48 protein-coding genes and 5 pseudogenes (1 of these 53 cut by a window edge) are annotated in these 56,416 nt (G+C 69.7%); 23 read left to right on the top strand and 30 right to left on the bottom strand.

From position 1 onward, the window contains the following. A protein-coding gene (locus tag ACIO6U_RS24905) for an RHS repeat domain-containing protein (RefSeq protein ID WP_401722366.1) crosses the window boundary here: on the top strand, positions 1-2,217 show its final stretch. The gene continues 4,224 nt to the left of window position 1, outside the view; 2,217 of the gene's 6,441 nt are visible here — the last part of the coding sequence; its start codon lies beyond the left edge, outside the window; it ends in the stop codon at positions 2,215-2,217. A 3-nt stretch (positions 2,218-2,220) separates the two neighbouring features. After that, a complete protein-coding gene (locus ACIO6U_RS24900; RefSeq protein WP_401722363.1) occupies positions 2,221-2,613 on the top strand; it encodes a hypothetical protein in 393 nt (130 codons plus the stop codon). Between the two features lie 24 nt (positions 2,614-2,637). Here ACIO6U_RS24900 and ACIO6U_RS24895 read toward each other — a convergent pair whose 3' ends face one another. After that, positions 2,638-3,006: a hypothetical protein gene (locus ACIO6U_RS24895; RefSeq protein WP_355345586.1), complete on the bottom strand. Its 369-nt coding sequence runs from the start codon at positions 3,004-3,006 to the stop codon at positions 2,638-2,640. A gap of 18 nt (positions 3,007-3,024) precedes the next feature. Between ACIO6U_RS24895 and ACIO6U_RS24890 the strand changes: the two genes are divergently transcribed. Continuing rightward, a complete protein-coding gene (locus tag ACIO6U_RS24890) occupies positions 3,025-3,882 on the top strand; it encodes a LysR family transcriptional regulator (protein ID WP_401722360.1) in 858 nt (285 codons plus the stop codon). 140 nt (positions 3,883-4,022) lie between these two features. Here ACIO6U_RS24890 and ACIO6U_RS24885 read toward each other — a convergent pair whose 3' ends face one another. Then, positions 4,023-4,445: a hypothetical protein gene (locus ACIO6U_RS24885; protein ID WP_355345580.1), complete on the bottom strand. Its 423-nt coding sequence runs from the start codon at positions 4,443-4,445 to the stop codon at positions 4,023-4,025. A gap of 495 nt (positions 4,446-4,940) precedes the next feature. On the opposite strand from ACIO6U_RS24885, the gene ACIO6U_RS24880 reads away from it, so the two are divergent. Beyond that, the gene (locus ACIO6U_RS24880) at positions 4,941-5,327 is read left to right on the top strand and encodes a DoxX family protein (RefSeq protein WP_355345577.1); all 387 of its coding nucleotides are present in this window, start codon (positions 4,941-4,943) and stop codon (positions 5,325-5,327) included. Between the two features lie 36 nt (positions 5,328-5,363). On the opposite strand, the gene ACIO6U_RS24875 is transcribed toward ACIO6U_RS24880, so the two are convergent. Both ACIO6U_RS24875 and ACIO6U_RS24870 read right to left on the bottom strand, forming a co-directional pair. Then, complete coding sequence (locus ACIO6U_RS24875) at positions 5,364-6,263, bottom strand: GNAT family N-acetyltransferase (protein WP_401722356.1); 900 nt, start codon at positions 6,261-6,263, stop codon at positions 5,364-5,366. A 179-nt stretch (positions 6,264-6,442) separates the two neighbouring features. Further along, complete coding sequence (locus ACIO6U_RS24870; RefSeq protein ID WP_401722353.1) at positions 6,443-7,183, bottom strand: alpha/beta hydrolase; 741 nt, start codon at positions 7,181-7,183, stop codon at positions 6,443-6,445. A gap of 295 nt (positions 7,184-7,478) precedes the next feature. Between ACIO6U_RS24870 and ACIO6U_RS24865 the strand changes: the two genes are divergently transcribed. Further along, positions 7,479-7,934, top strand: coding sequence for a hypothetical protein (locus tag ACIO6U_RS24865; RefSeq protein WP_355345568.1), 456 nt, complete (start codon positions 7,479-7,481; stop codon positions 7,932-7,934). A gap of 122 nt (positions 7,935-8,056) precedes the next feature. Here the strand turns inward: ACIO6U_RS24865 and ACIO6U_RS24860 are convergent, their stop codons facing one another. From ACIO6U_RS24860 to ACIO6U_RS24850, 3 genes are read right to left on the bottom strand one after another with little or no spacing between them, the layout of a single operon-like run. Next, positions 8,057-9,148: an iron-containing redox enzyme family protein gene (locus ACIO6U_RS24860; RefSeq protein WP_401722351.1), complete on the bottom strand. Its 1,092-nt coding sequence runs from the start codon at positions 9,146-9,148 to the stop codon at positions 8,057-8,059. Continuing rightward, entirely contained in the window at positions 9,148-9,417 is a 270-nt protein-coding gene (locus tag ACIO6U_RS24855; protein WP_401722349.1) for a CDGSH iron-sulfur domain-containing protein, read from the bottom strand. The genes ACIO6U_RS24860 and ACIO6U_RS24855 overlap by 1 nt, the downstream gene beginning before the upstream one ends. Beyond that, positions 9,401-10,042, bottom strand: a complete 642-nt coding sequence (locus ACIO6U_RS24850) for a HemK2/MTQ2 family protein methyltransferase (RefSeq protein WP_355345559.1) — start codon at positions 10,040-10,042, stop codon at positions 9,401-9,403. The genes ACIO6U_RS24855 and ACIO6U_RS24850 overlap by 17 nt, the downstream gene beginning before the upstream one ends. A gap of 212 nt (positions 10,043-10,254) precedes the next feature. Here ACIO6U_RS24850 and ACIO6U_RS24845 point away from each other — a divergent pair, with 212 nt between their 5' ends. The 6 genes from ACIO6U_RS24845 to ACIO6U_RS24820 all read left to right on the top strand — a co-directional run bounded on the left by ACIO6U_RS24845 (position 10,255) and on the right by ACIO6U_RS24820 (position 16,324). Next, the gene (locus tag ACIO6U_RS24845) at positions 10,255-11,634 is read left to right on the top strand and encodes a peptide ligase PGM1-related protein (protein WP_401722346.1); all 1,380 of its coding nucleotides are present in this window, start codon (positions 10,255-10,257) and stop codon (positions 11,632-11,634) included. A 229-nt stretch (positions 11,635-11,863) separates the two neighbouring features. After that, positions 11,864-13,129 (top strand): ice-binding family protein, encoded by a 1,266-nt coding sequence (locus ACIO6U_RS24840; protein ID WP_401722343.1) that lies wholly within the window; start codon positions 11,864-11,866, stop codon positions 13,127-13,129. Positions 13,130-13,375: 246 nt separating this feature from the next. After that, on the top strand, positions 13,376-13,966 hold the full coding sequence (locus ACIO6U_RS24835) for a DUF5819 family protein (RefSeq protein ID WP_401722340.1): 591 nt from the start codon (positions 13,376-13,378) through the stop codon (positions 13,964-13,966). Further along, positions 13,956-15,029, top strand: coding sequence for an HTTM domain-containing protein (locus ACIO6U_RS24830; protein WP_401722337.1), 1,074 nt, complete (start codon positions 13,956-13,958; stop codon positions 15,027-15,029). The genes ACIO6U_RS24835 and ACIO6U_RS24830 overlap by 11 nt, the downstream gene beginning before the upstream one ends. A gap of 153 nt (positions 15,030-15,182) precedes the next feature. After that, positions 15,183-15,482 (top strand): hypothetical protein, encoded by a 300-nt coding sequence (locus ACIO6U_RS24825; RefSeq protein ID WP_401722335.1) that lies wholly within the window; start codon positions 15,183-15,185, stop codon positions 15,480-15,482. 80 nt (positions 15,483-15,562) lie between these two features. After that, complete coding sequence (locus ACIO6U_RS24820; protein WP_401722332.1) at positions 15,563-16,324, top strand: nucleotidyltransferase domain-containing protein; 762 nt, start codon at positions 15,563-15,565, stop codon at positions 16,322-16,324. Positions 16,325-16,593: 269 nt separating this feature from the next. On the opposite strand, the gene ACIO6U_RS24815 is transcribed toward ACIO6U_RS24820, so the two are convergent. Continuing rightward, on the bottom strand, positions 16,594-16,986 hold the full coding sequence (locus ACIO6U_RS24815; RefSeq protein WP_401311003.1) for a VOC family protein: 393 nt from the start codon (positions 16,984-16,986) through the stop codon (positions 16,594-16,596). Further along, on the bottom strand, positions 16,983-17,285 hold the full coding sequence (locus ACIO6U_RS24810; RefSeq protein ID WP_401722329.1) for an ArsR/SmtB family transcription factor: 303 nt from the start codon (positions 17,283-17,285) through the stop codon (positions 16,983-16,985). Before ACIO6U_RS24810 ends, ACIO6U_RS24815 begins: the two co-directional genes overlap by 4 nt. A gap of 317 nt (positions 17,286-17,602) precedes the next feature. On the opposite strand from ACIO6U_RS24810, the gene ACIO6U_RS24805 reads away from it, so the two are divergent. From ACIO6U_RS24805 to ACIO6U_RS24790, 4 genes are all read left to right on the top strand, one after another. Beyond that, positions 17,603-18,802, top strand: coding sequence for a S8 family peptidase (locus tag ACIO6U_RS24805; protein WP_401722326.1), 1,200 nt, complete (start codon positions 17,603-17,605; stop codon positions 18,800-18,802). A 357-nt stretch (positions 18,803-19,159) separates the two neighbouring features. Next, a complete protein-coding gene (locus tag ACIO6U_RS24800) occupies positions 19,160-19,885 on the top strand; it encodes a dienelactone hydrolase family protein (RefSeq protein WP_401722324.1) in 726 nt (241 codons plus the stop codon). Positions 19,886-20,155: 270 nt separating this feature from the next. Then, positions 20,156-20,545 carry a PPOX class F420-dependent oxidoreductase gene (locus ACIO6U_RS24795; RefSeq protein ID WP_401722321.1) on the top strand — a complete coding sequence of 130 codons (390 nt, stop codon included), beginning with the start codon at positions 20,156-20,158 and terminating at the stop codon, positions 20,543-20,545. Positions 20,546-20,917: 372 nt separating this feature from the next. Further along, the gene (locus ACIO6U_RS24790) at positions 20,918-21,313 is read left to right on the top strand and encodes a phosphotransferase family protein (RefSeq protein ID WP_401722741.1); all 396 of its coding nucleotides are present in this window, start codon (positions 20,918-20,920) and stop codon (positions 21,311-21,313) included. Between the two features lie 53 nt (positions 21,314-21,366). Here ACIO6U_RS24790 and ACIO6U_RS24785 read toward each other — a convergent pair. Next, positions 21,367-21,605 (bottom strand): annotated as a pseudogene (locus ACIO6U_RS24785) (IS5/IS1182 family transposase); the annotation flags it as partial. A 227-nt stretch (positions 21,606-21,832) separates the two neighbouring features. Between ACIO6U_RS24785 and ACIO6U_RS24780 the strand changes: the two are divergent. After that, a complete protein-coding gene (locus tag ACIO6U_RS24780) occupies positions 21,833-24,325 on the top strand; it encodes a SufS family cysteine desulfurase (RefSeq protein ID WP_401722320.1) in 2,493 nt (830 codons plus the stop codon). A gap of 355 nt (positions 24,326-24,680) precedes the next feature. On the opposite strand, the gene ACIO6U_RS24775 is transcribed toward ACIO6U_RS24780, so the two are convergent. The 8 genes and pseudogenes from ACIO6U_RS24775 to ACIO6U_RS24740 all read right to left on the bottom strand — a co-directional run. Continuing rightward, entirely contained in the window at positions 24,681-25,511 is an 831-nt protein-coding gene (locus ACIO6U_RS24775) for a hypothetical protein (RefSeq protein ID WP_401722739.1), read from the bottom strand. A gap of 792 nt (positions 25,512-26,303) precedes the next feature. After that, positions 26,304-27,665, bottom strand: a complete 1,362-nt coding sequence (locus tag ACIO6U_RS24770; protein ID WP_401722318.1) for a hypothetical protein — start codon at positions 27,663-27,665, stop codon at positions 26,304-26,306. A gap of 170 nt (positions 27,666-27,835) precedes the next feature. Continuing rightward, the gene (locus ACIO6U_RS24765) at positions 27,836-28,585 is read right to left on the bottom strand and encodes a class I SAM-dependent methyltransferase (protein WP_401722315.1); all 750 of its coding nucleotides are present in this window, start codon (positions 28,583-28,585) and stop codon (positions 27,836-27,838) included. A gap of 113 nt (positions 28,586-28,698) precedes the next feature. Next, entirely contained in the window at positions 28,699-28,896 is a 198-nt protein-coding gene (locus ACIO6U_RS24760) for an MbtH family protein (protein WP_355345479.1), read from the bottom strand. Positions 28,897-28,909: 13 nt separating this feature from the next. Further along, positions 28,910-31,960 (bottom strand): amino acid adenylation domain-containing protein, encoded by a 3,051-nt coding sequence (locus ACIO6U_RS24755; RefSeq protein WP_401722313.1) that lies wholly within the window; start codon positions 31,958-31,960, stop codon positions 28,910-28,912. Continuing rightward, on the bottom strand, positions 31,957-33,369 hold the full coding sequence (locus ACIO6U_RS24750) for a condensation domain-containing protein (RefSeq protein ID WP_401722736.1): 1,413 nt from the start codon (positions 33,367-33,369) through the stop codon (positions 31,957-31,959). The genes ACIO6U_RS24755 and ACIO6U_RS24750 overlap by 4 nt, the downstream gene beginning before the upstream one ends. Before the next feature lie 78 nt (positions 33,370-33,447). Further along, positions 33,448-35,201 (bottom strand): annotated as a pseudogene (locus tag ACIO6U_RS24745) (non-ribosomal peptide synthetase); the annotation flags it as partial. Positions 35,202-35,719: 518 nt separating this feature from the next. Then, positions 35,720-35,914: pseudogene (locus ACIO6U_RS24740) on the bottom strand (transposase); the annotation flags it as partial. Between the two features lie 413 nt (positions 35,915-36,327). Here ACIO6U_RS24740 and ACIO6U_RS24735 point away from each other — a divergent pair. Beyond that, positions 36,328-36,729: a hypothetical protein gene (locus ACIO6U_RS24735; RefSeq protein ID WP_355345470.1), complete on the top strand. Its 402-nt coding sequence runs from the start codon at positions 36,328-36,330 to the stop codon at positions 36,727-36,729. A 287-nt stretch (positions 36,730-37,016) separates the two neighbouring features. On the opposite strand, the gene ACIO6U_RS24730 is transcribed toward ACIO6U_RS24735, so the two are convergent. After that, positions 37,017-37,406 carry a hypothetical protein gene (locus ACIO6U_RS24730; protein ID WP_391045273.1) on the bottom strand — a complete coding sequence of 130 codons (390 nt, stop codon included), beginning with the start codon at positions 37,404-37,406 and terminating at the stop codon, positions 37,017-37,019. Between the two features lie 255 nt (positions 37,407-37,661). Here ACIO6U_RS24730 and ACIO6U_RS24725 point away from each other — a divergent pair, with 255 nt between their 5' ends. Next, on the top strand, positions 37,662-38,069 hold the full coding sequence (locus tag ACIO6U_RS24725; protein WP_355345464.1) for a DUF3224 domain-containing protein: 408 nt from the start codon (positions 37,662-37,664) through the stop codon (positions 38,067-38,069). 139 nt (positions 38,070-38,208) lie between these two features. Continuing rightward, a pseudogene (locus ACIO6U_RS24720) lies at positions 38,209-38,777 on the top strand (transposase family protein); the annotation flags it as partial. A 132-nt stretch (positions 38,778-38,909) separates the two neighbouring features. Here the strand turns inward: ACIO6U_RS24720 and ACIO6U_RS24715 are convergent. The 3 genes and pseudogenes from ACIO6U_RS24715 to ACIO6U_RS24705 all read right to left on the bottom strand — a co-directional run. Next, positions 38,910-39,245: a hypothetical protein gene (locus tag ACIO6U_RS24715; protein ID WP_401722310.1), complete on the bottom strand. Its 336-nt coding sequence runs from the start codon at positions 39,243-39,245 to the stop codon at positions 38,910-38,912. Between the two features lie 58 nt (positions 39,246-39,303). Beyond that, a complete protein-coding gene (locus ACIO6U_RS24710) occupies positions 39,304-39,786 on the bottom strand; it encodes a hypothetical protein (RefSeq protein ID WP_401722308.1) in 483 nt (160 codons plus the stop codon). Positions 39,787-40,139: 353 nt separating this feature from the next. Further along, positions 40,140-40,322, bottom strand: a pseudogene (locus tag ACIO6U_RS24705) (transposase); the annotation flags it as partial. Between the two features lie 904 nt (positions 40,323-41,226). Here ACIO6U_RS24705 and ACIO6U_RS24700 point away from each other — a divergent pair. After that, on the top strand, positions 41,227-42,249 hold the full coding sequence (locus tag ACIO6U_RS24700) for a hypothetical protein (protein WP_401722306.1): 1,023 nt from the start codon (positions 41,227-41,229) through the stop codon (positions 42,247-42,249). Between the two features lie 209 nt (positions 42,250-42,458). Further along, on the top strand, positions 42,459-43,748 hold the full coding sequence (locus tag ACIO6U_RS24695; protein WP_401722304.1) for a tol-pal system YbgF family protein: 1,290 nt from the start codon (positions 42,459-42,461) through the stop codon (positions 43,746-43,748). Between the two features lie 362 nt (positions 43,749-44,110). Here the strand turns inward: ACIO6U_RS24695 and ACIO6U_RS24690 are convergent, their stop codons facing one another. The 6 genes from ACIO6U_RS24690 to ACIO6U_RS24665 all read right to left on the bottom strand — a co-directional run bounded on the left by ACIO6U_RS24690 (position 44,111) and on the right by ACIO6U_RS24665 (position 51,005). After that, positions 44,111-45,877, bottom strand: a complete 1,767-nt coding sequence (locus tag ACIO6U_RS24690; RefSeq protein ID WP_401722302.1) for a thiamine pyrophosphate-binding protein — start codon at positions 45,875-45,877, stop codon at positions 44,111-44,113. Continuing rightward, complete coding sequence (locus ACIO6U_RS24685; RefSeq protein WP_355350266.1) at positions 45,870-46,709, bottom strand: hypothetical protein; 840 nt, start codon at positions 46,707-46,709, stop codon at positions 45,870-45,872. The genes ACIO6U_RS24690 and ACIO6U_RS24685 overlap by 8 nt, the downstream gene beginning before the upstream one ends. Beyond that, positions 46,702-47,463 carry a hypothetical protein gene (locus ACIO6U_RS24680; protein WP_401722299.1) on the bottom strand — a complete coding sequence of 254 codons (762 nt, stop codon included), beginning with the start codon at positions 47,461-47,463 and terminating at the stop codon, positions 46,702-46,704. Before ACIO6U_RS24680 ends, ACIO6U_RS24685 begins: the two co-directional genes overlap by 8 nt. A 255-nt stretch (positions 47,464-47,718) precedes the next feature. Beyond that, positions 47,719-49,272 (bottom strand): benzoylformate decarboxylase, encoded by a 1,554-nt coding sequence (mdlC, locus tag ACIO6U_RS24675; protein ID WP_401722296.1) that lies wholly within the window; start codon positions 49,270-49,272, stop codon positions 47,719-47,721. After that, positions 49,263-49,952, bottom strand: a complete 690-nt coding sequence (locus ACIO6U_RS24670) for a hypothetical protein (protein WP_401722293.1) — start codon at positions 49,950-49,952, stop codon at positions 49,263-49,265. The genes mdlC and ACIO6U_RS24670 overlap by 10 nt, the downstream gene beginning before the upstream one ends. Positions 49,953-49,961: 9 nt before the next feature. Beyond that, the gene (locus tag ACIO6U_RS24665; protein ID WP_401722290.1) at positions 49,962-51,005 is read right to left on the bottom strand and encodes a UbiA family prenyltransferase; all 1,044 of its coding nucleotides are present in this window, start codon (positions 51,003-51,005) and stop codon (positions 49,962-49,964) included. A 712-nt stretch (positions 51,006-51,717) separates the two neighbouring features. Between ACIO6U_RS24665 and ACIO6U_RS24660 the strand changes: the two genes are divergently transcribed. Next, entirely contained in the window at positions 51,718-52,329 is a 612-nt protein-coding gene (locus ACIO6U_RS24660) for a flavin reductase family protein (RefSeq protein ID WP_355350251.1), read from the top strand. Here ACIO6U_RS24660 and ACIO6U_RS24655 read toward each other — a convergent pair. Continuing rightward, positions 52,286-53,089 carry a VTT domain-containing protein gene (locus ACIO6U_RS24655; RefSeq protein ID WP_355350249.1) on the bottom strand — a complete coding sequence of 268 codons (804 nt, stop codon included), beginning with the start codon at positions 53,087-53,089 and terminating at the stop codon, positions 52,286-52,288. The two genes, ACIO6U_RS24660 and ACIO6U_RS24655, sit on opposite strands and share 44 nt — an antisense overlap. Before the next feature lie 168 nt (positions 53,090-53,257). Further along, positions 53,258-54,493, bottom strand: coding sequence for an MFS transporter (locus tag ACIO6U_RS24650; RefSeq protein ID WP_401722286.1), 1,236 nt, complete (start codon positions 54,491-54,493; stop codon positions 53,258-53,260). Between the two features lie 507 nt (positions 54,494-55,000). Here ACIO6U_RS24650 and tuf point away from each other — a divergent pair. After that, positions 55,001-56,188, top strand: a complete 1,188-nt coding sequence (tuf, locus tag ACIO6U_RS24645; protein ID WP_355350244.1) for an elongation factor Tu — start codon at positions 55,001-55,003, stop codon at positions 56,186-56,188. Positions 56,189-56,416 lie beyond the last annotated feature (228 nt).

The raw sequence follows: 56,416 nt of genomic DNA, 5'->3' as shown, positions 1-56,416 counted from the left end.
GGCGCCACGGGCTCCGCGTACACCGTGGCCTACTCGCTGTACGACAACCTGTACCGCGCCCACCGCACGACGACCACGATCCCGGCGGCCGAAGGCGCGCTCGCCGGTTCCTACCAGGGCAACGTGCAGTACAACGCGGACGGCACCACGCAGTCCGTCGGCTACCCCGCGGCGGGCAGCCTGCCCGCGGAAGCGGTCACCCCGACCTACGACGAGGTGCTGCGGCCCAGCACGGTGTCCGGCTCCGGCGGCGCCACGTACACGACCAACACCACGTACAGCTACACCGGCCAGGCGCTCCAGTACACCTTCCAGGCGGCCGGGCAGAAGATGACCCAGGTCACCAACACCTACCAGTGGGGCACCCAGCGGCTGTCCAACTCCCGCGTCGACCGGCAGGACGCGCCGGGCACCGACAAGTCCGCCACGTACGGCTACGACCCGGCCGGTGACATCACCTCGCTCACCGACGTCTCCCGCGACGGCACCGACGCCCAGTGCTTCCAGTACGACTACCTGGGCCGGCTGACCGAGGCGTGGGCGCAGGGCTCGGCGGGCTGCGCGGCCACCCCGAGCGCCGCGGCACTCGGCGGCCCGGCCGCGTACTGGCAGTCCTTCGGCTACGACAAGGCGGGCGACCGCACCAAGGAGACGGACCACTCCGCCACCGGCGCCACCGCACAGGACACCGTCCGCGACTACTCCTACCCCGCCCCGACCAGCCCCCAGCCGCACACGCTCAGCCAGATGCGGACCACGGGCCCCGGCGGCAGCACGCTGAAGTCCTACACGTACGACGCGATCGGCGGCACCCAGACCAGCACGGTCGGCGCGGCCAAGCAGACCCAGGTGTGGGACACCGAGGGCCACCTGACCCAGGTGACCGCGGTCGACGGCAACGGCGGTACGAAGACCACCTCGTACGTCTACGACGCCGACGGCAACCGGCTGGTGGTCCGTACCGACAGCGGCAGCACGCTCTACCTCGGCGGCACCGAGGTCGCCCTCGCCAAGGGGTCGACCACACCGCGCGCCACCCGCTACTACGACCTCGGCGACGGCAACCAGGCGATGCGCACCGACGACAACAAGGTGTCGTTCCTGATCGCCGACAGCCAGGGCACCAGCCAACTCCAGATCAACGGCGCCGACCTGACCATGCAGCAGCGCCGTACCACCCCCTTCGGGGAACCACGCGGCACGGCGCCGACCGCCTGGTCGGGGGACAAGGGCTTCGTCGGCGGCGTCAACGACCCGGGCACCGGCCTGACCCACCTCGGCGCCCGCGACTACGACCCGTCGACCGGCCGCTTCACCTCGGTCGACGCCGACCTCGACACCAGCGACCCGCAGTCGCTCAACGGCTACGCGTACGCGGGCAACGACCCCGTCTCCCAGAGCGACCCGACGGGCCTGTACACCTGCCGCAACGGTCACGAGGGCTGTGACGAGCACGGCAACGCCTGCGGCAAGGACTGCAGCGCGTGGGCGACCCAGACCGGTGACTGCGTGCACACCGAGTGCAGCAGCAGCAAGGTCAACCAGAACCCGTACGTCAGCCTCAAGACGCAGCGCAAGGTCTCCTACGCGCGACGCCACTGCGACGACCTGTGCGGCACCCTCGGCATCTCCTCGCCGAGGGAACACCGGTGGCAGGACCTGATCAAGGACCTGTACGGCGGCAACGCGCCGGAGCCCGAGCGGGACACGTACGCGGCCGCGCACGCCCAGGAGAAGTCCGTCGCCTTCTCGCCGCACCCGAGCTACAAATACACGATGTCGGAGCTGATCGGGCCCAACAGCCTCGGCACACCCGAGGAGATCATGGCCTACTTCAAGGCGCACCCGAAGGAGATGTTCCCGTTCAAGGTGACCGGCTGCGACGCCTTCACCCAGGGCGCGATGTGCACGCTGCACCCGGGCGACTCGATCGCGCACGGCCTCGGCCGGATCGCGGGCGGACCCGGCAAGGTGAAGGTGTCCTTCAAGGACAAGACCTCCTTCACCTTCACGGTGACCAACAAGGGATACTTCGACGACGCCGGTTCGCAGATCAAGTTCTCGATCTCGTCCCGGAAGGACGGCGTGTACCTGACGCAGAAGGCATACACGACGGGGTCGAACTTGTTCGCGTGGGCCGGGGTCAAGATGGGCGCCGCCAAGCAGCAGTGGCAGCAGCAGGCCCGCAATCTGCGGAACGCCATGGAGAACAAATAACGGATGACACGCACGACGCGTAGGGCCTGGCTGTCCTCGGCCCCATGGATCGCCGCCGCGGTGGCGACTCCGTGGGCGTCGAGGGCGGCCTCGCCCGTCGACCCCACGGTGGTCACCCTGCTGGCCGCCTTCGTCGCAGTCGGCGTCCTGGGCATCCCGCTGGGCGTCCTGCTCGGACGCCTGGGCGTCCGGCGGGAGGCCGTCGCCGTGGCCGCGCTCGCGGTGGCCGGGGCGGCGGCCTCCTGCGCGGTCCGGATCGTCGGCGCCAGTGACGAGGGCCCGGCGGGCAAGGCGGCGATCGTCCTCGCGCTGGCCGCGCTCTTCGCGGTCCTGGCCCTGCCCCTGCCCGCCGTCGGCTTCGTCGTGGCGTGGGTGCGGCGGAAGCGCGCGCACTGAGCACGCGCCCGCCCGGTCGGTCGGTCAGGCCAGCGGCTCGTGGTTGGCCCAGACGACCTGGTACGGGTAGCGGGCCTGCCAGCGGCTGATGAGTTCCTCGGTGCCGGGAATGGCGAAGGCCGCGTTGAGCGCGTCGAGGTCGGCGACGCCGATGTGGACGATCGCGGTGGCGGTGAACACCGGGCTGTGGTCGTCCGCGGGAACACGGATGTGGCGCCGGGCGGAGAAGGTACGCACGTGCCCGGAGCCCACCATCAGGCTTTCGATGTCCTTGAGGTATTGATCCAGGTCCGCGTCCGGGATCGACGGTTCGAACGAGACAATCATCGTATGGCTGATCATGGGTCCATGGAACCGCCGCCCGGCCGCCACGTCCAAGACCTTCTGGATCATCGGCGATAACCTGAGGGCATGAGTGACCTGGAGACGCGCGAGCTGGAGTACTTCGTCGCGGTCGCCGAGGAACTGCACTTCGGCCGTGCCGCCGAGCGCCTGTCCATCGCGCAGCCCGCGCTGTCGAAGGCGATCCGGCGGGTCGAGTCGCGCCTCGGTGTCCTGCTCCTGACCCGTACGAGCCGCCATGTGGCGCTCACCCCGGCGGGGGAGGCGCTGCTGCACCACGGCCGCCACGCGCTCAACGCGGTCGGCGCGGCGGCCGAGAGCGCGCGCCGGGCCGGTGACGCGCGGGCCCAGCTGCGGCTCGTGATCAAGCCGGGCGGGGACGCCAATCTGCTGTCCGGAATCCTCGCCGCGTACGCGGAACGGCCGGACGCGCGCCGGGTGGACGTGCTGTTCGGCGGCGCCACCGACCGGGCCGACCACCTGCGGGACGGCAGGGCCGATGTGGCGCTGCTGTACGCGCCCTTCGACGACCTGACCGGGCTCGCGTCCCAGACGCTGTTCGTGGAGGGGCGGGTGGCGATCCTGCCGCGTGACCACCGGCTGGCCGGGCGTACGCAGCTGCGGCTCGCGGATCTGGACGGCGAGACGCTGCCGCGCTGGCAGGGCGTGGGCTGGGCGGGTGTGCCCGACGACGGGAGCGGGCCGGAGGTCGCGGACGTGCCGCAGATGGTCCAGATGATCGTGCTGGGGCGGATGATCGCGGTGCTGCCGCGGTCGCTCGCCGAGCCGGCGCATCCGGGTCTGGTGTGCGTGCCGGTGACCGACGCGCCCACGAGCCGGCTGGTCGTGGCGTGGTCGCGGAGCGACGACCGGGCGCTTGTCGCCTCGTTCGTACGGGCGGCGGTGGCAGCGGCGGGCAGGGCGTAGGCGTAGCGCGTGTGGTGCGCGGCGCGCACGCGTCGGTGCGCGAGAGCCGCGAGCCCGACCGCCGCCTCCACCGTACTGAGGGTGGGGCGGCGGTCCGGCCGGTGCCGCGTGTGGTGCGAGTGGTGCTGCGGACTGCCTGACTACCGGCCGACGCGCGGGAGGCTGTTGAGCTTGCCGGGCAGTGCGGTGTTCGTCTGCTGGGCCCGCATGAGAGCGAGGACCGCGCCGACACCGGCGAGGATCAGGCTCACCCAGAAGCTGAAGCCGTGGCCACCGGCCGGGCCGAAGTCGGAGTGCGCGAAGATCGCGATCAGGTACAGGACGAAGCCCACCGCGAAGCCGACGAAGGTCAGCATGCGGTCGGGCGCGGGCAGCGTGACGGTGGGCACGAAGAGGCTGACCGCGAGCACCGCGGCGCTGAGCACCGTGATGACCATCGCGAACCAGGCTATGAACAGCCCGTGGCTGAAGTGCCAGGCACTCCAACTCACGCTGCCGAGGTTGATGCCGTAACCGCTCCCGAAATCCCAGGAGTAGTAGTCGAAGAACGAGAAGATCAACACAATGAACCCGATACCGAGAATTGCCCAGTCGAGTCGGTTGACCGAAGCCGGGTCGAAAGAACCCCCGGACGGGCCGCTCGCGCTCGGCGGCTGAGTCGGTGGGCCCGGCGGCGGTACATCGTGCGACATGGTGACTTGTCTCCCTGCTGACGTCGTTCTACGAACACTCGGGGGCTGAGAATAGCGGTACGTCGCCCCACCCCGTAAGCAGGTTGGACCGACCTGCATCACATGGGTTCAATTGGTCGCTTTGTTACGTGTGGGGACGCCAGTGGCGGGAGTTGACTTCTCGGTCCCACGGGTTCTGTGGGGAGGGTAAAAGGGGTGAAAGCGGCCCGCACAAGGTTCAAGCATGCGCAAATTCAGCGTATTTGGCCGCGCCCGGTCCCGTGCCCGTCCTGTCTTCGTCCCGCGCCGTTTCCGCTGGCGTGTCACAGGGCGCGGCGGCTGTCTCGTCCTACGGGACACAGGCAATTCCCGATCAAGGAGCGGACGATGAACCTCGCGCTGTGGATCGTCACCGGGCTGCTGGCCGCGGTGGCACTGACCGGCGGTGTTTCCAAGGCATTCATTCCCAAGGACAAACTGACCGCCACTCACGGCGGCGGCTGGACCGGCGACGCCAGTGTCACCTTCGTCAAATCCCTCGGCGTCCTCGAACTCCTCGCCGCTTTCGGCCTCATCCTTCCCGCCGCTCTCGACGTGGCCCCCTTCTTCGTCCCCGTCACCGCGATCTGCTGGTGCCTCCTGATGGTCGGCGCGATGACCACCCACGCCCGTCGCCCGGCCGAAGCCCCCTTCGTCCTCCTCAACCTCTTCTATCTCTGCCTGGCCCTGTTCATCACCTGGGGCCGCCTCGGCCCCCACCCCTTCACCGGGTGAGGCCGCAGTGGCCGCGGCCATCGTGGCGGTGGTGGCTCATCCCGACGGCGGTGTGGTGATCCGCTTCTCGAACCAGTGGTGGGCGTACGGCTCGTCGTTGAAGGCCGCGACCTCCTCGAAACCGCAGGAGTGGTACAGGCTGATCGCGGCGTTCAGCGCCTTGTTGGTGTCAAGGCGCAGCAGGTCCCGGCCGTCGCGGGCGGCCCGCAGTTCCAGTTCGGCCAGGAAGCGGCGGCCGAGGCCGAGTCTGCGGGCCCGCGGCGCGACCCACATGCGCTTGATCTCGGCCGGGGCCCCCGGCGGCAGCTTCAGACCGGCGCAGCCGACCGGCTCACCGTGCAGCCGGGCGACCAGGAAGAGGCCGTGCGGCGACCGGAGTTCACCGGCGTCGGGCAGGAGACTGCGCGCGGGATCGAAACCGGCGTCGAAGCTTTCGCGCAACTCGGCGAAGTAGGACCGCATGCAGTGCTCGGCGTCGGGGTGGTCCGGGTCGACGACGTCCAGCGTGACCGTCGCGGCGGTCAGCAGCCGGTCGACCTCGGCCATGGCGGCGACCAGCCGGGAGCGCTGGACGGCGTTGAGCGGCTCCAGCAGGGAACCCGCCAGTTCGTCGCTGCGACCGTCGAGCACGGCGCGCTCGGCGCGACCGGCGTCGGTGAGCCGGACGGTGCGCACCCGTCTGTCGCGGGGCAGCGGCTCCACCGTCACCAGCCCGTCCGTCTCCAGGGAGCGCAGCAGACGGCTGACGTATCCCGAGTCGAGGCCGAGCCGTTCGCGCAACCGGCGTACGTCCTGGCCCCGTTCGCCGATCTCCCACAGGAGCCGGGCCTCACCGATCGGCCGGTCGCGGCCCAGATAACGGTCGTGGAGCACGCCCACGCGCTCTGTGACGGTGCGGTTGAACCGCCGCACCTGGGCGATCTCTCGTGCGTCCATTCTCTGACTCTAGTCAGAGAAGTCCCGTCGGACCAGAGGTGACCGATCCACGTCGCTCCCCGGTGCCTCCGGTCGTAGGGCCGTGTGTGGAGGAGCGCCGCCGAGCCGGTGGCGGCGCTCCTCCGGGGCCGTCCCGGTCGGAGCGGGCTACCGTCCGGGACCGGTCTGACGGCGCGCCGCTACTTCAGGTGGCGGGTGAAGAACTGGGCCGCGGCGGCACCCGCGGACTCCGGGACTCCGGCGTGTCCGCCGAGGTGGGCGTGGAGGGACTTCTCCTTGGAGCCGAAGGTGTCGAAGAGATCCAGGGACGCCTGCCGGTCGTTGCCTTCGTCGTCCCACTGAAGGAGGACGTGCAGGGGAATGGTGACCTGCCTGGCCTCCTCGAAGATGGCGCGGGGCACGAGGCTCCCGGCGAACAGAACGGCGGCCGAGACGCGAGGCTCGACCACCGCCAGCCGGACGCCGACGGAGATCACCCCTCCCGAGTACCCGACCGGGCCGTCGACCTCGGGCAGTGCGAGAAGGGCGTCCAGGGCGGCCCGCCATTCCGGGACGGCCGCCTCCACCAGGGGGAGGACCAGGGCGTGGACGATCTCGTCGCCGACCGGCTCGCCGGTCTCCATCGCCCGGCGCAGGTCGGCGCGGGCCTCGTCGAGGGGGGGCAGGCGGGGCCGGTCGCCGCTTCCGGGGAGCTCGATGGTGGCCGTGGCGAAACCCTCCGCCGCGCAGCCCAGGGCCCGGCCCAGCAGCCGGGGGTACATCTTGCGCAGCCCGAGGGGAGGGTGGCCGAGCAGAATCAGCGGCACCGGTGCCACCGCGGACGCCGCATCGGGCGTCCACAAAATGCCGGGGATCTCGCCGAGGGTGAATTCGCGTTCGAGGACGCTTTCGTCGAGGCGCTGCTCAGAAGTGAATCGCATGGTCGTGCCTTTCGGGAGTGCTCGTTGACGGCGCTCCCGGACGACCTATCGCCCGACCGTGGCCCCAGAGGGGAGCACCCATGTGGATACTGCGTTCACGGGTACCACCTCCTCGTTCTCTCGCACGGCCTCGGGGAGGGTAGCAAGGTCCGGGCACGCTTCGCCAAGGGGTTTTCCCCGCGACGCCGTGGCCGCCGGCCGTCCCCGGTGCGCCCCCGGCCTCCCGCCGCGGGCCGGTCGCGCCGGGCGCTCCGATCGCCGTGATGGACACGGCCGGCCGGGGAAGGTCTTGCACATGACCAACCATGAACAAGAGCGCGGCCCCGCGGCACCGGCCCGACGTCCCGCAGGGCTGAGCGACGCCTCGGTGGAGGCGCTCGGCATCCTCTCCGAAGCCCTCGAGACGGTGGAGCGGGCGCGCGGGCGGCTGTACGACTTCCACCAGCTCACCGGGGGAGCCGACCTGCGACTCGGCGAGGCGGTCGAGCACCTCAGGGCCGCGGGCCACGCGGAACACGCGGAGCGGCTCGAACGCGAGATCGTCGGCCGCAACGTCCTGCCGGGCTACTGGACCTTCCAGATGGTCGAGGCGTACGACGACACGTACGTCGAACCCTTCCGGCGCATGGAGGAGCAGATCCGCACCGACCTGGCGGGCGGCGCGCGCCACATCCACGAGGCCGAGATGAAGGAGGCGCGCCGCACGCACGGCCACCCCGACCACACGGCCCGCCCCCCGCGTCCGTCCTGACCCGTATCCCGCCCCCCCCGGAAGAGGCCACCGGCCCGGCGGCGCGCCCCCAAGCCCATGGTGCCGCCACCGGACCGGGCCGGTGGGTCAATTCCTCGGACCCGCGTCGGGCAGGGGAACCGTCAGCCTCCGGTGCGCGGCGACGGCCAGTCCCGTAGCGGCTCCAACGGCGTGCGCAGCGCGCTGCGTCCGTTCCGCCAGGCGTCGAGCAGCGCCGCGCCGAGACGGTCCTCCAGCAGCCCGGTCGCCTCGATGCCGAGGACCACGTCGGCGTCCAACTGCGGCTCCGCGGCCAGCAGAGGAGCGATCACCTCGTGGCGTACGACCTGTTCGTGGACGGCGTCCGCTTCGACGTGCTCGTCGTAGAAGCGCTCCGCGGCAGGGCCCGCGCCGTTGGCGCGCATCGCCCGCGCCAGCCGCCGGGAACCCGGCGACGAGGTGATCTCGACGGCGGCGAAGTGCCCGACGAGCGCGCCGCGGAGCGCGCGGTGCAGGCCGAAGAGCGACATCAGGTTGACCACCGCCAGCGCCTCGGCGGGCGCCGCGTCCAGATAGCGGCCGTACGCGGTGTCCAGGCCGAGGTCCGTCATCAGGTCGGCGAAGAGCCGCGCGTGGATGTCCTCCGCGTGCCCGCCGCCGAACTCGTCGAATTCGACGGCGACCATCGCCGCCTTCGCCCGGCCGTGGAGGCGCGGGATCACCCAGGCGTGGGGATCGGCCTCCTTGAGGTGGTACAGGGACCGCAGGGCCGCGTACTCCCGCAAGTGCTCGAGATGGCCCTCGGGCTGGAGGTAATGACTGACACCGGTGCCGTCGTCTCCCACCGGTTCGACCAGCAGGGCGGCGACGGAGTCCGCCGCGTGCGGGCGGGTCGGCGCGTCCGCGCGCACCTGGCGCAGGAAACGGTCCTCCAGGAAGCCGCGCGTCCGCAGCAGCTCCACGTCCCACTCACGGTCGTCGGCCACACCCGCGAAGCCCTGGTAGTGCAATTCGTACAGCGAATACAGGGCGAGTTGCAGGTCGTCGCCGTACGGATCGGCGGCGGCCACGGCACCGGCGCCGGGCAGCTCTCCCGCGCCGTCGCGCAGCGACGCCACCACGGCGGCCGACAGCGGCCCGCGGGGCGTCGGAAGCGGGGGAGTGGTGGCACGCGACTCACGGTAGGAGGTCGGGTTCGCGGTCGGCGGGTTCGCGGTCGGGTACGCGGTCGTCATCAGGTCTCTCCCTCCGGCCCGGCCGGAGCCGTCCGCTGCGCGCCGCACGCCGGCGGCTCTCCGTCCCCGCCGCCCTTGGACCGGCGGCGGTGGCTGGTGTCGCACCATGGGTGCGTCCGGCTGCGGCGGCAGGTGCACACCGCGACCATGAAGCGGTGCGAGGTCACGGCGACACCGTCGTCGCCGACGACGGTCACCGGCCCCTCGACCAGGACGGGCCCGTCCCGTTCGACCAGGACGCGGCGCGGGCGCTCAGGCGTGTTCGGCACGGATCACCACCAGCTCCTCCTTGTCCTGCTCCCCGTCGATCAGTCCCGCCTGCCGCAGCCACGCCGTTCGTCCGCGCAGTACGGGCCCGAAGGGGATCAGCTCCCGGTCGGTCACCGCCGCGCGCAGCCCGGCCTCCGCCAGGGAGGCCAGCGTCGCCTCGACCCCGCACAGCGCCGAGTGCACCATCAGCAGGACGCCGTGCGGCGCCAGGACCCGTGGCGCGGTCGCGCAGATCCGGTCCACGACCGCCCGCCCGTCGTGCCCCGCGTCCCAGGAGCGGGCCGCGCCCCGTACCGGCGGCTCGGCCGCGGGGGAGGGGACGTAGGGCGGATTGCTGACCACCAGGTCGTACGGGCGGTCGTGCCGCCCCCGCTGCCCCGCGAGGTCGCCGTGCAGCACCCGTACCCGCCGCCCGGCCCTCAGGGCGTTCGCGCGGGCCGAGAGCACGGCCTGCCACGCGATGTCCACGGCGGTCACCCGGGCGCCCAGCCGCGCGGCGCAGATGGCCAGCGCGCCGCTGCCGGTGCACAGATCCAGTACGTGCATCCCGGGCGCCACGGCCTCGCGGCACATGGCCCGCATCAGGAGGTGGGTGTCCTGCTGGGGTTGATAGACACCTGGCATACACAGCACGGTCCACCTCCGACGCATGATGCGATGACTTTGAGTCACCTATTTGTGTGGTCCAGGGCCGACTGCCCCGGATGCGGGGTACCAATCGACGGACGGCGACCCGATAGGGATTCGGACGGTTCCGGAAATTCCGGAACCGGGTTTCCCGCCGCGATCGCGGGCACACACCCTCTATGGCGCCGAAGGACAGTGGCACTCCATCATTGATCGTTCTTGCCAACTTCGCCTCCGCACTCGCTGTCGACCTGCGGGAACACGCCGTGGTCGCCCGGTGGGCCGAGCAGGCCCCGCGGAAGATCTGGCTGACCCGGCCCGGTGACGTACTGCTGACCCCGGTCCCGCTGTCCGAGCCGTTCGCGCGGTATGCGTGCGCCCTGACCGGCGTCCCGAGGGACTCCGTACGGATCGTCACCGTCCGTGACCGACCCGGTGTCGCGATGGCCGACTCCGTGGCCGACACGCCCGGCCTGACCGACGAGCTGCGCGCGCTCGCGGCGGGCCGCCCCGGCACCCGGCTGCTGCCCATCGCCCTGGACGCCTCGACGTTCGCGCTCGCCGCCGCGCTGGGAGTGCCGGTGTCCCCCTGCGGTCGCGGCGGGCCGGCGGTCGGGGCCGAAGCGCTGGCGGTCACGGAGCTGTGCAACACCAAGGCCGGTTTCCGCGCCGTGGCCGAGCGGACCGGGATGCGCGTGCCGTACGGGCGCACCTGCTCGGGGCCCGACCTGCGCGAGACCGTACGTGCGGTGCTCCGGGCGGCCGGTTCCGGGCGCGGTGTCGTGAAACCCGACCGGTCGGCGGGCGGGCACGGGCTGCGGTTCGTCGGCGCCGACGATCCGCTGGTCGCGGCGGACGGCTTGGGTGTGGACGGACGTGGTGTCGCCGGGCCGGACGGTCTGGGCTCGGACGGCTTGGGCGTGGACGGACGTGGTGTCGACGGTTTCGGGCCGGACGGTTTCGGGCCGGACGGTTTCGCGTCAGAAGGATTCGGGTCGGACAGCCGCTGGACCGTGGAGGAGTACGTCCCCCACACCGTCTCGATCAGCGCCCAGTTCGTGGCCGCGGCGGGGGGACCGCGACCGCTCTTCGACGGTGTCATGCGCACCGAGGACGGCTCCTTCACCGGCTACCGGGCTCCGCTGCGCGGCATCGTGCACCCGACGGTGTGCGACGAACTGCGCGACTGGGGCATGGCCTTCGGCCGCCACCTGATCGCGCACGGCTACCGCGGCCCCTACGACATCGACGCCCTCGTGGCCACCGACGGCACCCTGTACGCCACCGAATCCAACGTCCGCCGCACCGCGACGACCACCCCGTACGACCTGGTCGTCCGCCTCGCCCGCGGCACCCCCGTCACCTGGACGACGGGCACGGTCCACGCGTCCGGTCCGTACTCCTTCACCGCCGCACTCGACCGCCTCCGTGACCGCGCGCTGGACTACGACCCCGAACGCGGCGACGGCGTCGTCCTCTACGCCGACGCCCCTGCGGACGGCGTGAGTTGGCGGTACGCGATCCTGGCGCGCTCCGCGCGGAGGCTGGACGAGTTGGCGGCGTCCTTGCCGTCCGCGCTCCAGGACTGAACGATGATTTTCTCGCGGCGCATTCCGGCGTGACGTGCAATAGCGGGAACGTTTTTCGGGCCTCGCGATTCTGCGATATTCGACCATGCCGGTTGATAAATCAATCCTTCACTCGTATGCGTGCATCGCTTCCGCATCTCTTTCTTTAGTGTGCCTGGCACGGAGTCGGCCGTCCTCAGAACCCGCATTTTCGGGCTTCGCTGCCGTTCCTGTCAGGAGTCACGCCTCTATGACGTCACAGATCCTGCCCGCGCCGAAAGGTCGCACCATTCCCACGTGGGTCGCGGCGGTGGTCGCGCCGCTGATCGCCGCGTCTCTCGTCGCCGCGGTGTCGACCCAGGCGGATGCCACCGCCACGGCCGTCCCGCTGGGAACGGCGGACAGTTTCGCCGTACTTGCCGGTCAGACGGTCACCAACACGGGTCCTTCGGTGATCACCGGAGACCTCGGGGTGAGTCCCGGCACCGCCATCACCGGTTTCCCGCCCGGCCTGGTCAACGGGGCCCAGCACTCGGCGGACGCGGTCGCCCTCCAGGCGAAGTCCGACCTGGTCACAGCGTTCAACGACGCCGCAGGACAGGCCACGGACTCGGCGCTGCCCCCGGACGCCGGGGGTTTGTCCCTGGTCCCCGGCGTCTACACCTCCTCGTCCACGCTCGGTCTCACCGGCACGCTGACCCTCGACGCCCAGGGCGATCCCAACGCCGTGTGGGTGTTCCAGGTGGGCTCCGGCCTGACCACCGCGTCCGCGAGCCGCGTTCTCCTGGTCAACGGCGCCTCGCCGTGCAACGTCTTCTGGGAGATCGGCAGTTCGGCCACGATCGGCACCAACTCCACCTTCGTGGGCAACATCCTCGCCCTGACCTCGATCAACGTGACCACGGGCGCGAGCATCGACGGCCGCGCCCTGGCCCGTAACGGCTCGGTGACGCTGGACACCAACCGCATCACGCGGCCGGCGTGCGGCACGGGCACGACGACCGGTGGCACCACCACGGGCGGTACGACGACCGGTGGCACGACCACCGGCGGGACCACGACCGGTGGCACGACGACGGGTGGCACGACCACCGGCGGCACTACCACGGGCGGAACGACGGCGGGAACCACCACGGGCGGGACGACCACGGGTGGGACGACGGCCGGGACGACCACGGGTGGGACGACGACCGGTGGCACCACGACCGGTGGGACGACCACGGGTGGTACGACGACCGGTGGCACGACCACTGGCGGGACCACGGGCGGCACCACGACCGGCGGCACCACGACGGGTGGTACGACGACCGGCGGGGCCACCACCGGCGGTTCGACCGGCGGCACGGGTCACTACCCGGGCAAGCACTGCAAGCCGAAGAAGCCGGTGAAGCACTGCCCGCCCAAGAAGCCCGTGAAGCACTGCCCGCCGAAGAAGAGGCCGGGCAAGCCCGGCGGTTGGTCCGACAACCAGGGCTACGGCGCACAACCCGCTTCCCAGGCGGGTCACCAGCGCTGACGCGCCCGGAGCACGACCCCGCTCGGTGAGCGACCAAGCGGTGCGCGGCGGAATCGACACCGAATCCGCCGCGCGCCGCGGCACCGGGCCGCACAAAAGGCAGCAGCGGAAAGTAGAGGGCAGGCGCAGATGCGGGCAGCAGGGACAGCGGTGCGGGTCGATTCCGACACGCACGTGCGGGAATTGCCGGACGAATCACCGGAGTTCTCCGGACAACACCGACTGCCCGTCCCGCTGAGAGCGGGCATGGGGATCGCAATCGCGCTGATCGTGGCCACGGCGTTGACCCATGTGGCCATGGTGTTCCTGCACGTGGCACCGGCCAATCCGATCTCGCAGCGGTTCGGCCGCCAGATCAACGCCTGGATCTACCCGGTCTTCGAGCAGAATTGGCAGTTGTTCGCACCGGATCCCGAGTCGGTGGACCGGACGGTCTACGCCCGTGTCGCGAGCACCGGCCCCGACGGGACCATGCACGTCACCGCGTGGGTCGACCTGACCGCAGCCGACACGGCGGCGGTCGAGCACGACCCGTTCCCCAGCCACACCCACCAGAACATGCTGCGCCGGGCCTGGTCCTCCTACGTCGACACGCACGGGAGCGACGACGAGCCCCACTCGGACCGCGCGGTCATGACCCAGCGGTACCTGCGCAACATCGCGGTGCAGCGCGTGGGGGCCCGCCCACCCGTCGGCGACGGTCCCGTCCAGTCCGTCCAACTCCGAGTGGTCACCGTGCCCGTCGCCGTCCAGCACGCGCGTCCGGTCGCCACCGCGGCCACGGCCGCCGACACCCGTTTGCTGCCCTGGTGGAAGGTGCCCTCGAATGACCACTGACCAGGTGACGTCCACTGACGACGCGGTGCGGCCGGCGCCCGACGTGCCGCGGCCCACCCCGAATGGGACCGGCCGGGCGTACGCCCTGCTCACGGAGCGACCGGTGTCCCTGTACGCGTCGGCCGTGCTGCGGATCGGATACGGACTGCTCTATCTCGTCTTCCTGCTGCGGGAGTTCTCGCATCGCGACGAGATCTGGGGACCCGGCTCGCCGTGGACTCCCGACCTCGCCCGGCAGCTCTTCGCCCAGAGCGGCTGGGCCAGCATCCTCACGCTGTCCGACAACAAGGTCTACTTCGAGATCTGTTACGCCTTCGCCGTGCTCATCTGCGCGCTCTTCGCACTGGGTTGGCGGACGCGGGCGGTCTCCGTGCTCTTCGCCGTCGTCGTCGCCTCATTCCACGCCAGGGCGCTCTTCATGACGGACGGCGGCGACAACCTCACCCTGCTGATGTCCGTCTACCTGATGTTCACCGCCTGCGGACGACGCTGGTCCCTGGACGCACGCCGCACTCGGCTTCGCCCCGCCCGCCCTGGCACGCGCGCACTCGCGCAACTCCGTTACGTCCGGCGCACGTTGACCACGGTGCTGCACAACTGCGGCATGTTCGTCATCGCGGCCCAGGTCTGCTTCCTCTACGGATCCGCCGGCCTCTACAAGGTCCAGGGCGCCTCCTGGGGCAACGGCACCGCCCTGCACGACGTACTCAATCTCCCCCTCTTCCAGCCCTGGCCCGCGCTGTCCCATCTCGCCGACAGCTTTCCGACGGTGCTCGTCATCGCCGGTTACGGGACCGTGCTCGTCCAAGTCGCCTTCCCCTTCGTTCTGTTCGGCCGCCTCAAGTACCCCGTCCTCGTCGTCCTGATCGGCATGCACACCGGCATCGCCCTCTTCCTCGGCCTGCCGCTCTTCTCTGCGGCGATGATCATCGCCGACACCGCCTTCCTCCCCGACCGCCTCTACCTCTCCCTCTCTACCCAGCTCCGCCGATTCCGCCGCCCCACCCCCGCGCCACCGGACCCCACCGACGCGCCCCCCATCCCCGCCCAACCCGCGCTCTAGGCTGTGTCGCCAGCGGAAGCCGGTGAGCCGGGCGTCCCCTGACCTCTACCTCTCGACGTCGAGCACGCCGCCTCCCGCCGACCGCGTGGTGTCCATCTCGCCGCGTAAACTGTCGGCTCCGACGGTTTCCCGTTCGACCCGAAGGACTCAGCCGTGGCCGACCGGCCCGAGATTGTCTGCATCTGCGGCTCCACCCGGTTCGTGGCCGAGATGCGCGCGGCGAACCGTGACCTGACCTTCGCCGGTGCCATCGTCGTCGCGCCGGGCGAGGCGGACGAGCCGATCACCGCCGAGCAGAAGACCGCACTGGACGCCCTCCACCTGCGCAAGATCGACCTGGCCGACCGCGTTCTGATCGTCAACCCCGGCGGCTACGTCGGCGAGTCCACGACCCGGGAGATCGCCTACGCCCAAGCCACCGGCAAACCGATCTCGTTCACCGATCCCGTCTGACCACTACTACTCCAGCCCCGTAGATCGTCAGCATGCGGAACCTGCGGCGCAGTGCGTGCACGTGTGCGAGGATCTCGGCTATGGCGGCGACTGAAACGGATCTCGTTCTCAACCGGTTCGTCTCCGAGATACAGCTGGCGGTGCCGATGGTGGCCGTCTGGGCACACGGTTCACTCGCGCTTGGCGACTTCCAGCCGGGACGCAGCGATCTTGATCTCATCGCGATCGTCGAACGCCCTCTGGACGGCGAGCACAGGGACCGGCTGGCGAGCATTCACCAGCGCCTGCTGGACGAAGAGCCAGCCGCGGCCAAGTTGCACTGCTCATACATGGTCACGACATCGCTCTCCGAGGTCGAGACGCACCATGTCACCTGGGCACACAGCATGATCCTGGAACGCCCAGTGACACCGGTCACCCGCCGAGAACTGCTCGACGGCGGGCTCACCCTCCATGGTCCGTCGCCGACGGAACTGCTCCCGCCGCTCACGTGCGGGCAGTTGGAGGACTTCATCCGGCGCGACCTGGGACAGTTCTGGCTTCCGGCCACAGGCAAGCCCCTACTTTGGCTCCGGGACGTCTGGGTGGATCTGGGCCTGCTGGTCCTGGCCCGAGCCACCGTCACGCTACGCGACGGACGGCTGATCACAAAGGGTGAGGCCCTCGCGGAACTGCTGGAACTGGGTGCCCCGGCAGATGTGGTTCGAGACATCCATGAGCGCCGGTACGCAGATCCCAAGCCGATCAGCCCTTTGCGGCGAATCCGCCGAGCGATGCGGGCCCGCGCCTTCGTGCGGCGTGGTATCAAGCGGACTCTGGCCATGGGCGGAAGCCCCGAGTAGGCGTCGCCCAGCGTGGATACGTCAAGACGGTCCGCCGGATGCACCTTCGGCTGATCGGATGAGTAGCAGGCCAGGTGGCCACCGGGACGTTCAAGGACGTGAGCGTCTACGACGGCACCACCGACCTGTCCCGCTCCTGGCCGCACTGCAACGAATGGAAACGCTTCGGCGTCGCGGGCGACTCAGGACTCGACGTACTGCTCTGCCTGTCCATGAACTACCCCGACGACGCCGGATACGCGACGCAGGCGGGTGCGCGGGGCGGACGGCTACTGGGGCTGGGTCGCGATCTGGATGAGGTTGCCGCAGGTGTCGTCGAAGACGGCGGTGGTAACGGGGCCCATTTCCAGGGGCTCCTGAGTGAAACGGACGCCGAGCCCGGACAGGCGCTCGTACTCCGCCTTCACGTCGCTGACGGCGAACTGGGCGAGCGGGATGCCGTCCTCGAAGAGCGCGTCGCGGTAGGGCGTGACGGCCGGGTGGCCGGCAGGCTCCAGGAGGAGTTCGGTCCCGTCGGGCTCGTCGGGTGAGACGACGGTCAGCCACCGGTCCTTCTCGCCCACCGGCACGTCGTACTTCTTCACGAAGCCGAGGACGTCCGTGTAGAAGGCCAGGGCCTTGGCCTGGTCGTCGACGAACACACTGGTCAGATGGATCCTCATGGGGTGCTCTCCCTTGGTTCGGACGTGCCGCGGACAGGCCAGCGCTCGGTGATCTGCCGCAGTGGGTCGGTGTTCAGGTCGTGGAACTTGTAGCGCCCCTCCCGCCGGGTCTCGACGAGCCCGGCCGCCTCCAGCACGGCGAGGTGCTGCGAGACCCCCTGACGCGAGAGCCCAAGCCGATGCTTCATCGCCAGCCGCGAGCAGATCTCGAACAGCGTCTGTCCTGACTTCTCTGCGAGCTCGTCGAGGATCGTCCTGCGGGTGGGGTCGGCCAAGGCTTTGAACAGGTCATCGGCCACGCTCCCATGATAGGCAAGTCCCCACTTGCCTATCAAGCCGAGGCGCACGCCGGAACCGTCGATGACCAGGAAGTGATCACGGACCCGACGGTGACGTGAACCCCGCCGACGGACCCGGCCGAGGGTTTGAACCTCGCCAAGACGTCCGCTCGGAGCTGTTCCGGCAATCGAAGGTAGCCCGCCGGGCGGTCCGGCTGCGGAGCGAGCGTCTGCGCGCTGACCCCGAGGTACCGGGTCAGAAGTCGCAGGAGCAAGTCGCGCGAATCGCCGGGAGGTGTCCTTGGGAGGGATCGTTTCCGCGTGATCACCTGAGCCGGGTGAACACTCGTAGCAAGATCGCTCTCGCCGGTGCCGTCGCGCTCGCCCTCAGTGGGCCTCTCGTCGCCGGTACGCCCTCTGCTTCCGCTTCGGCCTCGGGGCCCGCACCGCTGGTACGCGCGGCGGACCGGGTGCCGGGCGAGTACATCGTCACCCTCGACAAGAGAATCGACCCCGCCGGAACGGCGGCGAAGCTGGGTCTGAAGCCGGCCTTCTTCTACAATACGGTCCTCAACGGCTTCGCTGTCCGCCTCACTCCCCAGCAGTTGACGCTCGTCCGCGGCAGCCTCGGAGTGGAGGCGGTGGAGGAGGACGGGAAGGTCGCTGTTCCCGACCCGGCGACCGCGTCCACCCCGGCGGTACGCCTGGGCCCGGCGGCCTCGTCCTGGGGCCTGGACCGGATCGACCAGCGCGATCTGCCGCTCGACGGGAAGTTCATCACCACCGGCAACGGCGCCGGAGTGACCGCCTACATCCTCGACACCGGCATCGACTACGGCCACTCCGAGTTCGGCGGGCGCGCCACGTTCGGCTTCGACGCGGTCGCAGACGGCAGGGACGGAGCCGACTGCAACGGCCACGGCACGCACGTCGCAGGAACGGTCGGCGGCAAGACCTACGGCGTCGCCACCAAGGCGAGCCTGGTCAGTGTCCGAGTCCTGGACTGCCGGGGCAACGGCGACGACTCCGCGGTGATCGCGGGCCTGGACTGGGTCGCCAAGCACGCCGTGCAGCCCGCCGTCCTCAACGCCTCCATCGGCGGCGAGAAGTCCCCGGCGCTCAACACCGCCACCACCGCCCTCTCCGACGCGGGCGTCCTGCCGGTCCTCGCGGCGGGCAACGACGCGAAGGACGCCTGCGAGCAATCCCCCGCCTCCGCGCAACGGGTGGTCACGGTCGCGGCGAGCAACAGGTCCGACGAACAGAGCACGTTCTCCAACTGGGGCCCATGCGTCAATCTCTACGCCCCCGGAGAAGGCATCCTCTCAGCCAAACTCGGCGGCGGCTCCGCCTCCCGGAACGGCACCTCGATGGCCGCACCGCACACCACCGGAGTCGCCGTCCTCTACAAGCAGGAACATCCCGCGGCCGACCCCGCCGAGACCGCCGAATTCCTGGAGACCACGGCCACCCGGAACGTCCTGACCAAGCTCAACCCGACGTCCCCCAACGCACTTCTGTTCACCGACGGACTCTAGTCCCGGACCAGCCGTCGGCATCGTGACAGGCGGATCGCGCCACCCGGCCGTCAACCGTGCCCCCGCCCATGTGGTGGCCGACCGGGATACGACGGCCGGTGGACTGGCGGCATCCGCCACCGGCGCCCGGCGCCCCCCCACGGCTGCGGCAGCCCCGCCATCGTCCGGCTCGACGCACCGACACCGGGCGACGCTCAACGACCCGTTCGGCTTGTCCGTCATCTACCAGGACCTGCCAGGTCTGCCGATGACTTGGGAACTCGGGCCGGGCGGGCGCGAGGTGTGCGCGGATGTTTCTGTTCCGCCGGCGGAGAACAGCGCCCCGACCGGGCTCGACGGCCACTACGGTCCAACCGTATGACGACGGTTACCACGCGTACGGTCGAGTATCCGGCTGACGGTTTGACGATGGTCGGGCACCTCGCGCTCCCGGCCGGTACCGACCGCCGGCCCGCGGTGCTGCTCGGGCCTGAGGGTATGGGGCTCAGTGACGTCGAGCGCCGTCGGGCGGATGCTCTCGCCGAGCTGGGATACGTAGCGCTGGCCTTCGACCTGCACGGCGGGCGCTATCTGGGGGACCCCGAGGAGATGCTGGCCCGTTGCCTGCCGCTGCTCGCCGACCCGGACCGGATGCGTGGGATCGGCCACGCGGCGCTGGACGTGCTGCGCGCCGAACCGCGCACCGACCCCGACCGGATCGCCGCCATCGGTTACGGCACCGGCGGCGCCATCGGGCTAGAACTCGGGCGCGACGGCGCCAACCTGCGCGCGATCGGCACCGTCAACGCGACGACCACCGGCCGGCCGGGCGAGGCAGCGCGCATCCGCTGCCCGGTGTGGGCCGGAGTCGGGTCGGAAGACCCGATCATGCCGCCCGCGCAACGCAACGCGTTCACCGCCGAGATGCAGGCCGCGGGCGTCGACTGGCGCCTCGTGGTCTACGGCGGCGCCCTCCACGCCTTCCACCACCCGCCGGTCGACCACCCCATGGTCCCCGGCGTCGGCCACCACCCACAGCACGCACAACGCGCCTGGCGCGACGTCATCGACCTGCTCACCGAGTGCCTGCCCGTAACGGAGTGATCCGGCCGGCAACCGCCCTTCCGGGCCGCGAACCAGGCCGGTAGATCGCCACCGGCTCCGGCGGCTCCGGTTTGCAGGACATCACCGCAGCTCGGATTCGCTACGAAGACACCAAGAGATCCCTCCGCCGTTGGACGGAGGCAGCACGTCACCACCGCACGGCCGACGATCACCCCACTCCGGTCTCGCACCCACGACCTGGCCTTCTGGGCAAGCGCATCCCGGGCACGCAGAGGGAGGCTCCATCAAGCCGTGACGTACCCTTCCGCCATGACAGATGGTCAAACGGACCTTGAGCGGCTGACATCGGGCAAGTACGTCCGGGTCACTACCTTCCGTCGGGACGGCACAGAGGTTCCGACCCCGGTGTGGGTGATCCGGGACGGTGACGCCCTCGGTATCTGGACGGTCGCCGACTCCGGGAAGGTCAAGAGGATCCGCAACCGCGCCGACGTCCTGGTGTCCGCCTGCGACATTCGCGGCAACCCCTCGGGCGAGCCCGTCCCAGGACGGGCGGAGATCCTCACCGGCGAGCAGACCCAGCACTACCGCCGTCTCCTGGCCCGCAAGTACGGGTTGACCGGAAGACTCACCCTCCTGGGCAGCCGCCTGCGCCGCGGCCTGGACGGCACCGTCGGCATCCGGATCACCCTCGCCTGACCGTGCGGCAGCGTCCCCGCCCGCCAACGCGATCCCGACGTCGCCGAGGCGGTCGGCGGAGGAGTTGGGGCCGGGTGGTGTCGCGATCCGGCGTGGGGATCGGTGGGGCCCGGCGCTTCGGATGGTGACCGGGCAGGCGACGAGCATCGCGCGGGGCGGGGAAAGCGTCCCGGACCGCTCGGTGTGCGGTGCCAGGGAGCCGCTGCCAAGTCCGGCGAAGCCGGGACGGCCCGCGTGCTGGTGCGTGTTCTGGATGACGGTCAGGCCGTCGGGGTCGCTGTCGCGGTGGGGAGTCACGTCGAGGTAGCGGGCGAAGCATCACGGCACATCCTTCTCGAAACGCTGACCGAACTCCGCGAGGAATAGCCGAGGCTGCCCGCAGGTCGCCCGGACCGCGTGATTCACGGTGATGCCCGGCGAGGCAACTGCGTGGTGACCGGCAATGGGGGTCGATACCTTCTCGACTTCGAACGAACATCACTCGGGCCAGCCGAATGGGACCTGAGATCCACAGAGGTCGCTGTCGACACGCTGGGCACGGTCTCGTCTGCGGAGTACGACGAGTTCTGTAGCGCGTACGGAGCCGACGTCCGCTCGTGGGACGGATACGACGTCATGCGGAGCGTCCGAGAACTGCGCCTCGTCACCTTCGCCCTGCAGATCACCGGTCAGGATCCAGCCGCGGAACGCGAGGCGCGGCACCGCGTCGCGTGCCTACGCGGGCTCCAGGGGCGCCGGCCGTGGGCCTGGTCCCCCGTGGGTTTGTAAGCACCCTCCAGACAGCGGCGGAAGGGCGAATCGACATCGCGATCGCACTCCATCTGCTGCGGCAGTACCGCGAGGACACGGCCAGGGAGGGTGAGGACAGCCCTAAGCTCGACTGCCAGCAGTCCCAGCGCCGCGTGCGACAGGTTGTGGCGCAGATGGATCAGCGTGGCCACCAGCCGATCGACGAACACCAGCTGGTGGCGAACTCCGGCACTCTCGGCCCGCTTGCGGATTGCGCCCGCGCAGCATGACGGCCGCCTTCGAGGCTGGCCTGCCATGGCGCCGCCAACTTTGATGAGATCGCCCTCGACCCGCAGCGGGCTGATGGGGATCACCGCGATGCCGTAGCAGCACGTCGCGTCAACTGAAGTTCTCCGCCGCCGCACCAGGCGCGTCCCGCGTGGCGTCAGCAATTGTAAACGTCCCGGCGCATTTAACACCTCCGTCACCGGCTTCTCTACACGTCCCCTGCGGAGAGTTGGTTAATGGGCGTGTTGCGGCCGTCCTCGAACTCATCGAATGAACTGGAGGGTGCATATGAATGCTGATTCTGACTGTCCGTGCGGTGCGCACTCGGCCCTGCGGGACTCTGTGCCGGGCGCGAGCCAGCGGGTGTTTGACCTTGACGAGATCCGGGCGGACTTTCCCATCCTTTCGCGCCGGGTCGGAGGCGGTGTTCCGCTGGTGTATCTGGACAGCGCGGCCACCGCACAGAAGCCGGAGATGGTCCTGGCGGCCGAGGCCGACTTCTACCGTCTTCACAACGCCAATGTGCACCGAAGTTCCCACCAGGTGGCGCGTGAGGCGACGGATCTGCTGGAGCGGGGGCGGGCCAGGATCGCCGGCTTCATCGGTGCCCGGCCGCAGGACATGGTCTTGGTGAAGAATGCCTCCGAAGGACTCAATCTCGTCGCATACGCGTTGGCGAACGCCTCCCGTGCGGAGCGTGAGTTGCGGTCCCTGGCGCTGGGGCCGGGGGACCGCGTGGTCATCACCGAGATGGAACACCACTCGAACCTGATGCCCTGGCAGCAGTTGTGCCGCCAGACCGGTGCGGAGCTGGCGTGGCTGACGATCACTCAAGAAGGGCGACTGGATCTGGACAACCTCGACGAGGTGGTCAACGAGCGCACCAAGGTTGTGGCCTTCACTCACCAGTCGAACGTGTACGGCACGGTGAACCCCTTGTCGGTGCTGGTGAAACGCGCCAAGGAGGTGGGGGCGCTGACGGTCCTGGACGCGTGTCAGTCGGTGCCGCACTTCCCCGTCGACGTCACCGAACTCGGGGTGGACTTCCTGGCGTTCTCCGGGCACAAGATGTGCGGCCCCACCGGGATCGGGGTGTTGTGGGGGAGAGGGGAACTCCTGCGGGCGCTTCCACCGTTCCTGACGGGCGGGGAGATGAATGACACCGTCGCCATGGGGCACTCCACCTACGCCGACCCGCCGCAGCGATTCGAGGCCGGCACTCCCATGATCGCCCAAGCCATCGGACTCGCCGCCGCCTGCGCCTACCTCGACACGCTGGGCCGCGACCGGATCGCCGAGCACTGCGCCCGACTGACCGCCCGCGCGCTCGAAGGGCTGGCGAACATCGCGGGCGCCCGGATCGTCGGCCCCGCTGACAGCCGTGATCGCGGGCCAGCGATCTCTTTTGCGCTCAAGGGACGCTTTCCCGACGAGATCGGAGAACACCTGGACGAGCGCGGGATCGGCATCCGCGTCGGTCACCTGTGTGCCCGTCCGGCGTGTGTGCGCTTCGGACTGCCCGCCACCACTCGCGCTTCCTTCTACGCCTACAACACCGAGGACGAGATCGACGTGTTCCTCGAGGCGGTCGCCGAACTCGCCGAACACACCGGGCATCAGGCGGGCGGTCCACCCACGCGCGAGAAGGCGGAGGCGCGTGCGGTCGCCTCTCCCGAGCCCGCGGCGGCTTCGGCCCCGTCTGAGCTGGTGACGGCCTTCTCCGACCGGGTGTTCACCGACGCGGCGACCGCGGTGGGAGGACTGGCTGTCTCACTCGGCGACCGCCTGGGTCTGTACCGGGCGATGGCCGGCGCGGGACCGCTGACACCGGCCCAACTCGCCGAACGGACCGGTACTCAGGAGAACTACGTACGCGAGTGGCTGCACACCCAGTACGGCGCCGGATACGTGGTATCACCCGGCACCGAAGCGGACGGTCAGCGCAACTACGAGCTCCCCGACGCCCATGCCCAGGTCCTCGCCCACCCCGACGCCCCAACAGCCGGCGTCGGCATCTTCACCGCACTGCAAACCCTCTACCGGGTCGAAGACCGGCTCGCCCAGTGCTTCCGCACCGGCGAGGGCGTGGACTGGAGTGAGTACCCGCCACAGATGTTCCGAGCCGTGGCGCGGTTCTTCCGGCCGGCCTACAACGCGAACATCGTCACTCGGTGGCTGCCCGCCCTCCAGGGAGTGCGCGAGCGCCTCGACAGCGGCGCCCAGGTCGCCGACATCGGCTGCGGCGTCGGCTACTCCACCATGCTGATGGCAGCGGCCTTCCCTCGATCTGCGTTCGACGGATACGACTACCACGCCGAGTCCATCGACCGGGCTGCGATCATCGCCGAAGAGCGCGACCTCGACGACCGCGTTCACTTCCACACCGTCGCCGCCGCCGACCTTGACGCCGACCGCCCGGCTTACGACCTGGTGACCTTCTTCAACTGCCTCCACGATATGGGTGACCCTCTCGCGGCCCTGAAAGGTGCACGCCGCATCCTCAAGCCGGCAGGCACGGTCATGCTCGTCGAGCCCAACGGAGAGGCGGATCCGACGATGAACACGCACCCCGTCAGCAAACTCTTCATGGCACTGTCCGTAGGGTTGTGCTTGCCCGCAGCGGTCGCCCAGCACGGCCCCCAGGCCCTGGGCAACCACGCGGGCGAACACGCGCTGCGTTCGCTGGCCCGAGAAGCCGGCTTCGCCCACTGGCGCCGTGCCGCCGAAACACCGCGCAGTGCCGTCTACGAAATCCGCGCCTGAACCCCGCGGGTAGGGACGATGCCCACCTGTACCCCCAGGGGGGCACACCGCGAGGCGGTATCCGTTCGGTCGCCCCGTCTCTCGGCTCGGTACCACCGCGCCGCCCTGGCATCGGGCGTCGGTATCTGCCGGTAGCGCCACCGTCGGGAGGGGCGGCCTGTCCAATCCCTCCGCGGAACGACGCCGGGCCTGGGCCGGCGCGCCCACTGCGAAGGCCGGGGGAGGTCTGGATGGAGGGGCTCCGCCTTCTGTGCCTCCAGCATATGCCGTGGCCAGTCACGGGCGATTTGCCTATATGTCAACTTCCGCAAGGCCCCTCCCGTCCAGGTGCTCAGTCTCCGCATACGGCGCGGTACTACAGGTGCGCTCCGATCTCGTCCATGCGTCCGTCTGCCGGCCGGAGGCCGGTAGTTTCAGTCGGGGAGGTCCTGGCCGACCGGAGGACGTGCTGGATGTCGTACTTCCGTGTCCGGTACTGCCGTTGGACGACGCTGAGCGGACCCAGCCCGGAAAGGGCGGTGAGGATCTGCCGGGTGAGGTGGGCGGAGTCGGGGCCACGTTCGACGAGCCCCAGGGTCGGTGCCTGCGCCAGATCGTCGGGGTGCAGGTCGCCGAGTCCGTCGATGTGCCGGTGCCGCTTGGGAGGCACGATGGCCCCGGCAGCGGGGAAGGGGCCGTGCCCGACGGTGATGAGCAGGTCGCTCGCGTCCGTGACCGAGGCGGACGCGGCACGGAAGTCCGATTCCGCGTAGCACCACTGGTCGGGATGCTGCCCGCGCAGCCTGGGGAAGCGAGTCCGCAAGACGCCGAGGATCTCTGCGGCCGGCTCGACCGGGGTGCACGGAGAGAGGACGAATGACAGCCGGTCGGGGTCCGTCGGCTGGAAGTGACGGGCGTGCTCCACGGTGGCGATGACGGTGACGGCGGTCCCACGTTCCCCTGCGGCACCGGGCACCTGGGGCACTCCGGACCGCCCGAGCACCACCACCGTCTCGCCCCGGGCGAGGAAGTCGGCCGTCAGCATCTGGCTTGCGAGGCGGTGCGGGCATTGCCGGGACGCCCGCCCGCTCGGCAGGCTGCGGAGCGGGCGGGCGTCCTGAGCGGATCCGGCAGAAGCGGCCGGCCCGCGGAACAGCCCGGCGCACCGCTCGTCGGCGGAAACCAGAAGCACGCGCCGGGTCCTCATCGCCCGCGTCCACCGGTGCACCGCGTCCTCGGCCTCCTGCCAGTGCCCGGCAGACGCGACGGCGATGCCCACTGCCGTACCGTCGGGTTCGAGGTACGTAGTCCCGAAGACGGCTTCCGTGTCCCGCCGCGTCGGACCGTGAGAGTCGAGGGCTCCGAACGGCTCTTCCCGCACCTCGGCTCCCGCGCGTCCAAGCCACTCCGTCACCACGCCGGACGCCGGACACCGCACCTCGCCCCTGGTGGGATGGAGGAAAGTCGTGGCGATACGGAAGTCCGCAGTGGAGCGGTCTGCTGTGACATTGAAGCGCTCGGTCTTACGTGTCCTGTTCATGCCCAGCCCTGCCTTACGCGATCTGTCCTATGTCCGAGTCATAGGACTGGCTCAAATCAGCAGAGCACAGACAGGTCTGCGCATAAAGGAAAAGGCCCGCTTTCGAATATATTTCCGGAGATTCCCAGCCACCTTTGACGGGCTCCGGTCAGCAGCGCACGGGGCCGTACTCCGCCGTGACCTGGGCTAGTTCGGAGGGGGACGTTTGCCCCGGCTTGCGCGGGCGGCGGTCAGAACGGCCGTGGTGGACGCCGGGCGCCCGCGTAGCCCGGCGGCGCGGGCGCTGACGCGGGCAATTCGACCGATTTCTGCCTCCGGCGCTGTCCTGCGGCCGGGTCGGCAGAGGGCTGGCCGGGCGGCGGGCCCGGCATGCGCGGCTTGAGAGCCGGCGCAGTCCAGTGCCGCACCGATTGTTCACCGACCCGATCCTTGTCGAGCCGTTCTCGACCGGTGCCTTCCTCAGCGCATGCCGGACGTCGCGCCGTCCCGGTCCGGGATCAGCGCGCTGTTCCGGCGCAGTAAGGCCGCGACCGCCGGAAGCGTACGGTAGGGGCGCAAGCGTGCGGCCAACTCGTTGCGGGCCCGGTCTATGCGCCGGGAGGTGAGGCCGGGAATGAGATCCAGGAAGCCGTGCCAGGTCTGGCATGCCGCTTCCACGTGGCCCTGGGCGAGTTGGCGCTCGGCCAGGCGCGCGAGCAGGATGGCCTGCGAGCGGGCCTCGCCAGGTCGGCGTAGGCGTACGGACCGTTCCAGCGCGAGGAGCGCGTCCTTCTTCTGCCCCAGGTAATGCATCACCACAGCTTCCTGATGGGCGAAGGCGGCGGTGTCGAACGCTCCGACGTCATGGGGCGCGTCCGATGTCCGGCCGAGGTTGCTTTCGGCCCGGCCCAGCAGGCGCAATGCCTCCTTCTTGTTGCCGGACGCCGCCTCGGCCACGCCCAGCTGTCCGATGAGGCTGGCCCGGACGTGGCGCGGGGCCTGCCGGGCGCCTCGCGCTACTGCCGCCTCGGCCAAGACGCGAGCGTTGGCGAAGTATCCGAGGGCGCGGGACTGGACGCTCAGCGCACGCAGGGCCAGCGCTGCGCCTGTTTGGTCGTCGGCGCCCTCGCACAGGCTGAGGCTCAGCCGGTAGAGGGACTGAGCGGTGCCCTGGCGCTCGTCGTCGAAATTCATGAAACCGCACAGGTAGGTCAACCGGGCAGCGGTCGTGAGCAGTTCACGGCGGACACCGGGCGAGGCCGGGGCCGACAGCCAAGGCGCGACGGTGTGGGCCAGGAACCCCTGGAGCGCGGGCCTGGCGTGTCCGCCCCCGAAGGTGCGGTCCGCAACAGAGAACAAAGTGACCATCGAGCCGGCCCAGCGCAGTTCGGCGGCGGACGGGGCCAAACCCTCAACAGCCGCACCGTCCGGCCAGGCCATCGGGATCTCCTCGGTGCCGGGCAGGCTCGCTGCCCGATAAATGCGCGTGGCCCCGGCCGCGGTGGACGGCTTGTCGAGACTCGTCAGCAGGACACTCCTCCAGTGGACGCTGTTCTCCTGCTCAGCGGTCGACGCCGGGGCCTGTTTCTCTGCAAATCCTGCGTCGAGCGGCGTAACCCTGCGGCCCAGGCGGAGCGTCAGAACCTCCGCGACCAGGTCGGAGACGGGCGGACGGGGCGTGGTGCCCGCCAACCACTGGGATACCGACGCCCGCTGGTAAGACAGCGCCAGCCCGGATGATCGGCCGGCCCGGTTGACGGCTTGGGCGAGTTGCTCACCCGTCCACCCGGCCTCGGCCAGCAGCGCCCGTAACTGCGAATTCGGCACGTTCAGTTTTGCCATGACGGCTCCTCGGCGAACGGCGGGAACGCCCTGCGACCGCGGGTGGACGGAACCCGTCGCTGTGGCGCTCGCTCTGGCGAGCGTGCTCTCGCCCGAAGCAGGCTGTCAAACTCCTGGCGTCGTTGTCGGCCGAGGAGATCAGCAGCGTTCCCGGCTGGCCTCGCCGGTCGTCAACTCCTTCCCGTCAGTTGCTTGGCGGTGAGCAGCCCCGCGTGCGGGGCGTCCAGATAGGGGCGCCAGAACGTGTCGGGGCCGGCCGCGGCCGCGTCCGACAGCCGGTGCCTGTGCCACTGGGAGGGACCGAATCCGGTCTCGGCGAGAGCCTTTTCCAGGGTTGGTGCGCTCCAGTAGTGCGCGGTGACATGGGTGTCGTAGGAGCCGAAGAGGATGTGCAGGTCGACCTCGCCGCCGTCCTCGCGCCCGTGGAGGGGGTTCAGCCGGAAGCCGTAGCGGGAGTAGTAGTCGGGGTCGGCGGGAACGTCTGGATGGATCGGGAGCGTCACTAACTCCCCTCCCGTGCGCAGCGCTCCGGCCGCGGTCCGGAACAGGTCCACCAGTTCCGGATAACTGCTCGCGTACGGCAGCACGTAGACGGCCAGCACCAGGTCGAACGTGCCGTGCAGTTCGGCGGGCAGCGGACCGGCGACGTAGCGGATACCGAGCCGCTCGGCCTCCTCGCGGCGCCGGGCGTAGCCGATCATCCCTGCCGACTCGTCCAGCCCGGTCACCGCGAACGCGCCGCGTCCGGCCAGCATGCGGCTGTACACCCCGCTGCCGCAGCCGAGGTCCAGGACCTTCCGCTCGGCGTTCACCGTGCCGACTGCCCCCAGGACTGTGGGGAACTCCAGGTGCTGGCGGAAGGGTAGGGCCGAGAAGTCCTCGTAGAGCTGGGCCAGGGCATCGAACTGACTTGACATCATGTCGTCACGTCTTTTCCTTGCTGGAGGACGGAGGAGGTGGCCGGGGTTCCGTGCCGCAGCGCGGAGCCCCTGGGGAGGGCGGCCCGCGGCTGACCCGGCCCTGCGCGCCGGGGTCAGCCGGCCGGGAGGTGGCCCATGTCGGTCCAGTGCGCGGCAATGTAGGCCGTGCACTCCTGGCGGCGCGCGGAGCGGACCACCGCGGACCAGCCGTCCGGGATCTCGGCGAAGGCCGGCCACAGGGAGTACCGGCCCTGTTCGTTGAGCAGCACGTGGAACGTGCCGTCCTGGTCGTCGAAGGGGCTGTCGGTCATCGCTGTCTCCTGATCAGTCGTCCTTAGGTGCGACGGGGGCGAGGAATCCGCTGCGGGTGAGCTCCCGGACGTATTTCGGGAGCAGTTCGTCGGTGGTGGGGCACGCCTGGCCGGTCAGCGCCCTGACGGTGTCCCAGGTCCGCGTGCAGGACAGCGCTGGCATCCGGTCCTCAAGGTAGAGTTCGAGGACGCTGGTGCCGGACTGCTCCAGGCGTTCGGTGAACAGCGGCAGGAACGGCGCTATCTGGGACTCGGCGTCCCGCGCGGCGTGCGCGGCCAGACGGTCCACCCATATCTTCCACGGGACGGTGTCGACGCCGTGGCCGGCTTGGTTGAGGTGCTCGACGAGGTCGTCCAGCAGGGCGTAGCGCGGGCTGTTGAGGTGGTAAGCAGAGCCGTTGGCCGGACGGTCCAGCGAGAGCCGGACGATGGCGCGGGCAACAGTGTCCACCGGGGTGAAGTCCATCGGCAGCCGGATGTCGGGGGCGGCTCCGACATCGGTGAAAGACTTAATGAGGCTGCACAGGAAGCCGTCGGTCTTCCACGCCCCCGTTCGGGAGTGGCCGGTGACGTCGTGCGGCCGGTAGATGGCGAAGGGCAACCCGAGGGCTCCGGCCTTTCGGATCAGCTCCTCGGCCACCCACTTGGTCTCGGGGTACCCCATGAAGAGGTGCTCGGGGTGGACAGGGATGCTGCCCTCGTGGACGCCCCGGACACCGGACAGGCCGGCGGCCGAGAAGACCGCCTGGGTGGAGACGTAGTGGACGGACTTCGTCCGGCCGACGGCGGCGAACCGGACGACCTCCCTCGTGCCGCCGACGTTCACCGGGGAGAGGGCGGAGTAAGGGTAGAGGAAGTTCACTTGTGCGCCGTTGTGGTAGACGAGGTCCGTCTCCTCGGCGAGCCACCGGTAGCGCTCCGGGGTGAGACCCAGGCGGTCGGCGGCCAGATCCCCGGCGACGGCGACGATCCGCGAGGCGTCCCGGTCCGCGACTTCCAGGCCGTTGCCCCGCAGGGCCGACCTGACCCGCAGCAGTGCCTGTGCGTCGTCCGCGGCCCGCACCAGGCAGTGCACCGTCAGATCCGTGTCCGCCAGGAGGGCGGCGATCAGGTGGGCGCCGAGGAAGCCGGTCGCCCCGGTCAGCAGTGCCTGGCGGGGGCCGCTCGCGCGGGACGCCAGCGTCGCGGCGAAGTCGAGAGCGGTGCCCGGGTCCGACTCGGCGGCGAAGTCGGGGAGAATGCGCCGCCGGGCCGGTACGGAGGGCGCGGCGCGGGCGGTGCGCACGGCCGCGGTCAGTGCGTCAGGGGTCGGGTTGGCCAGCAGCGCCTGGAGTACGGCGCGGCTGTCCTCGGGGCGCAGTCCGAACGCCTTGACCGTGCGGGCGACCAGCCGGGTGGCCTGGAGCGAAGTGCCGCCGTGCGCGAAGAAGTCGTCACGCGGTCCGGCTCGGCGGCCGTCCAAGGAGTGCGCCCACAGAGCGAGCACCTGTTCGCCGGTGTCGTCCTGCGGCGCCGCAGCGGGCGAGGCCGCGGCAGGGGTGAGGGGCCTGGCGGCGAGAGCGGCCCGGTCGGTCTTCCCGCTGGTGGTGAGCGGGAGCCGGTCCAGCCGGACCAGTACGTCGGGCACGAGGTGCGGGGGCAGCTCGGCGGCCAGGTGTCCGCGGACAGACTCGGCGGAGGGGCCAGTGCCGTCGACGGTGAAGTAGCCGACGAGGCGCTTGTCGGCGGGTGAGTCCCCGTGGACGACGACGGCGGTCCGGCCCACCTGGGGATGGCGGGTCAGCGCGGCCTCCACCTCTCCCGGTTCGATGCGGCGCCCGCGAACTTTCACCTGATCGTCGTTGCGCCCGGCGAAGACCAGGTTGCCGTCCGCCGACCGGAAGCCGAGGTCGCCGGTGCGGTACATCCGCTCGCCGGGGAGCCCGAACGGGCAGGCGACGAAGCGGGCGGCCGTCAGCACCGGCCTGGCGACGTATCCGTCCCCGACGCCCTCCCCTGAGATGTACAGCTCGCCGACGGTTTCGTCCGGCACTTCGCGCAGACGCGCGTCGAGCACGGACACCCGGCTGCCTCCGAGCGGGCGGCCGATCGGCACCGGGTCCCGCACATCGCCCTGGAGCCGGAGCCGGTGGCTGGTGGCCGCTACGGTGGTCTCGGTGGGGCCATAGGCGTCGACGACGGTGAGATCGGGGCAGTGCGCCAGCACCTCGCGCACCGCGGCGGCCGGTACCGCCTCCCCGCCGGTCCACAACTCCCGGACGCCTGCCAGGCAGCCCGGATCCTCTTGGGCAACCAGTTGCAGCAGGCTTGCGGTGAGCAGCAGCGAGGTGATGCGGTACTTCGCGATGCAGTGGGCCAGCCCGGCGATGTCCAGTGGTCCGTCCGGTGCCAGCACCGCCTGGTGGCCGCTGAGCAGCGGCGCCCACAGCTCGTACGTCGAGGCGTCGAACCCGTACGATGAGTGGACCAGCACCCGGCTGTGCGCGGCACTGCGCAAGCGGGGGTCCAGGACCAGCGCAGCGACGTTGGCCTGGGTGACCATCACCCCCTTGGGGGCGCCGCTGGAACCCGAGGTGAACATCACATATGCCAGGTCACTCGCGGCCGGCGGGCGGGTGCGCTCGGCGTCGCCCAGGTCGTCGGGGGCGGCCGCGGCCAGTTCCCTCGCCGTCTGCGGGGCGTCCAAGAGCAGCACGTTTGCGGCGAGGCCGTCAGGCAGCCGGTCGAGCAGGCGGCTCTCGGTGAGGGTGAGCGCCGGGGCCGTGTCCGCCGCCATCTGCGCCAGTCGCGCTGGCGGATGGCCCGGATCGAGCGGCAGATAGGCCCCGCCGGCCTTCACCACTGCCAGGACGGCGACGATCTGGTCCGTCGAGCGCGGCAGCAGCAGGGCGGCGGTCGTACCGGGGCCGACGTGCCGGTCCACCAGAAGGCGGGCCAGTCGGTTTGCGCGGGCGTTCAACTGTCCGTACGTCAGCGCGCCGTGGGCGCCGCCGATCGCGGCCTCATTGTTGTGCGCGGCGGCCTGGCGTTCGAAGAGGTGTGACAACGGCGGGGTGGTGGTCATGGAGCGGGGTTCCTTTCCGTGCGGGCCGGGTGGGCGGTGGGCGTCGCGAAGGACGCGGCCAGGAGCCGGCTGAGCGATAGTCCCGGGTCACTCACGGCGGCGGTGAGGAAGCGCCTGAGCCGGCCGAGGACCCCGACGACCGTGCCCCTGTCGTACAGCCTCGGGTCGTACTCGGCGTCGCAGGTGAGGCCGAACAGTTCGCCGGCGGGGTCGCGCCGCTCCCAGAACTCCAGCAACAGGTCGAACTTCACGGCGCCGTTGTGGGGCACAATGACGTGGGCCGGACGGACGCCCAGATCGACGGTCGGCCAGGGGATGTTCTGGAGCACGACGACTGTCTGGAACAACGGGTTGCGGCCGAGACTCCGCGGCGGGTTGAGCCGTTCCACGACCCGTTCAAAGGGGACGTCCTGGTGCTCGAACGCAGCCAGCACCGTGCTCCGGACGCGGTCCAGGAGTCCGGCGAAGGAGGGGTCGCCGGATGTGTCGGTGCGTAATGTGAGGGAGTTGACGAAGAAGCCGATCGCCTCCTCCCACCGCGGGTCGCTCCGGCCGGCCGTCACCGTGCCCAGCGGAAGGTCTGTGGCTGCGGCCGACTCGGCCAGCACTGCGGCCACCCCGGCCTGGAGCACCATGAACAGCGTCGCCCCGTTGCCGCGTGCCAGCGCGACCAGCTCTCGGTGCAGGGCGGCGGGCCAGAAGGCGCCTACCGAGCCGCTGCCGCCGCCCATTCGCGCGCCCGGCGTCCTGAGGCGGTCGTACAGCCCCGGGAGTTCGGCGGGCAGATCCGCCAGCGTCTTCTCCCAGAAGGCGAGCTGGTCGGCGGCGGGCCCGGCGGGGTCGGCGCCGGCCCCGAAGGCCCGATCCTGCCAGACGGTGAAGTCGGCGTACTGCGCGGGTGCTTCGCGCGGTGCCTCGGCCCGCCCGGCAAGAACGGCCCGGTAGGCGGCCGCCAGATCCCTGGCCAGCGGCCCCACGGACCAACCGTCGCACGCGATGTGATGCACGACCAGCACCAGGACCGACCCGGCGAGGTCGGACCGGCCGCGCAACAGCCACGCCCGTAGAGGCGCTTGACGGGTGAGGTCGAACGGCTCGGCCACTGCCTCCCGCACCGCGACGTCGATCCCGTCCGGCTCGACGCGCTGCGTCCGTAGCGCCAACGGGCAGTCGCCGGGCGCCAGGACGTGCTGGACGGGCTCCCCGTCCAGCATCGGGAAGATAGTGCGCAGGCTCTCATGTCGCTCGACCAAGGCGGTCAGCGCCGCCCGCAGGCCGTCCGGGTCCACCGGGCCGTCCACCGGAATGAGCAGCGGCACGTGGTAGGCGGGGCCGGGGTCGAGCTGGTTGAGGTGCCAGAGCCGGGCCTGGCCGGGGGACAGCGGAAGCGGGTCAGGGCGCCGCTCCATGCGGCGCGGGCCCGCTTCCGGCGGCCTCGGTCCGCTTCCGGGATCCCCGCGGCGGGCCGCGCTGACCAGGCCGGCGACCGCGCCGAGCGAGCCGGCGTCAAAGACGGTGCGGATCGGGAGGCCGACGCCGAACTCGCGGCGCAGCAAGTAGGTGAACCGGGTGATCTGGAGAGAGTTGGCGCCCGCGTCGAGGAAGGCGGCGCCCTGCTCCACCGGGGGCAGCCCCAGCGCGCTCCACAACGCGGCGACCCGGTTCCGTGGCTCGTCGTCCCCGGCTGCGGCGTTCGTCGGCCCGTCCGGCAGCGGGCGGTCCGCGAGGAGGGCGCGGTCCACCTTGCCATGGGCGTTGAGGGGCAGCGCGTCCAACGGGATGACGGCGTCCGGCACCAGGTGGGGCGGCAGTGTACGGCGCAGGGAGGCCCGGATCCCGGCGCTCTCCAGGGCGCCGCGCGGACGTACGTACGCCACCAGCCGTTTGTCGTCGGGGCCTGTCTGATGGACGACCACGGCCGCCTGCGCCACCTCCGGCCTGCCCAGCAGGGCGGCCTCGACCTCGCCGGGCTCGATGCGGTGCCCGCGCACTTTGACTTGGGCGTCGGCGCGGCCTATGAAGTCCACGACGCTCTCCGGCAGCGAGCGTACGAGGTCGCCGGTGCGGTACATCCGCTCGCCCGGCGCGCCGAAGGGACAGGCCACGAAGCGCTCGGCCGTCGTCTCCGGTCGGCGCAGGTACCCGCGGGCGACTCCCGCCCCGGCGATGAAGAGCTCGCCGACCTCTCCGGCCGCCACCGGCCGTAACCGGGTGTCAAGTACGAAGAGCCGCTCCGTGTCGAGCGGGCCGCCGATCGGGATGGACGGACCGGCCGCGTCCGCTGTGGTAACTCGCTGCTGGGTGGCGAAGGTGGTGGTCTCGGTCGGGCCGTACACATGACGCAGCACGGTGCGCGGAGCGGCGCGGAGGAAAGCCCGCATGGCCTGCGGTGAACAGGTCTCGCCGCCCGTCAGTACCTCGTCCAGACCTGCGAGGGCCGCCGGGGCGAAGCGGTGATGACGTTGAACAGCGCCGTGGTGAGGAAGACGGCCGAAGCGCCGCTCGCGGTGACGACGGCGCCCAGCCGGTCGGAGTCGAGGGCGTCCGCCATCATTATGGCCCGGCCGCCGTTCAGCAGCGGCACCCACAGTTCGTAAGTCGCGGCGTCGAAGGTTTGCGGGGAGTGCACGAGCACCGCGCGGTGCGCGGGAGTGCTGAAAAGGCGGTCGGAGGCGAGCGCGAGGATGTTGGCGTGTGTGGTGATCACCCCCTTGGGGCGCCCGGTGGAGCCGGAGGTGTACATCACATATGCCGAGTCGTCACCGCTGCCGCTCATAGGCCCGCGCCCATCCTCCGTACGGCCCCGGCGCGTCCCGGTGAGGGAGCGCAGGAACGCCGGGTCGTCCAGGACGATCCATGCGGCCCGGCCGGCCGTCGTGTCGGTACCGAGGCGAGCGGCGATCCCCCGTCGGGTGACCAGCGCGGCGGGTTTCGCGTCGGTGAGCATCAGGGCGATCCGGTCCTCCGGATAGGCTGCGTCGAGCGGGAGGTACGCAGCTCCGGCCTTGAGGATCGCCAGCACTGTGACGGCGTAGTCGGCCGAGCGTGGGAGGGCGAAGGCGACGATGTCGCCGGCCCGGACGCCGTGCGCGGCAAGTAGCGCGGCGAGGCCGTCGGCGCGCGCGTCCAGTTGTGCGTAGGTTAGCTCGCCGTCGTCCCCGGCCACCGCGACAGCGTCCGGAGCCAACCGCGCCTGCCGCTCGAAAGCCGTCGGTACGGTGAGGGCCGGTTCAGCTGCCATGGTGGCATCGGCCGGTATCTGCGCACTCGTCACACTCACGTCCTTAGCGTTGTGTCCTGACAGATGGCTGCGGTCTCCTGGCTGGGATCCGTGCTGATCCGATGACGGCTGCCAGGGACGGAATCCGCAGGCTCGGCAGCTCCGCGGGCCCGTCAAGGAAAGTGACGATGCCGGCTCGGACCGTACCGGCGAGTCCCGGCCGGTACGTGCTGCGGACTCCTCCCAGCTTGGTGCGGCGACCTTGCCGAATACGGGGTCTGCCAGATCGGGACTGTTAAAATGTCGGCGCTGTCAACAACAGACCGACCATGCGCGGGCGGCAGCGGTGGCCCGGACGAGAACGCCGAGGCGGTTCTTTGAGCCGGGTGGGCGGCCGGGGCCGGGTGTGGTGGGTTTCAGTACACCGGCTGGAGGACCAGTCGTCGTGCGGAGGTGCCGGAACCCGCGCGGGACCCGGGCGGGCGTGCGACGTCGGCGTCGGTGGCGCCGGTGCGTGACCACCACAGCCAGACCGGCTTGTTCACCCCGCTGCGGTTCAGGCCGGCGTACAGGGAACCGTGCCCACGGCGATGCTCGGGCGCCAGCGCCAGGTCGACCAGCGATCACACCGGTCCGTCCGTGCAGAGCACGGCGTCGGCCAGCTCGAACAGCGCGTCCGCACGGGCGGTCAGGCGATCGTAGAAGTCGGTCCGGAACCGCGACAACACGGTCAGGGACTCGACGCGGACAGCACCGTTCAGCAGACTCACCCCCGCGGCCTTGCATGATCAACAGCGTCTCGACAACGCACATGACCACATGGGGGCTGTGGTCTCATCCCTTTCACGATGACCAAGCCAGAGCGGGGAACCGCGCCGCCCGGGCGGACATCGGCGAGGCAGACACCGAGCCCATGGGCATGGCAGGCGTGGGCCAGCCACACCGCCGATGTGATCTTGACAGTGCTATGTCTCAGGCCAACTGCGTTACTGCATGACCGCCCCTCCCTCGCGCCGTGAACATCTCACATCCCATTGCACCCAGGTTGGCCGGGATTCTTCTCGCTCCTCCTCTTCGGGTTGGGCAACGGTGTTTGAAGGGGCTACGGGCGGACGTTGAGCCCCACGTTTTGAGAGGAACGGGTTACGTGAAGGTACGCAGGCACATCACCACGATCACGGCCACCGTCGCGCTTGCGGGGTTGGTCGGCTTAGGTCTGGCGGCGCCGGCACAGTCGGCCCCGCAGTCCTGGAAGTGTCGTGACGCCACCGCCTCGACCACCGGGGCGAAGATCGCTGCATCCATCTGCTGGAGCGGGAGTACGGCCAAGGTGGCTGGCCAGGTCTACGACACCAAGGCCGACAGGCACAGCGGCTGCGGAGAGATCATCAAGGCCTCCAACTCGGCCTACAACTACTGTGCTCGCAAGGGTGCGGGGACATCGGTGCACTTCGTCACCGGCGAATTCCACTACAGCCATCCCGTGTGGATCAGGGCATGCACGGAGAATGGTCCCGCATCCGGTCAGAAATGCTCGGCCTGGCACTGACGGACACGCCCGATGGCCGCCAACGTCTTGAACTGATACGGGCCCGCACCCACAGGTTGGTCGACATGCCACCTGGGTGCGGGCCCCCGCGGGGAACGGTCACGGCGGCCGTTCCCCGAACGGAACCTCTGAGGCTGGTGTGATGGGAGGGACGCGGAGCCGCGACGCTGATCAGCCTCTCCGCCCCGGACCCACCGAAAACGCTCGGAACCTTGATCGTTCTCATGTTCTCCAGGGGCACCTTGGCCCAAGGTCTTGCCTGATTCGGAGGAACCGAGGGCTCACCTCTAAAAGCAGAACCAGCCGTTCTGCACGAAACCCTCCGCGTTCACGTTGCCCCAGGCGAAGCCCCGCACGTACTCGCTGCCGAACTCCGCATAGTTCTGGTGCACGGTGAACGTTTGTCCGTAAGTGAGATGGTTGAACGGCGTGCCACCGTAGGAGCTACGGACATCGAGGGTCTGAGCGCACACGGTCATGCGCTGACCTATGTTGCCGTCGTTCGCCCAGAGGTAGGGGCCGCCGGCATAGGCGGCGGACTGGGTGACGGTGAGCATCACCGCCGTGAATACGGCGGTGAGAGAGCTTCCGAGGATGGCACGCCGCGCCAACCGCCGGGGACGACGGTCCGTGCGCAGGGTCGGTTCGAACTGCTGACGTAACGCTGACGCGACCATGGGGTTGTCTCCTTGTCACGGGGACTTACGGCACGGACACAGTAAAGGGACAGGCAGGCATGCGACAGCCACCCAGGCCGGTAACCGACAGGGTCAAGCCACCTTCGAGTATCCGTAGCCGATGAACTGCCATGGCCTCCCCTTGATGATTGAGGTTCCGAAACAGGCATTTAGCTTGTTCTTTAAGGTCTCCTTGGGGGCTGGGGTTACCTCAGGTGCTGCTTGATTGTCAGACCCCCTCGGTACGGTCGACGCATGAGAGCTACGGCAACCTTCACCGTCAAAGCGTTCGTCCCTACCGAGCTGAAGCCCGGGCCAGCCGTATCCACGGCGCTGCCGGTCGGTGTCGCGACCATGGAGAAGCACTACGAGGGGGAGGCAACCGGCCGCTCGGCGACCTTGTTCACTTCCGCGTTCGACCAGACGACCGGCGTGGGCACATACATTGCCATGGAGTCGTTCGACGGATCGCTGCACGGTCGGCAGGGTTCCTTCAACTTCGCGCACTCGGCGACAACGTCTGGCAACGACCGCACTGCGGAGTTCTTCACCATCGTGCCCTCAAGCGGCACCGGCGAGTTGGCGGGGATCGTTGGCGCTGGCGGGATGGCTGTGGAGGCTGACGGCACGCACCGTATCTGGTTCGACTACCAGCTCGGCTGAGCGGCAGGCTTTGGAACGGAGCCGCCTGACATCCGTTGGTCTTCCTTCTCCTGACCGGCCGGGTGGTCACTCCTCTTACCGACGCCGGACGACGCTCAGAACGTGATCACTCGTACGGGGATTCCTCGGGCATGAACACGATCGGCTGGTGGCGACGCTGATCCATCCGCGGCACGACCTGCCGCACTCGGTGCTGGGGCTGCTGTTCGGCGTCGACCGGTCCACCGTTACCCGGGCGATCGGAGAGATGCGCACGCTCCTGGCGGAGCGGGGGTGCGCAGTTCCCGACCGCCCCGGCCTGCGGCTTCGGACGCTGACGGATGTGTTTGCCTACGCCCGGGCCGAGGGCGTCGGGCTGCGTTTGGACGCCACCGAGGTTCAGGTCCGCCGGCCACCGGTCGGCCGCGGCGGACGGCGCGCGTTCGTCTCGGGCAAGAAGAAGCAGTTTGCCTGGGCCTGAGCCGCGACCACCGTGGGCAAGCGATCACCCCTCCGAGAAAACCCCGCCCGGGGGCACTACCCGGCAGAGCGGAACAGTGGGAACGAGACCGCCACGGCCACGCGTCCGACCGAATCACCGTCGGACGCGCCCTCGCCGATCACAAACGCTGGAAGCAGCTCCAGCGCTGGACCCATCGTCGTGACCGCCTCCCCGACACCTACCGAGCCATCGCAGGCATCGTCTCCGACTGCAACATCCCTGCCTGAAATCGGGCCATGCACGGTGCAGGCGGTCACCCAGGTCGTCCACACCGAACGAATCGGGGGAGCAGGAACTCGCAGCCGCGGACTTGGCGCGTGGGCCGTCCCCTCCACGCGCCTGTGGCGGAGGGTTGCGGATCAGGGCTGAAGGATCTCCTGGATGCCGGGAACAGGTCCCACTGCCAGGTCTTCGATGACGAGGATGAGGAAACAGTCCGCGAGGGCGGAGGCGTTCCCCTCCGCGGACTCCCCGGCGAGCGTGTCCTCCGGGACGAACTCCGTCTCCCAGGTCCGGGCTGACTGCCATTGATCTGATTCCACCGTCCCCCGGACGCGGATCGGCCACCTCGTCCCCGTGCCCTGCGCGTCGATGATACGGAGGGCGCCTGCCTGTGGGGAATGGCCGGTTAGACCTTTCATCTTCTCCGCGACGAGCCGCGTTGTCTCGGCGGGTGGGAATTCTTCGCCTACCATGCCGCCACTGTACCTTCTTCGAACTGCGGTCCGGCGGTTTTCCGCAGATGCCGAGTTGTCAGCACGCCGGCTGGACTTCACCGCGAGGGAGCGTTATCGAGTTCTCATGGTAGGCGGTGATGATCCCCTTGATGCCGGTGGACCCGTAGCTGTTGAACTGGACCACAACCCGGAACTGACCTTCGCAGGGGGCCAGGTCACGGAGGATGAACGCTATGGAATTTCCCCCTTGCGGGACAGTAGAGGTGAAGTATGCCAACGTGTTGGCAATATCCTCGTCGACATGGGCGGACCAGTGCTTGGAGTGAATGTGGTTGAAACCCCAGGTGCTGCTTCCACACCGAAGCGGTACAAGTGCGTACGGCACGTGAGGCGCGTACCACTTAACGATGTGCCCCGCTGTCTGGCCGTTGCACGCGGTCGGACTCAGCACTGCTGGCTGGACCGGCGCCGCTTGCGCGGCGGTGGATACACCTCCGGAAATGATAAGTGCGCCCAATGCGGCGGCGATTTTTGTCGTTGTGCGCATGGTCAGCTTCATGGGGCCTCCGTGATTTCTCTTTGTCTTTGTTGTGGGAAATCTATGAAGGCAGTCGAGGTCGAGTCAATTCATTAACGGTGTGGGTGATTCAACGTTTCCGACCTGTGGTTCGGTTTCGGACGTCCCTCCTCTGGGTGTGCCGCACGTGAACGGAACTCAATGATCATCGGTTGTCAGGCTGGCTGCTCCAATGGATCAAGATGTATCCGGAACGCACTTGCGTGATGACCTCTTCGCGGCTCTGCAGGTCGAGTATGGCGCACATCTATCGGCGAGACGGGCGACGTCCTGTATGGGGCGTCACTTAGATCGGCTAACAACGGCTGACACAACGAGCCGAGTTGTCGGTGGGAGATGAGGCAGCAGGCGAGTTTGAGGAACGCTTCGCGGATGTCGGCTCGCCGCTCCCCTCGGATGCGCAGACGTCGGAAGCCGTGCAGCCACGCAAAACTCCGCTCGACCACCCAGCGGTAGGCGCCCAGTCCGGTGCCGTGCAGGGTGCCGCGGCGGGCGATCGCGGGCACGATGCCACGTGCGCTGACCTGGTCGCTGTAGATGTCGTGGTCGTAGGTTGGGGCGCAGTCCCGCCGCGGGCTTGAACCGGTTCCGGTGAAGGTCGAGGGCTTGCGTTCGAACGCCGTGCGTCTGGCCGCATGTGGTTGGCTGGCCGAGGACAGGCCGGAGACGTTCAGCGTCCCTGCCAGCCCGAGGCGGCGGCATGACCGTGGTCATCGCCTGGGCGCTGTCGGTGCGCCGTTCTTAGTCTCGGGCCAGGCAGCGCGAGCGCATCAGGCCCGCGAACGTCCGCTCCAGCAGCCTGCGCGCCCGGCCTCGCGGTCGGTGACCGTTGCTGCCGTGACCATCACGTTCAACAGCACCCTGAGCGTGTCCACCATGAAGTGCCGCTTGCGGCGGTGACCTTCTTCGTAGCGTTGGAGCCGCTGGAGCCGTTCCCCGGCTGGGCGTCGCTGCTGTCCGGGGCGGGCTCAGAGATCGCAGCTGCGGAGGCGGCGGGTCGGGCGTGACACGAATGGGTGAATCCAATTGGCATATGCGGAGGCGGGCAATATTTGTGCCTCGGGCAGGGCACGAGTACGCAGTAGGAAACGCGCCGTTCGTTATGTTTGTCGCCGTTGTGTGGTGCGGCGGAGGCGTGGTCCGGTGCGACGGGAGTGTGCCGATGGAAAGGGCTGCCGAGACATGCAGAGGTCGTGCAGGACGGAGCACTGGCAGGTAGCGGCTGGCCTGGAAAGCCGGGAGGAGATCACCGTCTTCGCGACGGTCCGTCACCCCGTCCGGGGGCTCGTCCATTGCCGGGCGGCGGAGTTCCTGGGAGGGGCTCTCCAGCGGGAAGGCTGGTCTGTGCGTTATGAGGACGAATCTCCTCCGCTTCTGTCGAGCTTCCCGGACGGGGCCGGTCATGCTGCGGCAGGAGTCCAGGTGCTGTCCTACTTGCAACGTGACCGGCAGGCGGCAGGGTTGGCAGGGGCGGCTCCTTCTGGTGGGGCCTCGATCGCGTTGCAGAGGGCGCTGGCTTCCTGGCGGACTGTGATGCGGACTCGCCAGTTCGTGGTCGCGGAAGGTGATCCTTTGTGCTGGGGTGCCGTGCGCGCCCAGGCTCTGCTGGAGGGGGCCTTGTCGGCCGGTGGCGGCCAGGTGCGAATTCTGGCCGGCACGATGCCGCACTATTCAGCCGGTGCCGGTGATGAAGGACACTCCGCGTTGTCGACGGACGAACTCGACCGAGTGGCGGCGGGCACCCGTGTAGTGATCGGGCCGGCTGGCGTGGCCCCAACTGTGCGAGCCTCCCTGGTCCGCCAGGGGCTGCGTGTTATCGATGCGACCTGTCCGCTGGTGACGGCCGCCCAGGCCGAGGTCCGCAGATTCGCCGCGCACGGCGAAAGCGTCCTTCTCATCGGACCTCGGGACAGTGCCGTGCTGCCCGGCATGGTCGGGCAGGCTCCCGACGCGGTCCGGACGGTGCACGATGTCGCCGAAGCAGGAGACATCCGGGTGGAGGCCCCCGGCCGTGTGGCGGTGGTGACCGCACCGGGGACCCCAGGCGAGCGGAACCGGATGGTCGCCGAGGCGGTGCGGGGCGCACTGGGGCATGTGCTGCCCCAGGACCCGACCACGTACTGCCACGCCGCCAGCGATCGGGAGCACGCCCTGCTCAGACTGGCCGCATCCAGCGATGCCGTCCTGGTCCTGGGACGCCAAAACTCCCCCACTCTGGCCAGCCTGAGGAATTCCGGTGTGCGGGCGTACGGGGCAGCTCGCAGTGCAGAGGTGAGGCCCGCGTGGCTGGCGGGAGCCGCCGCGCTCGGCATCGTCGCGGCCCCTGGAGCCAGCCCCGCTCTCATGGCCGACACGCTGCGGGCATTGACGGGTCTGGGGCCGTCGGCCGTGACCCGACAGGTTACGACCACCCTCGTGGACCGGGGCGACACGGAGAGCGGCTGACCGTCAGCTGGCCCTCTGGGCCCCGGCGTGCCGGTGTGTACCGCATGGGTGGGGCGTGCGGCTGCCCGCGCAATGTGTTCATCACGTGGTGCAGCCGGGGCGGACCGGGACGTCCCGAGGTGCTGACGGAGGTTCTGGCGGGTATGTGTTCTGTTCCCCCTAAAGGCAGAAAAGAGAGGGGATGCATCTCAGTGGGTCGATTGCCCAACATGCGGCTGCGAGCTCTCTTACGCGAGGCGAACATGACAGCCGGACATTTGTCCAGGGCCGTCAACCAGGCAGGCGGCGAAGTCGGCTTGGCCCTGCATTACGACCGTACGTCCGTCTCGCACTGGCTTTCCGGAACTCGTCCTCCGGAACCGGTGCCTTCCCTGGTGGCCGAGGTCCTCTCTCGCGCGCTGGGACGGCAGGTCACTGCTGCGGACACCGGCCTTCTGAACGGTAACGCTCCGGTCGCCACCCGCCAGTCGGACGACCTCGGCCTGTCCTTGGTGCGGCTGGCTCGCCCGCCCACGAGAGAACTCGCGGATTCCAGCGTCTACACGACCCTCCTTGAACTGGACGCGGCCGAGGGAAACTTCGCTGTACCACTGGCGCCATCAGTACCGCACGCCCGGGAGGCCGAGCCCACCTCGGTGTCGGCCACGGAGTTGATGCTTCCCGTCTTCGCCCGGATCGACACGGCTTTCGGCGGGGGAGCGGCCCGCCAAGCCCTATCCTCCTACTTGGCCGTCGACATCACGCCGCGGTTAGTCCTGAGGATGCCTCCGGGACGCCGCGACCGTTTTCTGCGCACCGCCTCGCGACTCACCTATCTCGCCGGGTACATGCACTTCGACGACAACATGAACGGAATAGGGCAGTCGTATTACCAGACTGCCGTCCGCATGGCGGCCGCGTCAGCGGACCTGCGCACTTATACGACCGTCCTGCGGGCGATGAGCATCCAAGCTCTGCATTTGGGCCATCGGTCTCTGGCACTGGACATCGCTGAGGCCGCAGCTCGGCACAACACAGACCTCCCGCCGGGGCAAGCCGTACTGCTTACCTCCCAGTGGGCACTCACCCTGGCGGCGAACGGCCAGCGCCGCAAGGCCTTCGCGGAACTGCGCCGGGCTGAACAGACCTTTGCCCGAGGCCCATTGAGCACGGGAACGATCGATGACTTCCACGCCGCCGCCTTCGCACACCAGAGCGCGGAGACATTCGCCTACGCGGGCGAGCCCGCCCGGGCCATCCGGGAACTTACCTCCTCGCTGAGGCAACGGCCTGCGGACGAACGCCGAGCACGTGCCCTGATCAATGCGCGGCTCGGCGGGCTGCAACTCGACCAAGGGCACCTCGAACAGGCATGCGCGGCCTGGCACCTCTTCCTTGATGACCAGGCCCACTTGCGGTCAGGTCGGATCGCCTCCGCGCTGGCTGAGATGCGGTCACGACTGCGGCCCTTCAGGCAGCAACCAGTAGCGCGAGAAGTCCTCAACCGGAGCCACTCATAGGCGTTCGCCAGCGGCGCCCCGCCGGCCGATTCACCGTAATGCCGAGCAGGTCGTCCGGAACGGGAAGGCCACGTCCAGCGGGAGCGCGAATGCGCTGAGGGCGGCGAGGAGATCGTCGTCGGATCCGGCGAGGACGGGTCCGATGTGGAGCTGGCGCTCCCAGGTCTACTTCGCGGTCGGCGGCTCGCCGGAACGGCCCTGCGGCCACTGCCCGGTTCCCGGAAACGCGGGTCGGATCCGCACACCGGCAGTGCGGCCGATACGGGCGGGCCGTTCTCGCCGACCCGCCGGCCGAGAACGCCGGCAGGGCGGGAAGGGGCGGGCGAACGGATCCAGGGGCCCCGAAGGGCGCGCTGCTGAAGTCAGTGACCAAGGCCGGCGGAGGGGACGTGTTTGAGCCCGGCGAAGCGTCGCTGAGTGGGAGCAAGTGCTTCGGGGTCGATCAATACGTCGACAACACATGGGCCCTGGACGGTTGCGGCTTCCCGCAGGGCGTCGTGCAGAGCCTCCGGGGCGGTGACGCGGATGCCGCGGGCACCGAGGGCTTCGGCGTACTGGGCGAAGTCGGTCATGGGGAGCGAGGAGTCGGCGTAAGGCAGGTCGAGAGCTCTCGTTCCCTGTTTGCACATACCGTAACTGGCGTCGTTGAGGACGATCCACACGACGGACGCGTTGTACTGGACTGCGGTGCTGACCTCGTTCTGCATCAGCATGGCCCCGTCTCCCACCAGGGCGACGGCGCGTCTGCCGGTGGCAAGGGCCGCGCCGACCGCTCCGCAGGCGAAGTGCCCCATGGAGCCCAGGTAGAGGTTGCTCACACGCCACTGCCCCGGGCGGGAGAAGCGCAGGTAGCGGTTCCCCCAGGCGAACGCGTTGCCGTTGTCCCCCATCACGAGGTCGCCCCGGTCGACGAACCGGCTCTGGATCTCGTGCAGGAGCCGGCGTGGGTGCACGAGGCGCTCTGTTCGCGGCGGTGGGGCTGAGGGAGTGTGCCCCGGTGCGGGGCCGCCGGTGTGATGCGTATTGGTGGGCGGCGCGCACATGGCGGGCGCCGCTTCCACGAGCGCGTACGCGAAGGCGGCGACGTCAGCCTCTACACGGATGAGCCGGTCGGCCGGGTAGACGTGAGGCAGGTCGTCGGGAGCGAGGTCGACCTGGATGAGCTGGGCTCGGGCGAGATACGCCTCGTCGTAGCAGGAGGCCCCGTCGCCAAGCCTGCTGCCCAGCGCGATCACGAAATCCGGGTCGTGGCGCCGCAGTGCGTCGGCGACCTCGGGATCGCCCCCCAGTCCGGTCACGCCCAGGTATCGGGGACCTGCCTCGGGGAAGATGCCCTTGCCGCGGGGAGTGGACATCACCGGCGCGTCGAGACGTTCGGAGAGTTCGGCGACGGCCGCTGCTGCCCGGCGCGCGCCCCAGCCGACCCACAGCGCGCACCGACCGGCGGCCAGCCGGGAGAGGAGCGCCTGGTCAAGAGCCGGTGTGTCCGCAGCGGTGGCACGCGGAGGAGCGGACAGCGGCACGGGAAGGTGACCGCGCTGGGCCGGAACGGTCAGGGCGAGATGGTGCACATAGCCGGTGGACCGGGCGAAGCCTGCCGCGCACGCCTCCCATACGCCGGCCAGAGATTGCGGGCTGTCGAGGATGGTGACTCCCTGGACCGTCTGGTTGGGCGTGTGCAGCGTCTGCGGTGGCAGGGACAGAGGGCTCGTTTCCTGGATGGGGAATCGGCCGACATAGGCAGGATCGGTGTAGCCGCTGATCAGCAGCACCTTCGCGCCCTCGTAACGCGCCGCCATCAAGCCGGTGAGACTGTTGGTCAGACCTGGTCCCGTGGTGACGAACACAGCGACCGGACGGTCGGCGGCGATGCTCGCCTCACATGCCGCGAAGAGGGCGCCTGTCTCGTGCCGGCAGTGATAGGTGGGGACGCCGGAGGCGGAGAGGGCATCCCACATGTAGACGATGCCTCCTCCGGAGACACCGAACGTCTCTTTGACACCCAGTGCCCGGAGCATCATCACCACGCCCTGCGCGAGTGTGGAGGCGGTGCCGTCCGGGGAGGCTGGGCGAAGGTCGGCCGGCCGTGCGGGGGCGGAGGCTTCTGCCTGGTCGGACACGTCAGCCACGGAAGGTCCTATCGTCGTGTTCGGCGTCGCGGTGGCGTGGACTCGTCCGGGGGGCGACTCCCCGGTAGCGCAGGGCGGAGTGCGGCAGAGAACGCAGGACAGGGGCCTGCTGTGCGGCGCCCTCGACGGCGTTGCCGATGAAGGACGGCTGAATGATCAGCATCATCATCACGGCAGCAGTGTCGGCCGCGAAGCCGAGGTCGAGCAGGACGGCGATGCCGAGGCCGCCGATGTTCACTGCCGTCTTCCTCCTCCGGGACAGCTCGGCCTCGACGTCGTAGACCAGCAACTGGTAGGTGCCGACCGGCCATTGGCGGACTCGGACGCACTGCTGGAATGCCAGCACACGTTCGTCCGCGGGTCGCAGCGGCACTCCGAAACCCGGCAGCCGGGGGTTGCGCTCCAGCAGTTCACCCACTGCGGTGGGCAGGCTCACCCCCTCCGCGGCACTCAGCCGGCTGCGCAGATCGAGCAGCATCTGTGCGCAGAGCCGGGAGGTGCCCGGGCCGGCCACACCTGTGGCGGCAAGGACGGACGCGGCGAACCCTGCCGTCGGATTGCCCCAGGACGCCGCGATGCGGCCCGCCTTGAGCGGCCAGATCCGCGGATCCGCGAGAGCGGACGACGCGGCGAGGTCGTCGAGCATCGAGCTCTCCGCGTCCGTCAGCTTGCGGTGCCCGAACACCAGCGACATCAGACTCCAGACGGACGTGGAACCGGCGAGGTCACCGGCGACCGCGTAACCGGCCAAGTGGTTGTCACCCCAGCCGAACCTGCCGATCGCTGTTCTGATCTCATCAACGTTCCTGGCTTCATCAAAGGTCTCAGCCATTGCCTTCGGACTCCGGGACATAGCGGACGGGTGGCAGGTTGATGGGGTAGCGCAGCATTTCGGTCGCCGAGTGGCGTAGTACCTCAGCGGTGACTGCGGGCAGTTGAGCCATGACGATCGAGGTGATCAGTTCCTGCGGATCCCGCAGTCCGCAGCAGAACAGCAGGGCCAGCGCGCCCGCCGTGACGGTCGGAACGAAGGATCTCGGGCCGGGAAGGAGGGTCTTCGCGTCGGCGGGTACGGCCTCCCAAGCGGCTTGGTCGTCCGGTGTGCTGGCGGCGTAGGCCGCGGGCGGCGTGTCCTCGGGACCCCTCAGCCACTCCAGCCACGCCGTGTGCTCGTCGAGCACCCCTTGAGCCGATTCGGCTAGCGTGATCGCCGCGACCGACAGCACCTGAGCCGGTGGGCACGCCGTAATGCGCGCCAGCAGTGCCGCATGCGCGCCCGCGTCGGTCAGCGGGACGGGCATCAGCAACGTCCACGCGGTCTCCATCGCGACGGCCTCCGACTCGGCAGGCAGTTCTCCGCGCCAGGCGAGGAATGCCAGTTCGGAGAAGCGATAGTGCCGCGCGAGGTCGCCGAAGACGCCGTAGCCGTGCATCCGCAGCGGCACGGAGGGATCGACGACATTGCAGGTCAGCCGAGAATCCCAGGAGGTGCGTTCGAGAGGCCCGGCCTCCCTGTAGGTGCGTCCGTCCGGGCTGTCGGTCGTGCTGCCTTCTGCTGACGTTGTCCCTGGTGAGTCCGACAACACAGCTCTACCATCCTCTCTCCAAGGAGTTCGGGATGCCGGTCGTATCGCGTGAAGCTCCCTCCCGGCGCTCTATTTCTGCCGCGGCGGTCTTCGGAGCCAGGATTCAGAAGACCATCAATGCACAGCCTCGGACGGGAGCGCCATGCGTCGCCCGAACCGGAGGCGTTGAATGTTCCGCGGCGTTGAACGTCCACGGCTCTCCTCCCCACCGCCGTTCGCGGGGTGGGGTCGCTCGGCTGGAGGAGGACCGGGTCGTCACAGGTCGGCGACGAGAACCTTCGGACGCTTTTCGGACACTGGATGGTGCAGTAGGGCGGGCAGGGCCGCGAGGTCGACGACCTGATGCGCGGTGGCTCCGTAGCCACGGGCCAAGGACAGGTGGTCCAAGCCCGGGATGGTCAGCCCAGGGACCATTTTTCGGCCGGTGAGCTGGGCGTACCAGTCCAGGACGGCGTAGCGATCGTTGCGCAGGACAAGGACGGTCAGCGGGAGCCGAAGAGCGGCGGCGGTCCATAGGGCGGTGATGGAGTACTGGGCCGATCCGTCGCCGATCACGGCGATTACCGGGCGGGTGGGGTCGGCGAGTTGGATGCCGACAGCTGCGGCGAGGCCGAAGCCGAGGCCGCCGTCGGGGCTGGTGTAGTAGCCGCCAGCGCGGCGGATGGTGACACGGTTCCAGAAGGTGTCGAGGGTGGAGGGGGACTCGTTGACGATGACGGTGTCGGGGGACAGGTGGGCCAGGCAGTCAAGGATCTGGTCGGCCCGGTCGGTGGGTGGAGCTGCGGCGGGGCGTCTCGGGACCAGGGGCCGGTGGCCGCCCGGGGCGGCCAGATCGGCCAGGGCGGTGAGGGTGAGGGCCGGATCGGCCAGTACGGCGTCACCTACCGGGGCGCGGGCGGCCTCGTCTGGATCGTCGGTGAGCAGGACCAGTTCACTGCCCGGGGGGATGAGGGGGCCGGGCAGGTCCAAGTAATGGCGGAAAACCGGGGCTCCGACGACCAGGATCAGGTCGTGTTCGGCGAGTGCCTGGCACAGGAGCGGCGCGGCGGGGCGGAGGACGCCCTGATAGTGGGGGTGGTCTTCGGGGAACGGACTGCGCCCTTGGGAAGGCGCAGTCCACACCGGTGTTCGGGTGCGTTCGGCAAGATGGACGGCGCTGGCGCGCCCCGCCTCGGAGTCCAGGCCGGAGCCCAGAACGAGCACGGGTCGTCTGGCCCGGTCGAGGCGGTCGGCCAGGGCGGCGAGGGTGCCAGGGGCGGGAACGGACCGGGCACTGATACAGCGGCCGGTGAGCGGGGCCGGGTCTTCGCCCTCGACGTCCCAGTCGTCCGCGGGCAGGGACAAGAACACCGGCCCTTGGGGAGGCTGCATCGCCAGGTGCCGGGCGCGGGCCAGGGCGGCCGGGACGTCCTGCGGGCGGGGCGGTTCGAAGGCCCACTTGACGGCCGGCCGGGGCAGCGTGGTGGCATCGGCGTTGGTGAGCAGCGCTTCCATGGTGACGAGGCGTCGGGTCTGCTGGCCGGCGGTGATGACCAGGGGCGCTCGGCCAGCCTTGGCTGCGAGGATGGCACCCATCGCGTTGCCGAGGCCAGGGCCGCTGTGGAGGTTCACCAGTGCCGGCCGACCTGTGGCCAGGGCATGGCCGTGGGCGGCATGGACGGCGACGGCTTCGTGCAGGGTCAGGACGTAGTTGAGGTCGCTGGGGAAGTCCTGCAGGAATCCGAGTTCGGTGGAGCCGGGGTTGCCGAAGATGGTCGTCATCCCCCATTGCCTGAGCATGTGGTGGACGATGTCGCGGATCACAGCCACTTGGCGGCCTCCTGACCGGGTAGCGCCTCGGCACCGGCACGGGCCGTTGGTACGCCGGCGCCCGCTGTCCTGCGGGAGCGGACGGCATCGCGCACGGCGAGAACGTAGAGCAGGTCGAACACGAAGATCGCGGCACACAGGAAGTGGATCAGCGAGGAGTCGCTGTAGGGGAGCCGGTAGAGGGAGAACGCCAGCGAGGCGGGGACCGTACCGAGCAGTTTGGTGACCGCGATTCCCAGGGACTGGCCGGCCAGGGTGCCGCGGTGGTGGAGCATGGTCAGGAACAGTACGGACATGGCCAGGTTCTGACCGAAGGCGGCGTAGGCCCCCCAACGGTCGCCGAGTTCGCTGCTCAGCAGCAGAACACTCAGATAGGTGGACGCCATGGTCAGGGCGAACATCGCGTAGAAGATTCCGCGTTTCAGGGAGGGGAACTGCGCAGGCCCGAACTTGAGGGCCTGGTACACCAGAATCAGGTCGACGCAGAACCAGACGACGGTGACGGGGCGCAGTAGGTGCGGGTAGGGGTGGACGAACGCGAAGATGAACTCCCAGGAGATGTTCGCGCACAGCGCTGCCAGTGGCATGCCGTAGACGCGGTCGCGGACGCCGTGCTGGATGATCTGGACGTAGGTCGCGGTCCAGCCGATTCCGGCGGCGACGACCAGGATTGCGAACACGGTTCACTCCTACGGGCTGGTGTGCTGTCCCTGCGTCGGACGAGCCGACCGGGTTTGTTCGTAGGCCGCGCGCATGCGTTGCTGGGTGAGCCCGCTCAGAGTGAGCAGCAGCGCGAGCGCTGGCAGGCACCACCAGCCGATGCCGATGGCGAGTACGGCGCTAGTGAGCACCAGGCGTTCCAGTACCAGCACCTCATGGCCACGCAGAGCAGTCGCCTGGTCCAGAGCTCCGCGGCGGCGGTGCAAGCGCCAAAATCCGAGCGCGCCCATGACGGTCGCGGCAGCTACGAGACTGCCGAACAGCAGGTGGTGCCTGGGCCTGGCAAGAAGTTCCACTGCCCACCCGATGGAGAGCGCCACCGAGTAGCTGGCTGCGGCCACAGTGAGAGCGGGCCCAGCGCCATAGCGCACGGGAAAGGTGCGATAGCCGCCGGACCGATCGCCGTCAATGTCGCGCAGAGTGCCAACCAGGTTCGAGGCGGTGTCATGAGACAGGAATGCGAGGGCGAGTGGGATGACGAGCCGCCAGTCCGGGTGGCCTGGCGGGGCGAGCGCCCCAAAGACGAATGCCGCCGCAGTCAGGCAGCCGCGGACCAGGTTTCCGGCCAGCCCTCGCGCTTTCAACGCGCCGCTGTACAGAAAAATCCCCGCACCGATCGCACCAGCGGGCAGGAGTTCGCGCGCACCCAGCACCACGGCGGTGCCACTGAAGGCCAGTAGCCCCAGTCCTGCGCTGGCGAGCGCGGCCTGCTCAGCGATGCGCCCGGATGGGATGGGGCGGCCTGGCTTGGCGTGGGCGTCCAGTTCACGGTCGAGGAAATCGCCTAGGTAGTGAGCGGCGATCCAGGCGGCGGTCGGTCCCAGCCAGGCACACACCAGGCGGGCAGGAGCGGCATCTCCGGTTAAGCAGGCTCCGGACAGCCCGACCAGTCCGGGATACCAGATGGTGTAGAGCCGCCACGTTTGCAGGTGCGCGACGCAGACCTGACGGTAGCGGAACAGGACGGCAGGCTCGATACGAAAACATTGAGAAGTCACGGCGGAGCGGGACATGTTGTGTCTCCCTCGGGGTGGCAGTACCGGACGTGCTGTCGGGCAGCGAGGTAATCCCGTATCAGCGCAACCGAGAACGCCGACGGACGACCTTTCTCAATCGTCCGGTGCCCTACGGCCACCAGCCTGCGGCCTTCTCTGTTCTCAGTAGTGGCGGCCGGTCCACCGGGAAGCCTTACACGATGATGGTGGCACTGGGCCGAGGAAATCGACCAGCTTTTTTTGTGACCCGCCTGTTGAAAGTTGGTCGCGTGTTGAAAGCCGCTTAGGCGGCGGCGAAAGCAACCAGTAAAGGTCAACCCGCCTCAAGGCGTTGCAGGCAATCGGCGCAAGTCTGGCCGGTGTTGGCCCTCTTTGTCGTGGACAGGTCGCGATGGTGAGCCCCTGGCCGAGGTTGCGCGGAACGGCGCGAAAACCGTTGCGGTCGGAGACCGGTCGCAGATTCGGGTGATCGGGGTCGGCGATCTGTTCGGTAGAAGGCGCCATCAGGCCGGGCCTTGACGCTCAGGGCCGGGCTACTGGAATGTCGGCTTGCATCACCAGGAACAGCATCCGAGGAACGGGGCGTCACCGGTATCGAGCTCGGCCAGGAAGAAGCTGTCGGGTTGCAGTGACGCTCAGAACTACGTGGATGATGTCATCGGCCTCCCATCTGAGAAGAAGCCGCGATCCGGCGTGGGGATCGGTGGGGGGCGCATGGATACTGAGGACCATGCGCATCGACATTGATCCCGGCCAGGTTGAACGGAACGTCTTCTACAAGCTTCTGACCTCGGTCGTTGTACCCCGGCCGATCGCCTGGGTGTCGACGACGTCGGCGGCGGGCACGGACAATCTGGCACCGCACAGCTTCTTCACGGTGGCGTGCGTGAGTCCGCCGGTGGTGCAGTTCACGTCGGTGGGGCGGAAGGACTCGGTGCGGAACATCGAGGAGACCGGGCAGTTCGTGGTGAGCCTGGCGCCGGAGCATCTGTTCGAGCAGATCAACGCGACGGCGACGGACTTCCCGCGCGGGACGAGTGAGTTCGACGCGGTGGGGATCGCGCGGGAGCCGAGCCTGAGGGTGAAGCCGCCGCGGGTGGCGGCCTCGCCGGTGGCGCTGGAGTGCGAGCTGCACAGCACGGTCCGGCTGGGGGACTCGACGGTGGTGTTCGGGCGCGTCGTGCACGCGGCCGTCTCGGAGGCGGTGATGGACGACGGGCACCCGGACGTACGGAAACTGCGCCCGCTGTCACGGCTGGGCAAGGACGAGTGGGGGACGCTCGGCGAGATCCTGGAGATCAAGCGGATTCCGCTGGCGGACTGGTCCGGTCCGGGGATGTGACCGCTTCGGCGACCGTCTCGGAGGAGTCCGAGGGCTCGGCGGAATCCGGGTCGGCCGCGCGCGCCGAGCGGGTGCGGCGGGCCACCATGGCCGCCGCCACACCCGTGACGCCCAGGAAACCGAGGGCCAGCAGGAAGACCGGCGAGGTCGGGGAGGCGGCGCGGCTGCCCGCGACCACGTAGGCGGCGGTGTTCGCCGCGCTGCCCGCCGCCGTGGCGGTGAGGAAGGGCAGCAGCCGGATACGGGAGACGGCCGCCGCGTAGTTGGCGGCGGCGAAGGGCACACCGGGGAAGAGCCGCAGCGCGAGTGTGCTGCGGAAGCCGTGCCTGCTGAGCTGCCGGTCGAGCGAGAGCGCGATCCGCCCGCGCAGGAAGGGCCGTACGGCGTCACGGCCGAGCAGCCGCCCGAGCAGAAACGCGAGACCCGCGCCCAGCACGGTCCCTGCTATGGCGGCGGGCAGCCCGGCGTGGATGCCGTACAGGGCCCCGGCGGCGGCGTTGAGCAGCGGTCGCGGGACAAACGCGACGGTGCACACGCCGTACGCGAGCGCGAAGAGGACGACCGCCATCGTGCCCGACGTACGCGGCAGGCCGTGCGTCAGCAGATGCTGCGGCTGCCACGCCAGTACGGCGGCCCCCGCGCCCGCCAACAGCAGGATCAGCAGCGCGAACCGCGCCCACGGGGAGAGCAGTACGCGCGAAAGACGGACGGCCGCCCCGTACGGAGCGGAGACCGGGACTCGCGGGAAGCGGTCGAGCATTCAGGCAGCGTAATCGAGACGGGCGGCAGATGGCGCCTGTCGATGTGCCCCACGGCGGGGGCAGGGCGCCGCGACACGTCTACGGCCGGGGACGGGTGCGTGGCGCACGTCGTACGGGCCGAGGGCGGAGTCCGGCGGAAGACCGTCGAACTCCGCGCGGCCCCCGCGTCACACCGTGTCCGCCACCGTCAACTCCCCGTCGCCCTCAGCCTTCTGAAGCTGCGGGCCGCTGCCGGTGACGACAGGGGAGGCGTCGTGGGGCGTGCGGCGGTCGAGGACGCCGGCGGTCACGGCGATGCCGAGTCCGGCGGCGGCGAGGACCGCGCCGACCAGGGCGGGGGAGGTCCAGCCCCAGCCGACCGAGATGGCGACGCCGCCGAGCCAGGCGCCGCCGGCGTTGGCGAGGTTGAACGCGGAGTGGTTGGAGGCGGAGGCCAGGGTCGGGGCCTGGCGGGCCTTGTTCATGACCAGCATCTGGATCGGCGTGGTGGTGAGGAAGCCGACGGCGCCGAGCACGACCACCCCGATCGGGGCGGCGACCTTGGACTCGGCCGCGTAGTGGAAGCCGAAGAGGACGACGGCCAGGGCGCCGAGCGAGAAGTACAGCGTCGGCCGCAGGGCCCGGTCGGTGAGGGGGCCCGCTGCGAGCGTGCCCAGCGTCATGCCGACGCCGAAGAGGGCGAGCAGCCACGTGACGGAGGAGTCGGCGTAGCCGGTGACCTCGGTCATCATCGACGCGAGATAGCTATAGACGGCGAAGATCCCGGCGAAGCCGAACACGGCGGTGAGCAGGCCGAGCAGCACCTGCGGCTCGCGCAGGGCGCGGAACTCCTGGGCTACTCCCACGTGTTCGTCGGTGGGCAGACGCGGGATCAGCAGCGCGAGCGAGCCCAGCGCGATCAGGCCGATCACGGACACCACGAGGAAGGTCGCGCGCCAGCCGAGACTCTGGCCGAGCGCGGTCGCGGCCGGCACGCCGACGATGTTGGCGATCGTCAGGCCGAGGAACATCGCGGCCACCGCCCGCGCCCTGCGGTCCTCGCTCACCATCCGGGCCGCGACGACGGCGCCGACACCGAAGAAGGCACCGTGCGGCAGGCCCGCCAGGAAGCGGCCCACGAGCAGGGTGCTGTAGCCGGGGGCCACGGCGGAGGCCGCGTTGCCGAGCGTGAAGAGCGCCATCAGCAGCAGGAGCATCCGCTTGCGCGGGACGCGGGAGCCGAGCGCGGTGAGCAGGGGCGCGCCGAGCACGACGCCGAGGGCGTAGGCGGAGACGAGATAGCCCGCGGTGGGCACCGATGTGCCCAGGTCGTCAGCGACGTTGGGCAGCAGGCCCATCATCACGAATTCGGTCGTGCCGATGCCGAAGGCGCTCACCGCCAGAGCGAGTATGGCCAGGGGCATGGAGCAGCATCCTTCTGAAGTGTTCGGGGTTCGGGGCCCGTGGGCGCCGGGTTCGTACGGGGAGGGTTCGTGCACGCCGGGTTCGTGCGGGCGGACATCATGAGTGCCGCGCTCGGGCTCGCGGCGGTGCCCGCCACCTTCTAAGTTCCTTCGCGGAACAAATTCTCGCACGCGGTTGCTTCGCATACGTCACCACCGGGTGAAGTCGTGTCGACCATCACGCCACGCCTCCCCGGAAGGCGACGGAAAACCTTTGGACGTACCACCGACCCGGCAGGGATGATCACCGCATGTTCCGGCTCACCTTCCTCGCAGACGCCACCGCAGCAGCGGTCGCGCCGACGAAGGCTGCCCGGAGCGCACGGGACACCTTCTTCGACGGCGCACGACGCTGACCCTCCCCGGACAGTCATCCGGCGGACCCCGCAGGGGGAGGGTCGGTCCGGCTCATGGGGTCCGGCCGCGTCAGACAACTCCGTCAGAGGAAGAGAAGAGACGACGTCCGTCATGTCCAAGCAGAACTACGTGCGCACCAAGCCACACCTCAACATCGGCACCATGGGTCACGTCGACCACGGCAAGACCACCCTCACCGCCGCCATCACCAAGGTCCTGGCCGACCGCGGGACCGGCACCTTCGTGCCGTTCGACCGGATCGACCGGGCCCCGGAGGAGGCGGCCCGCGGGATCACCATCACCATCGCGCACGTCGAGTACGAGACCGACACCCGGCACTACGCGCACGTGGACATGCCGGGGCACGCCGACTACGTGAAGAACATGATCACCGGCGCCGCGCAGCTCGACGGCGCGATCCTGGTCGTCTCCGCGCTCGACGGCGTGATGCCGCAGACCGCGGAGCACGTCCTGCTCGCCAAGCAGGTCGGTGTCCGGCACATCGTCGTCGCGCTGAACAAGGCGGACGCGGGGGACCCGGAGCTGGCCGACCTGGTCGAGCTGGAGGTGCGCGAACTGCTCACCGCCCACGGGTACCCGGGCGACACGCTGCCCGTCGTGCGCGTCTCCGGGCTGCGCGCGCTCGACGGCGACCCGCGGTGGACCGCCGCGATCGAGGCGCTGCTCGACGCGGTCGACACGCACGTGCCGGTCCCGGTGCGCTACACCGAGGCGCCGTTCCTGCTGTCGGTGGAGAACGTGCTCACCATCACCGGGCGCGGCACCGTCGTGACGGGCGCGGTCGAGCGAGGGACCGTACGGCCGGGCGACCGCGTCGAGGTGTACGGCGAGGGGCACGGCGACGGGCCGCTGGTGAGTGTGGTGACCGGTCTGGAGACCTTCGGCAAGCCGATGGAGTCCGCGCAGGCGGGTGACAACGTGGCGCTGCTGCTGCGCGGTGTGCAGCGCGCCCAGGTGCGGCGCGGCGACATCGTCGCGGCGCCGGACAGCGTGGCCACCCACACGCGGTTCACGGCGACGGTCTTCATGGTGCCCGCGGCCGAGGGCGGCCGGCACACGCCGGTCTCCACCGGCTACCGGCCGCAGTTCTACATCCGCACCGCGGACGTGGTCGGCGATGTCGACTTCGGCGGGCCGGGCGGCATGGCGCTGCCCGGCGACACCGCCGACATCAGCGTCGAGTTGGGCCGCCCGCTCCCGCTGGAGCCGGGTCTCGGCTTCGCGATCCGCGAGGGCGGGCGCACGGTCGGCGCGGGCACGGTCACCGCCGTGGGCTGAGCCGCCCACCCGGCGACCGCGCCCAACAGGGCCCGGCCGCAAGAGGGCTCGCCCATCGCGGCCCGGCCGCGACAGAACCCGGCCCCATCGACCCCCGAACAACCGGGGGAGGGCGGGGCCGGGCCGTGGGCGGGGGCCCCCGCCCCCGCCCGGGCGGCGCACGCCCCCCCCCCCCCCCCGCGGCAGCCCCCAGCCCCCGCCCCCGGCCAACGGCCCGCCCGCACACCC

The sequence above is a fragment of the Streptomyces sp. NPDC087422 genome, assembly GCF_044744145.1.
Classification (GTDB): Bacteria; Actinomycetota; Actinomycetes; order Streptomycetales; family Streptomycetaceae; genus Actinacidiphila.
Note: the sequence above shows the minus strand (reverse complement) of the source record. Positions and strands in the feature narration are given on the sequence as shown.

Excerpts from the sequence above, each read along its gene's own strand:
- ACIO6U_RS24900 (WP_401722363.1), top strand. The coding sequence starts at position 2,221 with ATGACACGCACGACGCGTAGGGCCTGGCTGTCCTCGGCCCCATGGATC.
- ACIO6U_RS24895 (WP_355345586.1), bottom strand. The coding sequence starts at position 3,006 with ATGATCCAGAAGGTCTTGGACGTGGCGGCCGGGCGGCGGTTCCATGGA.
- ACIO6U_RS24890 (WP_401722360.1), top strand. The coding sequence starts at position 3,025 with ATGAGTGACCTGGAGACGCGCGAGCTGGAGTACTTCGTCGCGGTCGCC.
- ACIO6U_RS24880 (WP_355345577.1), top strand. The coding sequence starts at position 4,941 with ATGAACCTCGCGCTGTGGATCGTCACCGGGCTGCTGGCCGCGGTGGCA.
- ACIO6U_RS24875 (WP_401722356.1), bottom strand. The coding sequence starts at position 6,263 with ATGGACGCACGAGAGATCGCCCAGGTGCGGCGGTTCAACCGCACCGTC.
- ACIO6U_RS24870 (WP_401722353.1), bottom strand. The coding sequence starts at position 7,183 with ATGCGATTCACTTCTGAGCAGCGCCTCGACGAAAGCGTCCTCGAACGC.
- ACIO6U_RS24865 (WP_355345568.1), top strand. The coding sequence starts at position 7,479 with ATGACCAACCATGAACAAGAGCGCGGCCCCGCGGCACCGGCCCGACGT.
- ACIO6U_RS24860 (WP_401722351.1), bottom strand. The coding sequence starts at position 9,148 with ATGACGACCGCGTACCCGACCGCGAACCCGCCGACCGCGAACCCGACC.
- ACIO6U_RS24850 (WP_355345559.1), bottom strand. The coding sequence starts at position 10,042 with ATGCCAGGTGTCTATCAACCCCAGCAGGACACCCACCTCCTGATGCGG.
- ACIO6U_RS24840 (WP_401722343.1), top strand. The coding sequence starts at position 11,864 with ATGACGTCACAGATCCTGCCCGCGCCGAAAGGTCGCACCATTCCCACG.
- ACIO6U_RS24835 (WP_401722340.1), top strand. The coding sequence starts at position 13,376 with ATGGGGATCGCAATCGCGCTGATCGTGGCCACGGCGTTGACCCATGTG.
- ACIO6U_RS24830 (WP_401722337.1), top strand. The coding sequence starts at position 13,956 with ATGACCACTGACCAGGTGACGTCCACTGACGACGCGGTGCGGCCGGCG.
- ACIO6U_RS24820 (WP_401722332.1), top strand. The coding sequence starts at position 15,563 with ATGGCGGCGACTGAAACGGATCTCGTTCTCAACCGGTTCGTCTCCGAG.
- ACIO6U_RS24815 (WP_401311003.1), bottom strand. The coding sequence starts at position 16,986 with ATGAGGATCCATCTGACCAGTGTGTTCGTCGACGACCAGGCCAAGGCC.
- ACIO6U_RS24800 (WP_401722324.1), top strand. The coding sequence starts at position 19,160 with ATGACGACGGTTACCACGCGTACGGTCGAGTATCCGGCTGACGGTTTG.
- ACIO6U_RS24795 (WP_401722321.1), top strand. The coding sequence starts at position 20,156 with ATGACAGATGGTCAAACGGACCTTGAGCGGCTGACATCGGGCAAGTAC.
- ACIO6U_RS24780 (WP_401722320.1), top strand. The coding sequence starts at position 21,833 with ATGAACTGGAGGGTGCATATGAATGCTGATTCTGACTGTCCGTGCGGT.
- ACIO6U_RS24775 (WP_401722739.1), bottom strand. The coding sequence starts at position 25,511 with ATGAGGACCCGGCGCGTGCTTCTGGTTTCCGCCGACGAGCGGTGCGCC.
- ACIO6U_RS24770 (WP_401722318.1), bottom strand. The coding sequence starts at position 27,665 with ATGGCAAAACTGAACGTGCCGAATTCGCAGTTACGGGCGCTGCTGGCC.
- ACIO6U_RS24765 (WP_401722315.1), bottom strand. The coding sequence starts at position 28,585 with ATGATGTCAAGTCAGTTCGATGCCCTGGCCCAGCTCTACGAGGACTTC.
- ACIO6U_RS24760 (WP_355345479.1), bottom strand. The coding sequence starts at position 28,896 with ATGACCGACAGCCCCTTCGACGACCAGGACGGCACGTTCCACGTGCTG.
- ACIO6U_RS24755 (WP_401722313.1), bottom strand. The coding sequence starts at position 31,960 with ATGACCACCACCCCGCCGTTGTCACACCTCTTCGAACGCCAGGCCGCC.
- ACIO6U_RS24750 (WP_401722736.1), bottom strand. The coding sequence starts at position 33,369 with ATGGAGCGGCGCCCTGACCCGCTTCCGCTGTCCCCCGGCCAGGCCCGG.
- ACIO6U_RS24730 (WP_391045273.1), bottom strand. The coding sequence starts at position 37,406 with ATGGTCGCGTCAGCGTTACGTCAGCAGTTCGAACCGACCCTGCGCACG.
- ACIO6U_RS24725 (WP_355345464.1), top strand. The coding sequence starts at position 37,662 with ATGAGAGCTACGGCAACCTTCACCGTCAAAGCGTTCGTCCCTACCGAG.
- ACIO6U_RS24715 (WP_401722310.1), bottom strand. The coding sequence starts at position 39,245 with ATGGTAGGCGAAGAATTCCCACCCGCCGAGACAACGCGGCTCGTCGCG.
- ACIO6U_RS24710 (WP_401722308.1), bottom strand. The coding sequence starts at position 39,786 with ATGAAGCTGACCATGCGCACAACGACAAAAATCGCCGCCGCATTGGGC.
- ACIO6U_RS24695 (WP_401722304.1), top strand. The coding sequence starts at position 42,459 with ATGCGGCTGCGAGCTCTCTTACGCGAGGCGAACATGACAGCCGGACAT.
- ACIO6U_RS24685 (WP_355350266.1), bottom strand. The coding sequence starts at position 46,709 with ATGGCTGAGACCTTTGATGAAGCCAGGAACGTTGATGAGATCAGAACA.
- ACIO6U_RS24665 (WP_401722290.1), bottom strand. The coding sequence starts at position 51,005 with ATGTCCCGCTCCGCCGTGACTTCTCAATGTTTTCGTATCGAGCCTGCC.
- ACIO6U_RS24660 (WP_355350251.1), top strand. The coding sequence starts at position 51,718 with ATGCGCATCGACATTGATCCCGGCCAGGTTGAACGGAACGTCTTCTAC.
- ACIO6U_RS24655 (WP_355350249.1), bottom strand. The coding sequence starts at position 53,089 with ATGCTCGACCGCTTCCCGCGAGTCCCGGTCTCCGCTCCGTACGGGGCG.
- ACIO6U_RS24650 (WP_401722286.1), bottom strand. The coding sequence starts at position 54,493 with ATGCCCCTGGCCATACTCGCTCTGGCGGTGAGCGCCTTCGGCATCGGC.
- tuf (WP_355350244.1), top strand. The coding sequence starts at position 55,001 with ATGTCCAAGCAGAACTACGTGCGCACCAAGCCACACCTCAACATCGGC.